We start from the raw sequence: 57671 nt of genomic DNA, 5'->3' as shown, positions 1-57671 counted from the left end.
TTAGTTTCTGATACTCCTACTCATAATGATGCTAACTATGGTGTTCCTGCATATCCTCACTACAGTACTTGTACAGGTACTCCGGTAGAAATGACAATGAACTACATGGATTACACAGATGATAGAGGAATGTACATGTTCTCTAATGGTCAAAAATCTAGAATAGCTGCAATTTTTGTTGCAGGTGGAGCAAGAGCAAGTTTCGGAATATAATTTTAATTCAAACTTAATCAAAGAGGCTTCTTAAAAAGTCACCTCTTTTTTATTTAAAAATTTTGACTCTGTTCGAAAATATTAAAATTACCAATTTAAAGTTTTAACTCTAAAAGAATAATTTTAACTTATTAAAAAAAATATTACACCTAAAATATTACTTTAAATTTTATATATTTTAACCAAAAACTATTAATTAACAACAAATTTATTATGAAAAAGATTATGTTACCTGCTTTAGCATTTATGATGCTTTTTTCTTGTCAAAATGACACTACCGAAACTACAGCGCAAAATACATCTGCATCTCTTAGAAGAGGTTGTGCGTCTCAAGAAGTTCTTGATGCTCAAATGAAAGCAGATCCTACTCTTGCATTAAGAATGAACAAAATTGAAGAATTTACTAAAAACGCCATGCTTAATGGAAGATTAGTTAATGGTAAAGTACAGATTCCTGTTGTTGTAAATGTATTGTATAGAACAACAGCAGAAAACATTTCATTAGCACAAATTCAATCTCAAATTGATGTTTTAAACAAAGATTTTAATGCAACGAATTCTGATTTTAATTCAGTTCCTGCTTTGTTCTCTGGAGTTAAAGCTAATGTTGGAATTTCATTTGTATTGCAAAGTGTAGTTAGAAAAGCTACAACTACTACATCTTTTTCTACAAATGATGCTATGAAAAAAGCATCAACTGGAATTGCCCCTACAACACCTACAACTGTACTAAACATGTGGTCTTGTAATTTAGGTGGTGGAATCTTAGGCTATGCACAGTTTCCTGGTGGAGCTTCATCAACTGATGGAGTAGTTATTGATAACAACGCGTTTGGAACTACTGGAACGGTAGCCGCTCCTTTCAACTTGGGAAGAACTGCTACTCACGAGGTGGGTCACTGGATGAACTTACGCCATATTTGGGGTGATGCAACTTGTGGAAGCGATTTAGTATCTGATACACCTACTCATAATGATGCTAACTATGGTGTTCCTGCATATCCTCACTACAGTACTTGTACAGGTACTCCAGTAGAAATGACAATGAACTACATGGATTACACAGATGATAGAGGAATGTACATGTTCTCTAATGGTCAAAAATCTAGAATGGCTGCTTTATTTGTTTCTGGTGGATCAAGAGCAAGTTTTGGAATATAATTTCAGCCTTTATTAATATTGAAAACTCGCTACTTGTTAGCGAGTTTTTTTATATTTACAATCTAAATGTAAATTATGATTACCTCAAAAATTATTTCAAACGGTATTTTAAGAGCACTTTTTACTGTAATCTGCTGTGGATTACTTCTATTTTTTGTTTACCAAATTCAGTCTATTATAATTTATATCATAATTTCATTGATACTTACGCTTATTGGTAATCCTATTTTAAATTTTTTCAAACATAAACTAAAGTTTAATCATCTTGTTGCTACAATTGTAACTTTGCTTTTTTTTATTGGGATTTTATTTGGTTTGATTATGCTATTTATACCTTTAATTCTTTCTCAAGGCGAGAATCTTTCCTTGCTTAATACTGCACAAATTGAGAAAGACATTATTCAATTAATAGATCAAATTAGTGTTTTTTTAAACGATCACAATATTGATTCGGCTAAACTATTAAAAGATTCAAATATTACTTCTAAACTGAATTTGAATTTTCTACCAAATTTTTTAAATTCAATTTTAAACACAATCAGTAGCTTTGGCGTAGGACTAGGCTCTGTTTTATTTATCACTTTTTTCTTTTTAAAAGACCGACTAATTTTCATACTTAGCGTCAAAAAATTAATACCTTTTAGCCATGAAGAACAAGTTTTAAACTCATTTGATAAAATTAACGGCTTATTATCTCGATATTTTATTGGATTGCTTTTACAGCTTTTTATTGTTTTTATATTGTACGTTATTGTCCTCTTGATCTTTGGTGTGCCAAATGCTGTGGTTATTGCATTTCTTTGTGCAGTACTTAATATTATACCTTATATAGGACCACTTATTGCGTCGGTTTTAGCAGCAATTTTGACTATGTTAAGTAATTTAGAAAGCAACTTTCAATCTGAAATTTTACCAGTAACTATATATGTACTCATAGGTTTTTGGATCGTACAAGTAATAGACAACAATGTATCACAACCGCTAATTTTTTCAAAAAGTGTAAGCTCTCATCCCCTTGAAATTTTTCTAGTTATCCTTATTGCCGGATTCCTTTCTGGAATTTTAGGAATGGTAATCGCTGTGCCTATTTACACGATCATCAAAGTCATAGGAAAAGAGTTTTTTCCAGAAAATAAAATTATCATGCTGTTAACAAAAGATATTTAAAGTTGGAAACAAAATTATTAGATCATGACATACAGTTGTTTATAAACAACAACATTGGCAAAAATATATCACAACTAGCGTTACAAAAAAATCCTTTTGAAAATATTGAATGGATAACAATTTTGAACCAAATTGAAGCTAAAACAAAGGCTAAAGAAAAACTTCCAACTTGGTTTTCTACAGCATTAATTATATATCCTACCAAAATTTCTGTAGAACAAACGTCTTCAGAAAAAACGGCAGCCTACAAAGCATCGCTAATACATGGGTCATCAATAATAGATTTAACAGGTGGTTTTGGGGTTGATGACTATTATTTCTCTAAAAAAATTAAAGATGTAGCTCATTGCGAAATTAATACTGAATTATCTCAAATAGCTAAACACAACTTTAGTCAACTCAATTGCAATTCAATCACATGTTATCCCGGAGATAGTAATGATACGCTTAAAAATATAAATAAAGAATGGAACTGGATATACATTGACCCCTCCAGAAGAAATGATGCTAAAGGCAAAGTTTTTATGCTAAAGGATTGTTTACCAAACGTTCCTGAAAACTTAGATTTTTACTTTCAAAAATCCAATTCAATTTTGATAAAAACAGCACCTTTACTGGATATTACCGCTGGACTTTCAGAACTTAAATGCGTTAAAAATATTCATATCATTGCTTTAGAAAATGAGGTAAAAGAACTCCTATGGGAATTGCATAAAGAATACTCTGGAGCTACCACGATAAAATCAGTCAACTTAACAAAAAATGAAATCGAAAAGTTTGATTTTATTTGGAACGATAATAGCCAAATTGCAACTTACAGCGAACCTCAAAAATACCTGTATGAAGCAAATAGTTCCATAATGAAATCTGGAGGGTTTGATGCCGTAAGTGCTTTTTATAAAGTGGACAAATTACACAAGCACTCTCATTTATACACATCAACAGAACAAATTCCTTTTCCAGGGAGAACGTTTCACATAAGAAAATCATTTCCATACTCAAAAAACGAAATGAAAATACAACTTGAAAATAAAAAAGCAAACATAACAACACGAAACTTTCCAGATACAGTAGAAAAAATAAGAAAAAAATGGAACATTAAAGATGGTGGTGACACTTATTGTTTTTTTACAATTAATGAAAATAATGACAAAATTGTTTTACTTTGCGACAAAATATAATTGAAATGAAATACCTAACACTACTCTTTTTTGTACTAATTAATACTGCAGTATTCAGCCAAAATCCTTGTGAATTCAGTGAAAATATTACAGATTCTATTGGTTCATATAAAATAACAAAAGAATATATGATTAGTGAGAAAAATTTTGGAACAAATAAAAGTTACATCTTTTTCTCTCTTGCTGTTACAGATGGGTTACCTACCTTAAACGTTCAAACCATTCAAAAAAGCAAAGATTTTATTAAAGCAAATTGTTTCGATAAAAATTCTAGAATTTACTTACAATTAAACAACGGTAAAATTGTAACGCTAATTCATGTTGAACAAGAAAATTGTGGTACTATATTAAGAGATGACAAACAATTTGACAACAGAATTAACTCAGGCATTTTTATGTTTGCCAAAGAAAATTTTGAAGATCTTAAAACTGTGCCAATTACTTTAATGCGAATTAAATACTTAACTGAAACTGAAGACCATATAGTAAAAAAAGAATTCATATCAGAACTCAATAACGAAATCTACAATCCAGAAAACTATTTTATCAATTATTTAAAATGTGTAGAATAGCTATTATTCACATTCCCATTTTACATTAGAAACGGGATTTTTCAAGCCCGCTTTCAAATTGTAATGCCACCATTCTGAATCAAATGAATTAAAACCAGCACTAATCATTACTGATTTTAATAGTTTTCGGTTTTGCAATACATCTTTAGGTAAATCCTGATGTAAATGGCTTGCTTTCTCGCCAAAAAAATCAAAATCAGTACCCATATCAACTGCTTCGCCTTGAAGCGTTACAAGGGAGATATCTACGGCTCCACCCCTATTGTGAATAGAACCCGTTTTAGGGTTAGCCACATATTTAGGATTAGGAACTATTTCCCACATTTTTTTTTGGATATCCAAAGGTCTGTAGCAGTCGTAAATCTTTATTGTATACCCTTTTTGAGTTAATTTAGTATTGGCCTTAATCAATGCTTTAACCGTTTTTAAACGCAAAAAACACTCTGAGCAATCATACACCTTAGCTTTTAAAAAATTATCATCAGTAGCATACTTCATGTCGTATATAAACGCATCACTATAACTTTTTAAATTCACAAAAGTTGTGTCATTCACTTTGTCATTTTTAGCATTATGTGAAGTAGCTAAAGAGGATTGTGCCACAGTAGAAGTTAAAAAGGAAAATAGTAATAGGGGTAAAAACAATTTCATTATTATGATGTTTATTTTTTTAGTATTAATTTATTAAAATGACCCGAAAAGGGTGTAAAGTTTATGTGGTAAATACTATATAATTAAACTTAAACTTCTATGTTATTAAGGTTAATAAATCGAATATCCGTATTCATTCAACAAACTCTAATTTACCTGTTCGTAACGTATAAAATACACCTACAATTTTAATTTCGCCTTTACTTTCCATCTTTTTCAAAATTTTACTTTTTAACCTAATTTGAGATATTGTATTTTTTATATTGTTTTTAGCTACAAATTTAACAAATGCTTCATTCTTAGAAGACTTTTCTCCTTTAAAATCTTCGCTAATTTGTACAGCAGGTTTAATATTAGTGAGCATTGAGGTTATATTACCTAAATGCACATCATCTATAGCTCCCTTAATAGCTCCACAGTGTTGATGCCCCATAACAACAATCAATTTAGCACCGGCAACTTTACAGGCAAACTCCATACTTCCTAATAAATCCGTATTTACAAAATTTCCAGCTACTCTGCCTACAAATACATCTCCTATACCTTGATTAAAAACATCTTCCACTGGCACTCTACTATCTAAACAACTTAAAACCATTGCTTTTGGATATTGACCATCAGTTGCAGCTTTCCTAATTTCTTCCGAATGTTTACGTTGGGTAATATTCCCTGAATTAAAACGATCGTTTCCAGCAATAAACTCTTTTAAAACCTGCTCTGGTGTAAGTGCATCGCGTTCTGTTTTTGTTAAAACATGATCTATAACTAAATCCCTCTTTTGCAAATCTAGACTTATTTGAGAACTTTCGTTTTTAGAACCTGAATCGCAGCTTTCTATTGTATGCAATAAAATCACAAATGTCGCAGTTTTGATTACTTGTTGTATCATTTTTTGAGTTTTAAAATTTAACTATACAAAATTGAAACTTTTAATTCATAAATTTTTATTTATACTTTATATGATAATTATAAAAATAATTAATATAAATACATTTGTATATAAAGAAACAAACAGTATTTAGCCAAAAGAAAAATAAGGTTTTTAAATATTTTATCCTGATTATTTTCTTTAACAAATTGCACTACTAGCCTAACTCTATAAAATTAGTACATTCAATCAATAAATGACTCTAAAAAAATTGAGTACTAAAAAAAGGGTGAAAAATATATAACAATAAAATATGTGATTTCGAAAGAGCTTTTAATAATCCATACTTTTATTAAAAAAATAGGAAATTATTGTTGAATATCATGAACTACTAATTACACTCTTTAAATTAAGAAAAAGTTTAAATTCTATTTTCATGTTCGTGATTTGTTCGTGAAAATGTTGTGAAAAGTGGTGTTTAATGGTAGTAAATATAGAGAATAATAGTACATAACAAGTATATAAAACAAAAAAACCACCGTAAACAGTGGGTTTTGTGAAGGTAGAAGGATTTGAACCTTCGACCGCCCCGATTAAAAATCGGGATGCTCTATTTATTTAACTAGTCATTTTGAGATTAAGACTATTTAAATTTTATATTTTTTTTAAAATCATCCTAAATGAATTGGATTAAAAACAAAAAACCCACCAAATTGGTGGGTTTTGTGAAGGCAGAAGGATTACTGAAACAACTCGTAGCGCACGTTATTGTTGAATAGTTTTATTTGTTGTGGCAAATTTGTGCCAATTTTTTTGGTTCTCTCTTAGAATTAACTTGTTTGTAATAGAAATTTCATGTCAAATATAGCAAACTAAATAAAGAGAAAAACAATTATAAATATCAAATCATATATGATTCGATGTGTTAAAAAAATACTGCTAATTTAAAAGTCAAAATATTTTATATACAACTATCTTTCTTACATTTACAAGTATTCAAAAAAAATGACATGGCGAAAATTCACTCACTTAAAATATCTAACTTTAAAGGAATCCAAAAACTTGAACAAGTTTTTGGTATTACTGATTTCATATGCTTAATTGGAAGAGGTGACTCGGGGAAAACAACAATTCTGGAAGCAATTTCAGCAGCCTTATCTCCAAGTTGGAATTTAACCTTTTATGACACTGATTTTTTTAATGGAGACATTGAAGTTCCAATTGAAATAGAAGTTTCGATGTATGATTTGCCTAAAGATTTAATTCAAGAAAATAAATATGGACTTTTTATTAGAGGTCTTGATAAATCCACAGATATAATATTTGACGATGTACTAGATGATCATGAAACTATTTTGACATTAAAACTAATTGTAGAAAAAGATTTAGAACCAAAATGGTTTGTTGTCAATAATAGAGAACAACAAGACCCTGTTGAAATAAGAGCTAGTGACAGAGCAAATCTTAATGTTTTTTTAGTATCTGATTATATTGACCGACACTTTTCTTGGAATAAAGGAAACCCTCTCTATTCATTATTAAAACAAGAAAAAACTCATGACGAAAAAAATAATGTAATTATTGAGGCATTAAGAGAAGCAAAAGAGAAAATTGATTCTAGTCCTTTTAATCACTTAGACAATATCGTTGAAAAAATTAAGACATCAGCTTCAAATTTTGGTGTAAATATTTCAAACACAACTACAACTATAGATTTTAAAGATTTTTCAATTAAGGACGGTAGAATTTGTTTACATGAAGATAAAATACCCTTTAGACAAAAAGGAAAAGGTTCTAAAAGACTAATTTCTATTGCAATCCAAACAGAGTTGGCGAAAACCGGAGGTATATTGCTAATTGATGAAATTGAACAAGGACTTGAACCGGATAGAGCTCAACATTTAGCAAAAATTTTAAAAAACACCAACAAAGGTCAAATTTTTATCACTACTCACTCCAGAGATGTGTTAGTTGAATTAAATGCTAATGATTTATTTAAAGTAAAAAAAAATTACCCTAGCTTATATCCATTTGATAATTCATTACAATCAACTATTAGAAGTAATCCCGAAGCCTTTTTTTCTGATCGAGTATTGGTATGTGAAGGCCCAACTGAAATAGGGATTTGTAGAGGGCTAAATAATTTCAGAATGGAAAAAGGTGAAGATAATATTTCCTTATTGGGAGTAAGATTTGCCAATGGTAATGGAACAAGTCAAGTTGAATATGCCTTAGGCTTTTTAAGAGCAGGATTTAAGGTATGCTTATTTTGCGATTCAGACGACGAAAACATTAATAAACAAAAAGAAGATTTAAAAATACAAGGAATATCAATTGTAGATTGTGCAGCTAATAAATCAATTGAAGCACATATATTTGAAGATCTTCCTTGGAAAGCACTAAAGGAATTAATAGAATATAGAATAAAAGAAAAAGATGAAGAAAGTGTAAAACAATCCATAGCTTCAAAATATATTGGCCAATTTCCTTTAGACTGGAAAAATTCAGATTCCCCTATAATGAGAGATGCTCTTTACAAATCATCTATTTCAAAAAAGAATGAATGGTTTAAAAGAACCGACCATGGTGAATTTGTTGGAGGAGTAATCTGTAATAATCTTGAAGATATTAAATCTGAGAAGCTAGGAAATCAAATTCAAGAATTATCTAAATGGATAGATAATGATTAATTATAAGGAATTTATCTCAAATGAAAAGAGCATGCTAATTGCACCGGCTGGCTATGGCAAAACGCATACCATTGTAGAATGCCTTAAACATACACAAGCAAAAGGTAGACAACTTATACTAACTCATACACATGCAGGAGTTGCAGCAATAAAGGAAAAAATTAAAAGGGAAGGTATTTCAAGTTCTAGCTATTCCATTGAAACAATATCCAGCTTTGCTCAAAAATATGTTTTATCCTTTTATATCGGAACTGAAATTCCAGAACAAGAGAATTCCAAAAATTATTATCCTTTTATAATTGAAAAATCAATTACTTTATTGAAAATAAAACCTATCAGAGAAATAATTTCTAATACGTATAATGGCCTTTTTGTTGACGAATATCAAGATTGTACGATAAAACAACATGAACTGATTCTTATACTTTCAGAATTACTACCTACTCGCATACTTGGTGACTTTTTACAAGGTATCTTTGGATTTAATGGGGAAAGTCTAGTAAATCTTGAAAGCAAAACTGAAATGAAAGCATTTCAAAAATCTTATTATGAATTAGACCAACCACAAAGATGGTTAAATGGAAACAATGCTTTATTGGGTGAAAATTTAAAAGACATTCGGAATAGTTTAATACAAAAAGAAGAAATAGATTTAAGTAAATATCCCTCAATAGAAACTAAACTTATCAAAGAATTTGATTTATATGATTTTAAAAAAGATTATAACAGGCAAATAAGAAATTTATTGGACGAAAAAGATTTACTTATTCTTCATCCAGATTCTACAAGTATAAATCCAAGATTAAAGTTTATAAAATTATTTAACAATAGAATTACCTTAATTGAATCCATTGATGACAAGACTTTTTATAAAACATCAAAAGATGCAGACTCGATTACCAAAGAAAATATTTATCAATACTTAATTTCAATTAGCTATGAATTATTTAACAAATCCGGTCTTGATAATTGGTTTAATGAGAAAGGCTTTAAACGGAAGGCAAAAGAAATTGATAAGATTTTAATATCCCAAATAATGAATAAAATTAATTCTTTAGATGAAAAAATTTCATTTTCATTGCTTTCAGAAATTTTAAAAGACATAAAAGAACTATCGGGAATAAAATGTTACAGAAAGGAACTATTCAGCTCATTTTGTACGGCCCTCGAGGATGCTGAATATTCTAATATGTCAGTTTTAGAAGCAATGACTAAAAAAAGAAATTTAACTCGTAGAGTTGGGAGAAAAATATACGGAAAATCCATAGGAACAACTCTTTTAACTAAAGGCTTAGAGTTTGATACAGTAGTAATATTAAATGCTCATAAGTTTGAATGTTCAAAACATCTATATGTCGCTTTAACAAGAGCTTCTAAAAGATTAATCATTTTTACTGAAAGCAAAACTCTCATGCCTTATTAATATAAGAATAATTTCATGAAAATTTGACACACAAAATGGTATTGTGCCATATGTGTGTCAAAAGTCTTCAAATTACTTAAAAAACACTATGAAAAAGTCGATTTTTCGGAGATAAAGCAAATAAAAAAACCCCTTAAAACACTGGTAATCAGATGTTTATAAGGGGGGTTTAAGTGAAGGCAGAAGGATTCGAACCTTCGACCGCCTGCTTAGAAGGCAGGTGCTCTATCCAGCTGAGCTATGCCTCCATTGCTCATGTAAAAAAATCTAGTCGGGGTGGCAGGATTCGAACCTGCGGCCTCCTGCTCCCAAAGCAGGCGCGATAACCGAGCTACGCTACACCCCGAAAACAAAAACTTAAAGCGGAGGGACAGGGACTCGAACCCTGGCACCGATCACTCGATGACAGTTTAGCAAACTGCTCCATTACCACTCTGGCACCCCTCCAAGCTCAAGAAACGTGTTCTGTTTTGCGGTTGCAAACTTACTACTTCTTTAGACTTCTCACAACTTTTTTTGATGTTTTTTTAATATTTTTTTTAAAAAATTTTAAAAATACTTCACAGTCAAACACATAGAAGATTAAAAATTTATCGGAATTATTAAATCCTATTCGAAATATAAATTTACTTAAAAAAGATTAAATTTGCTTCATAAACTAACATTATGAAAGACATGAACAAAAGAGTTGTTATCGTTTCTGCCGTAAGAACACCTATCGGAAGTTTTATGGGAGCATTATCTACAGTAACTGCACCAAAATTAGGAGCTGCTGCTATAAAAGGTGCTTTAGACAAAATAAATTTAGACCCAAACTTAATTGACGAAGTATATATGGGTAACGTAGTACAAGCAGGCGTAGGTCAAGCTCCAGCTAGACAAGCCGCTCTGTTTGCAGGATTACCTAATACAGTTGCCTGTACTACTATTAACAAAGTATGTGCATCAGGTATGAAGGCCGTTATGATGGCTGCTCAAGCTATTCAGTGTGGCGATGCCGAAATTGTTGTAGCAGGTGGTATGGAAAACATGAGTTTGATTCCACATTACATGAATCTAAGAAACGGAACAAAATTTGGTCCATCGACCATGCTTGACGGAATGCAAAAAGATGGCCTTACAGACGCTTATGACAACAGTGCAATGGGAGTTTGCGCTGATTTGTGTGCGAGCGAATATAATTTTTCTCGTGAAGATCAAGATGCGTATGCTATTCAATCCTATGAAAGAAGTGCTACCGCATGGAATACCGGAAAATTTAACAATGAAGTAGTACCTGTTGCTGTACCACAACGCAAAGGTGACCCCATCATGGTAATCAAAGATGAAGAATACACTAATGTAAAACTAGACAAAATACCTTCATTAAGTCCTGTTTTTACTAAAGACGGAACTGTAACAGCTGCTAACGCATCAACTATCAATGACGGTGCTGCTGCGGTAATCATGATGAGTGAAGAAAAAGCACTTGCATTAGGTTTAAAACCGTTAGCATACATTAAAGGCTATGCTGATGCTGCCCAAGAACCAAAATGGTTTACTACTAGCCCCGCTAAGGCTTTGCCAAAAGCACTAGACAAAGCCGGAATAGCTCTTGATGCTGTTGAATACTTTGAATTTAACGAAGCCTTCTCTGTAGTAGGATTAGCCAATTCTAAAATACTAGGACTTGACAATACGAAAGTTAACGTAAACGGTGGTGCCGTATCACTAGGACACCCGCTAGGATGTTCTGGAGTGCGTATTATTGTTACTTTATTAAATGTTCTAGAGCAAAATAACGCAAAAATAGGTGCTGCTGCTATTTGCAATGGCGGCGGTGGCGCATCTGCAATTGTAATAGAAAGAATCTAATTCAAAAAAAAGAGCAAATTATTTAAAATAATTTGCTCTTTTTAACTCTTAAAACAACCTAAATGTTCGGAATTTGTAATCTTGCTGTCATTCCGCTTCGTCATGAAGCAAGTGATAAAAGCGAAATAGTTTCTCAAGTTTTATTTGGAGAACATTTTGAAATTTTAGAAAAAAACAATCAATGGTTTAAAATAAAATTGCAGTACGATAATTACGAGGGCTGGATTGATAGCAAACAAATGCAACTAATCTCTGAAAACAGCTATCAAAATCTTACTGATGACACTATAATATTAAACGCTGATTTACTAGAATACATAACCGGAACAAATAACTTGATGCTTCCGATACCACTTGGTGCCTCATTATCTTTTTTAAACCACCTTGATATTAACAAAGATAATTTTGAATTTGAAGGAACTAAGACTAGTGGTAAAAAAAACAAAGACAACCTTATCAAAACCTCATTCATGTATCTGAATGCTCCTTATTTATGGGGCGGAAAAACACCTTTTGGTATTGATTGTTCTGGTTTTACACAAATGGTTTATAAACTTAACGGATATCATTTATTACGTGATGCATCACAGCAAGCTACACAAGGTGAAGCTTTAAGTTTTATTGAAGAGAGCGAGCCTGGGGACTTAGCGTTTTTTGATAATGACGAAGGATCTATCATTCACGTAGGAATAATTATGGATGACAATTATATTATTCATGCTAGCGGCAAAGTTAGAATTGATAGGATTGACCATTTAGGTATATTTAATACCGAAACAAATAAACACACACACAAGTTGAGAGTTATCAAAAAGATTATATAAAAAAAGCCTGTCTAAATAAACAGGCTTTTTTTAAACTAAAACATATATTATTACATCTTAGCCTTCAATACTTTAGCTTCTGCAGTCATTTCAAGAGCGTTGTAAACTCCTAATAAAGTTTTAGAAACATCTGTATTTTTAGGATCTAACTCTACTCCTTTTTCTAAGAATGGTATTGCTGAACGGAAAATATCTTCTCTTTTCTTTTTCAATTCATCATAACGTTTTTGCTCTTTTGGTGTTGTGCCAAGTTTGTTCATTTCGTCAATGATTTCTTTCTCATTATCCAGTTTCATTGCTGCTAAGTTAATATAACCATTAAGATATTTAGGATTAATCTCAATAACTCTCTTGTAATACTTTTCAGCATCCACAAAATTCTTAGCATTTGCACTAATTACGCCTAGGTTAAAAATTAAATCCGCATCATTTGGATTTTTTTCTAAAACCTCAGCTATTAATTTTTTGTATGTGTCAAAATCTTTTGTTTCAAGGTACAAGTTAGCCTCAGTCAATAAAAGAGTACCATCTTCAGGATTTGCAACTCTCGCATCAGCAATTGCTTTTTTTGCTTCGTCAATTTTACCTTTTTCAACTAAAATTAAGGCCAAATTTTTATAAATTTCCCCTCTTTTTGATGGAACAACTTCTGTTCTTGGCTTTTCATGCGTTCCCATTTTTACCATTTTATCTCTTTCTTGAAGAGAAGTAAAATAATCTTCTTGAGAAGTAAGTTTATTTACAGCATAATAACTAGTTCCTTTACCAGAGTAATTTAAAGTTTTTAAGTTACTATACAACTCTAAGGCTTTATCATAATCTTTTGCATTTACATAAGTTGATGCAGCGTAATACAAGTTAATAGTATCTTTTTTATCCAATTGGTATGCATCAAATAATTTTCTTGCACTATCCGCATGTTTCTCCACTTTAGAATCAGCAATGGCACTGTTTATAAATTTGTATTTAATATCTGTAATTGAGGTTACAGCTTGCGTAGTAAATTTTAATTTACCAGAAGCTTTTTCAGCAGCAATTAAATCTTGATAAGCAGTAGCTGCTAGTGACAAGTTTTTATCTGTGTCAACACTTTTATTTGCTAGATCCAAAAATGTATTTCCTTTTATAAAATAAAATTGTGCTTTTTCTGCGTCTGGAGCATTTGATATCAACGACTCAGCCTCAGCAAGTAACGTTACAGCTTCTTGACTTTTTCCGCTTTTTAATGCCTTTTCGGCTGCTTTAATTTGATCTTTTTGAGCAAAAGTAGCTACTGATACCAATAAAGTTGATGCTAGTATTACATATTTACTATTCATAATATTCTCTGTTTGTTTAATAATTATTCTTAATTGGGTTTGCATTATTATTCTTCCGATTCGTCTTCATCAGAATCTTCGTTTACATCTTCTTCTTCTTCAACTACCTCGTCGTCATCGTCATCATCCTCAACAACTCCATCATCTTCAAGGACTTCAAGATCAGGTTTTACTCGTTCAATTACAGCTGTTTCAATTACATTACCATCTTCATCAACAACAACTTCATTTACATCATCTTTCATAACTTTAGTAACTGCTGCAATTGAGTCTTTTCCTTTAAGATTTATAAGTCGAACTCCTTGCGTTGCTCTTCCCATTACTCTTAAATCTTCAATAGCCATTCTAATCGTTAAACCAGATTTGTTAATAATCATCAAATCATCAGCATCAGTAACGGCATTGATCGAGATTAATTGACCTGTTTTTTCAGTGATGTTTAATGTTTTAACTCCTTTTCCACCACGATTTGTAATTCTGTACACATCCTCACCATCATCATCAACAAGTTTCGTACGTTTACCATAACCATTTTCGGTTACAACAAGAATTTGAGAATCGTTTATATCATTTTTATCCACAGTAACCATGCCAATTACTTCATCAGTATCGTCTTTTAAAGTAATTCCTCGGACTCCTGAAGCGGTTCTACCCATTGGCCTTGTTTTAGTTTCTTCAAAACGAACCAATTTACCTGATTTAACAGCTAATATAATTTGGCTTTCCCCATTTGTCAATTTAGCTTCAAGTAATTCGTCACCTTCTTTAATAGTAATAGCAGCAACACCATTAACTCTTGGTTTAGAATATTTTTCAAGAGATGTTTTCTTAACCTGTCCTTGCTTAGTAACCATAACAAGGTTATGACTATTGATATAATCTTTATCTTTTAAATCTTGAGTACAAATGAAAGCTTTTACTTTATCATCACTTTCTATGTTTACCAAGTTTTGTATTGCCCTTCCTTTTGCTGTTTTACTACCCTCTGGAATTTCATAAACACGCATCCAGAAACACTTCCCTTTTTGAGTAAAGAACATCATATATTGGTGATTTGTAGCAACAAACATGTGTTCTAAGAAATCTTGATCTCTTGTACCGGCACTTTTTTGACCAACTCCACCTCTATTTTGAGTTTTATACTCTGTTAAGTTTGTACGTTTGATATAACCCGCATGAGAAATGGTTATAACCACATTTTCGTCAGCAATTAAATCCTCAATACTTACATCACCTCCTGAGTATTCAATGGTAGAACGACGAGCATCACCATATTTATCTCTTATTTCTTCAAGTTCCTCTTTGATTAATGCAGTTCTTAAATTTACATCAGCAAGTAAAGCTCTTAAGTGATCAATCAATTTCATGATTTCTTCATATTCCGCTCTTAGCTTATCTTGTTCAAGACCCGTTAATTGTCTCAATCGCATTTCTACGATAGCTCTAGACTGAATATCGGATAGATTAAATCGTTCTATTAATTTAGTTCTTGCTTCTTCCGTATTTTTAGATGCTTTGATTAACGCAATAACCTCGTCAATATTATCCGAAGCTATAATTAATCCTTCTAAAATATGCGCTCTTTCTTCAGCTTTTCTTAAATCAAATTGCGTTCTACGAATCACTACATCATGACGGTGCTCTACAAAATAGTGAATCATGTCTTTTAGATTCAACATTTGTGGACGTCCTTTTACCAATGCAATATTATTTACACTGAAAGAAGATTGCAGTTGTGTGTACTTATATAAAGTGTTCAAAACTACATTAGGAGTTGCATCTCTCTTTAATATGTATACAATTCGCATCCCATTTCGATCCGATTCGTCACGAATATTTGCAATTCCCTCTATTTTTTTATCATTTACCAAGTCAGCAGTACGCTTGATCATGTCTGCTTTATTAACTTGATACGGAATTTCGGTAACAATAATAGATTCTCTACCGTCTACCTCTTCAAAACCTACTTTGGCACGCATAACAATACGACCTCTACCTGTTTTAAAGGCTTCACGAACACCTTCGTAACCATATATAATACCACCAGTAGGGAAATCTGGTGCCTTAATATGATTCATCAACTCATCAATCTCAATTTCATTATTATCAATAAAAGCAAGTGTACCATTGATAACTTCGGTTAAGTTGTGTGGTGGCATATTAGTAGCCATACCAACAGCAATACCAGTAGCACCGTTTATTAACAAAGTTGGAACACGAGTAGGCATTACTTTTGGCTCATACAAGGTATCATCAAAGTTCAATTGAAAATCAACTGTTTCCTTTTCGATATCAGCCATTATTTCTTCTGAAATTTTACGCATTCTAGCCTCAGTATAACGCATTGCAGCTGGACTATCTCCATCTACAGAACCAAAGTTACCTTGACCATCAATTAATAAGTAACGCATACTCCATTCTTGAGCCATACGTACCATAGCATCATATACAGATGTATCACCGTGTGGGTGATACTTACCTAAAACTTCTCCAACAATTCTTGCGGATTTTTTATGGGCTTTATTTGAAAAAACTCCTAAATCATACATTCCATAAAGAACTCTTCGATGTACAGGCTTTAAACCATCTCTAACATCTGGAAGTGCTCTTGATACAATTACTGACATCGAATAATCGATATAAGCTGATTTCATTTCATCTTCTATGTTAATAGGAATTAACTTTTCTCCTTCAGACATAAGTTGTTATATTAAATAATTATATTAAATTCAAAACGTGCCAATATACGGCTTTCTGAATTTTTTTCACTAGTTTTATAGGAGTTATTTACAAGATTTATTAACAATATCCAGTGTCGAATTAGTTAATAATTTAAGGGGAATTTAACTTTAAAATCATGATAAATTTTGTCACTTAGCTGACATGGGATTGGAATAGGAATGGTTTTTGTTTTTCAATACTTAATTCACTAAATTTACGATATCAAATATATATTATGGATGATAATTTTTCACCAAGAGTAAAAGACGTTATCACCTACAGTAAGGAAGAAGCTTTACGACTAGGTCACGATTTTATAGGCACAGAACACTTAATGCTAGGAATACTAAGAGATGGAAATGGAAAAGCAATCCAGATTTTAAACAGTCTAGATATAGACTTAGACCATTTACGAAGAAAAGTAGAAATACTAAGCCCAGCAATTCCGGGAGTAGACACAAATACTGAAAAGAAAAACTTGCATTTAACGCGACAAGCTGAACGTGCACTAAAAACTACTTTTCTAGAAGCCAAGGTTTTTCAAAGTATATCTATTAGTACAGCTCATCTTTTATTATGCATTCTAAGAAACGAAAACGATCCCACAACTAAGCTATTGAATAAACTTAAAATTGATTACGATATAGCTAAAGAACAGTATTTAAATATGACTCCAAGCGAAGACGATTTTACAGAAAATTTACCCCGAAACGAATCATACAATGACGATTCAGGACAAGATGACAGTTTTAAAGAAGGAACTTTCAACAATCCAGCCAATAAGTCTAACAAGAAGTCAAAGACTCCTGTTTTAGATAATTTTGGTAGAGATTTAACAGAAATGGCCGAAGAAGGAAAACTAGATCCAGTAGTAGGACGCGAAAAAGAGATTGAACGTGTTTCTCAAATTTTGAGCCGTCGTAAAAAAAACAATCCCTTATTAATAGGGGAACCTGGAGTTGGAAAATCAGCAATTGCTGAAGGTTTAGCGTTACGCATCATTCAGAAAAAAGTTTCTAGAACATTGTTCAACAAACGCGTAGTAACACTTGATCTTGCAAGCCTTGTTGCCGGTACCAAATACCGCGGACAATTTGAGGAACGTATGAAAGCGGTTATGAATGAATTAGAAAAAAACGATGATATAATCTTATTCATTGATGAAATTCATACCATTGTAGGAGCTGGTGGAGCTACAGGTTCTCTTGATGCATCAAATATGTTCAAGCCAGCACTAGCTAGAGGAGAAATTCAATGTATCGGCGCTACCACTCTTGATGAATATAGACAGTATATAGAAAAAGACGGTGCATTAGAGAGACGTTTTCAAAAAATAATTGTAGAACCAACATCGGTATCTGAAACAATCACAATTTTGAATAACATCAAGAATAAATATGAAGACCACCACAATGTAACTTTTACTCAGGAAGCAATTGAAGCTTGTGTAAAACTTACAGATCGTTACATGTCTGACCGTTTTTTACCAGACAAAGCTATTGATGCTTTAGACGAAGCTGGATCTAGAGTGCATATCACAAATATTGAGGTTCCTAAACAAATTTTAGATTTAGAAAGACAACTTGAAGAAGTTAGAGAACTAAAAAATGTTGTGGTCAAAAAACAAAAATACGAAGAGGCTGCTAAACTTAGAGATGATGAAAAACGCATCGAAAAAGATTTAGCAATAGCCCAAGAACAATGGGAAGAAGATGCTAAAAACAATCGCATAGAAGTTACAGAGGACAATGTGGCCGATGTTGTTTCAATGATGAGTGGTATTCCCGTAAACCGTATTGCTCAAACCGAAAGTAATAAACTGGCTAAATTACCAGAACTTATTGAAGGTAAAGTTATAGGTCAAAAAGAAGCTGTAATGAAGATTGCACGCTCTATTCAAAGAAATCGTGCAGGATTGAAAGATCCTAATAGACCTATTGGTTCCTTTATTTTCTTGGGACAAACTGGAGTTGGAAAAACACAATTAGCTAAAGTTATAGCTAAAGAACTTTTCGACTCAGAGGATGCTTTGATACGCATAGACATGAGCGAATACATGGAGAAATTTGCAATCTCACGCTTAGTTGGTGCGCCTCCAGGCTACGTAGGTTATGAAGAAGGTGGTCAGCTTACTGAAAAAGTAAGAAGAAAACCGTATTGTGTTGTACTGTTAGATGAAATAGAAAAAGCACATCCTGATGTTTTCAATATGTTACTTCAAGTCTTAGATGATGGGTATTTGACAGACAGTTTAGGTCGAAAAATTGATTTCAAAAACACTATAATTATCATGACATCAAATGTGGGTGCCAGACAGTTAAAAGATTTTGGACAAGGAGTAGGCTTCGGTACAGCTGCAAAAGTATCACAGGCTGATGATAATTCGAAAAGTATCATTGAAAATGCATTGAAAAAAACGTTTGCTCCTGAATTCCTTAACCGAATTGATGATGTAATTGTCTTCAATGCTTTAGAAAAACATGATATTGATTTGATTATTGAAATTGAATTAAAAAAATTGTTTGCACGTGTTGCTGAATTAGGATATCAATTAAATCTTTCTGATAAAGCAAAGGCGTTTATTGCTGATAAAGGTTTTGATAAACAATTTGGTGCTCGACCGCTAAAAAGAGCCATTCAAAAATACGTAGAAGACACACTTGCCGAAGAAATCATTACTTCAAAAATAAGCATGGGTGATGAGATCTTTATGGATATTGAAGAAGGTGCTCAGGAATTAACAGTAAAAGTTCATAAAGCAGGTGAAGCTTCAAACTTATAAACTCATATAGATTCGTATGCTTAAACCCGTTACGTTTTCATAACATAACGGGTTTATTGTTTACAAAAAAACATCCTTAATTTTAAAAACAAATATATACATTTGGACTTTAAATTAAGGTTAATCAAAAAATAGGTATGTCAGATAATAAAGTAATTTTAGGTAGTGAGGAATGGTGTTCTTTTCCAGAACTAGGAATTCCTACCATAAAAGCACGCGTAGATTCGGGAGCAAAAACATCAGCTTTACACGCTATAAATATTGCTCCGTTCATAAAAAATGAAAGTAACTGGGTAAAATTTGACATTAATCCCATACAAAACAATCAAATGACGGTGATTCACTGCGAAGCTCCTTTGATTGATAAACGTATTGTGAAAAGTTCTAGCGGATTTAGAGAACAACGCTATGTGATTCAAACTAATTTACAAATAGGAAGTTCACAATGGCCAATTGAGATGACATTGACAAATCGAGATTCAATGGGCTTTAGAATGCTTCTAGGACGTGAAGCAATGAGTGGACGTGTACTTGTTGATCCTGAAGAAAAATATCTTTTAGGTCAACCGACAACAGATACTTTAAAAGAGCTTTATAAAAACTCTGAAAAAGCAACATCAGGATTGCGAATAGGTCTTTTAGCCAGTAATCCCGAATTGTACAGCAATAAAAGAATCATGGAAGCAGGTGAAATGCGTGGTCATGAAATGCATTTTTTAAATATCAAGGAATGCTATATGAAACTGGATGCAAAAACCCCAGAAATTCATTATCGAGGAGGAAAAATCCTAAACCAATTTGATGCTATTATCCCAAGAATTAGACCTAGTATTACCTTTTATGGTTGTGCATTGACAAGACAATTTGAAGCTTTAAAAGTGTATTGCTTGAACTCTTCAAACGCAATTACACAGTCAAGAGATAAATTGTACTCTTTACAATTACTATTGAATCATGGAGTTGAAATTCCTACAACTGGTTTTGCAAACTCTCCACTTGACACTGACGATTTAATTAAGATGGTAGGTGGATCGCCACTAATTGTAAAGTTACTTGAAGGTACACAAGGTAAAGGAGTTGTTCTAGCTGAGACAAAAAAAGCTGCCGAAAGCGTAATTAATGCTTTTAAGAGTTTAAATGTAAATATTTTAGTACAAGAATTCATAAAAGAAGCTAATGGAAAAGATATTCGTTGCTTTGTAATAGACGGAAAAGTTGTTGCTGCCATTCAGCGAGAAGCAATGCCTGGAGAATTTAGAGCAAATATTCATTTAGGTGGAACTGCATCCGTAATTAAAGTTACAGCAGAGGAAAAACGAATAGCTATTAAGGCAACAAAAGCAATGGATCTAAAAGTAGCAGGTGTTGACATAATACGTTCTTCTAAAGGTCCGTTACTATTAGAAGTTAACTCATCACCAGGACTTGAAGGAATAGAAGGTGCGACTAACAAGGATATTGCAGGAGAAATGATTAAAGCTATTGAGAAACACTTTCATCAAAAAGCAGATTTGAAATAACCAATTTTTAAATAGACTTTAGCAACAGATAGAAAGATGCCAGAGTCTAACGAACCTTTTAAATAAATATACAGTACAAATGAACGAATATCTAATTATAATTGTTCGAAGTAGTGCTGTATATTTTTTTATGGTAATTGCGCTGCGCCTTTTTGGCAAAAAAGAATTATCCCAATTGAATACTGCTGATGTTATTCTAATCTTACTCATTAGCAACTCCGTTCAAAATGCAATGGTAGGAAACAATACTAGTCTATGGGGAGGCCTAGCAGCAGCATCAGTCCTTTTTATCATTAATTTTATTTTAAAAAAACTGATGTTCAGATTTCCGAAATTTAGTGATTTCATGCAAGAAAAGCCAGAAATCTTAATTCATAATGGCCATTTAGACTTTAAAACTCTAAGTAAATTGAACATCACTTCAGACGAATTAAAAGAATCAATGCGGGAACATGGTATAGAACATTTTAATGAAGTAAAACTGGCCATGTTAGAGATTGATGGTAACATTAGTATTATTTCGGGTAATATTCAATTAAAACAGACCTATCACAAACGAAAATATAATCATAAAAATCTAAACGGATAAAAAGAAGTCTAATTACTGTTTGAATTATAAACTTTTAATCACATTAAAGAAAATTATTTTTTTCTGTTTTTTTAAGACAAAATCGCAATCAGTTTATATTTTTTAAATCAATATAATATTTAGAAGTAGGAAATATCGAATATAAAAAAACCATTCCGTTAAGAATGGTTTTTTTATATTCGATATTTTAATGTTTTAATTATATAAAAATTCGAAACATATAATATATGATAGCTGCTAAAATTGCAGAAATAGGAATAGTTAGTACCCAAGCCCAAATAAGACTTACAGTCATTCCCCATCGCACAGCTGATACTCTTTTTGTTAATCCAACACCTATTATAGAACCTGTAATGGTATGCGTTGTGCTTACTGGAACTTTAAAATGCTCTGTAAAATACAAAGTAAGTGCACCTGCAGTTTCTGCAGCAACACCTTCAAAAGAAGTAACTTTTGTGATTTTTGAGCCCATTGTTTTTACAATTTTCCAACCACCACTCAATGTCCCCGCTGCTATTGCAGAATAACATGCTAGAGGAATCCATTCTGGCATTTTAAAAACGCCTTCTTCATTTGGTAATACTACATCTAACCAATCTGGAAGACTTTCTTGACTCAATCCGCTTGTTTGGATATAAACTGTAACTGCTGCTGCAATAATTCCCATAACTTTTTGTGAATCATTACCTCCATGACCAAGACTAAAGGCTGCTGATGATAACAATTGCATCTTTTTCAACCATGCTGTAGATTGATGTAAGTTTAAAGAGCTAAATATTAAACTAAAACCACTAATGGTCAAAATTATAAATGCAACTAAAAACCATTTAATATTATGAGATTCAAAAACTACACTCCAAAAATGCGAATCGAAACGCGGTTTTTTAATATCCACAAAATAAACCATTTGAGACTCTACAAACCAAATTGTTAATAACATCAAACAAACTGTAAAAATCTTGGGATATATACTTCTTTTAGAAGCATTTAAAAGCCAAATAGATATCAAATAAGACATAAAAGCTCCCAAAAGTGGCGCTAGTACAATAAAAGCAATGATTACCAATACTCCAGATGGAAAACCTCCGTCTTTACCAGCTGTGTACCAGTTTACAGTATCATACCAATAAGCGGTATGTAACTCAGCACCTGATCCTACTGAATATCCTGAGAAACCATGAACTGCTAGCGCGTGAGCAATGGCTGCACCAGCAAAACCACCAATAAGTGTGTGTGACGAACTCGATGGAATACCTTGCCACCAAGTAAATAAATTCCAAATAATTGCGGCTATAACACCTGCTAAAATTACAACAAGATCAATCTCGAGAGTATTGGCTGTTTTTGCAACTGTATCAGCCACACCAAAACCAAAAACCCAATAGGCCAAAAAGTTAAAAAAAGCAGCCCAAACTACAGCTTGAAATGGCGACAAGACTTTTGTTGCAACAACTGTAGCTATTGCATTGGCAGCATCATGAAAACCATTGATGTAATCAAAGATTAAAGCTAAGACAATGATAACTATAAGTAAGGTGAAATCCATAAGAGTTATTTCAGATAAAAAGGAATTAATTAAGAATGTTTTACAGAAATAGATTCTAGAACTGCAGCTACACTTTTACACTTATCTGTTGCTGTTTCCAGTACAGAAAGCACTTCCTTATATTTGATAATATTTTTAGCATCTGTTTCATTTTCGAATAAGTCAAGAACGGCTTTATCGTAAACATTATCAGATTTATTTTCTAATTTATTGATGCGAACACATGCATCAGTAATATTTTTCATTTTCTTTAAATCTCTTAACTCTCTTATAGCAACATCAATATTTTGACAAGCCTCAAGGTTAATCTCCGTTAATTTTCGGATTGATTTTGTAATTTTATCCACTTGATACAAGCGTATTCTGCTTGCAGCTCCATGAAGATTATCGGCAACATTATCAATTGAAGTAATCAAGGAATGAATATCTTCTCTATCAAATGGTGTTATGAAATTTCTACTCAACTCAAGGTTGGTTTGACGAGTGATGTCCTCCCCTTTTTGTTCTAAAACATCAATTTTTTGAAAAAGAATTTCACGCTCTTTAAAAGGTAAATTTACTGCTTCATGTAAATTAATTGCAATTTCAATTAAATTACTAGATGCTTCTTCAAAAAGTGGAAAAAATTTTTTGTCTTTAGGAACCAAAAATTGGAAAAAATTATTAATGTTCATTTGATTTAATTTTAGTCAGGCAAAATTACTTCATTATTAATTGCTAACGTTAAGCCATTGTTAACAAATTATTCTCAACCGGATAAGTATTCAAAAAAGCTACTGTCTTTAAAATATCGTAATGAAGAATCCTATCCTCAGTGATCAAAGGCACTGCAGAGCGATATGAATCTATAAAATTTTCGATTAAAACACTTGACTTTAAAGGTTTTCGATATGCAAGTGCTTGTGATGCATTGAGGAGTTCAATAGCCAAAATGCGCTCTACATTATCAACAACACGAAGTGCTTTTGTAGCTGCATTTGCCCCCATACTTACATGATCTTCTTGACCGTTACTCGAAACAATATTATCAACACTGGCTGGAGTAGCCAATTGTTTGTTTTGACTTGCAATACTAGCTGCCGCATATTGCGGTATCATTAGTCCTGAGTTAAGTCCTGGATTATCAACCAAAAAAGCTGGCAATCCCCTATTACCTGAAATTAATTGATAGGTTCTACGCTCAGAGATACTGCCTAATTCTGAAAGGGCAATTGCCATAAAATCAAGAGCCATTGCAAGAGGTTGACCATGAAAATTACCTCCAGAAATTATTTGATCCTCATCAATAAATATATTAGGATTATCGGTTACCGAATTAATCTCGGTAGTAAATATTTTTTTTACATACTCAAAAACATCTTTTGAAGCCCCATGAACTTGAGGAATACATCTAAATGAGTAAGGATCTTGTACGTGATTTTTGGGTTGTTTTATAATTTCACTGCCTGACAGAAAATGAACCATATTTTGCGCTGTAATAATCTGCCCTTTATGAGGTCTAACAAAATGAATAAGCTCATTAAAAGGCTCTATCCTTCCATCAAAACCCTCTAGGGATACAGCACTTATGAAATCTGCAAAATAAGATAAGGTATTGGATTTAAGTAAAACATAAACTCCATAAGCACTCATAAATTGAGTACCATTCAATAATGCTAATCCTTCTTTTGATTTTAATACAATTGGATCCCAATCAAATTCTTTTAAAACTACTGCTGCTTCAACCTTTTGATCTTTGTAATAAACCTCACCATGACCAATGATTGGTAAAGATAAATGCGCTAATGGCGCCAAGTCACCACTGGCTCCAAGTGACCCTTGCGTATAAATTACGGGTAAAATATTATTATTATAAAATGACACTAACCTCTCCACTGTTTCTAGTTGAATTCCAGAGTTCCCATAACTAAGTGATTGTATTTTTAATAATAGCATCAGCTTAACAATTTCTTTTGGAACTTCATCTCCTGTTCCACAAGCATGAGATTGCACTAAGTTTTCTTGAAGCTTAGATAAATTTTCATTAGAAATTTTCACATTACATAACGAACCAAACCCCGTGTTTATCCCATAAATAGGTTCTATTTGAGACACCATTTTTTTGTCTAAATACGCTCTACAATTTTGTATGTTAATTTTCGCCTCATCTGACAGGGCTAAATATTTATTCTCTTTAATAATCTTATCTACAGATTCAAGCTTAAGCAACTCAGTGCTAATATAGTGTGTATTATCCATCAGTATCTTATTTGAAAAGTAAATTTGATCAATTCTTTATTAGTACACAACATAAATTAATACTAATTTCTATTTTTAGGTTAAACAAAATTTAATTTTGAAACTTAACGATATTTCAAACAAATAGAACATCCTCTTAAAACAATCTTTATTACATTTCAAAAAATGATAGAACCCTGAAAATCAAAATGCCTTTTATAGATTCAAAAAAGAGATATATCAAATAAAAAACTAAATTCTTATCGATTTAAAGTCAAAAAAACTTTAAAAAATATGGATATCATGATTTTCAATGCATTTCATCACATCAAATTTAGAAATATACAATTTACGCTTTACAAAATTCATATTTCACAAAAATGAAACAAACATGCTCATTTTAAACTAAATAACGTATTTTTGAAAAACAGATGAAGAACAATAAAGCAACATATAAGACTACAAGCACCACCCTATTATGGGAGGTAACTTTTGTTGCTTACTCTACTACAACTACTACAACCCCTTAGGGGTACTACAATTACATATCATCCTATACGTATACTTTATTTAAAGTTAATTTAACTTGAGTAAAACTCAAATAATTCTCTTTTCACAATAATTTTACCTAGCGACCATGGTCTCTTGTTAATAAAAAACTAAACAACAACAAAATGAAAGTACTCAAATTTGGAGGCACTTCTGTGGCCAATGCACAAAATATAAAATTGGTAATGTCAATTGTCATGAACCAATCCCTAAACCAACAATTAATTGTAGTGGTATCTGCTTTTAGTAAAGTTACTGATATGCTCCAACTTGCTTCACAAAAAGCGGCTGCTGGAGATGAAAATTACAAAACAATTCTTGCCGAAATTGAGAAAAAACACTTAGAAGTTTTAAGAGAGCTTATACCAGTACAAAATCAAAGCGGTTTGCTTAGCCAAATTAAGAGAATTATCAATCATCTTGAAACCTTACTTGATGGCTGCTATCTTTTGGGTGAATTATCCGCAAGAACTTCAGATACTATTTTAAGTTTTGGTGAGTTGCTTTCTTCATTTATCATATCCGAAGGAATGCAGCAAATAATCCCAAATAGTGGCTACAAAGACAGTAGAGAATTAATTAAAACCAATGCTGATTTTGGAAAAGCAACGGTAAATTTTGAAGTAACAAATAAACAGATCAATCTATTTTTCGAATCTAATGAAAAACAGGTAGTTGTAATGCCGGGTTTTATTGCTGCTTCATTAGACGGAATCAATACTACCTTAGGACGCGGAGGATCTGACTATACGGCAGCTATTCTTGCGGGGGCACTTGATGTACAGGAACTTGAAATTTGGACTGATGTCAACGGAATGTTTACTGCCAATCCAAAAATTGTAAAACAAGCGAAACCTATTGCATTCATTTCCTATCAGGAAGCGATGGAGTTGTCTCATTTTGGAGCTAAAGTACTGTATCCGCCAACTATACAGCCTGTTTTAAGAAAAAATATTCCTATTTTAATCAAAAATACTTTCGAACCAGAAGCCGAAGGAACTTATATTTCGAACCAAATTGTAGCATCATCTAATCCCGTAAAAGGAATCACACATATTGATAAAATCACATTGATCACACTTGAAGGTTCTGGAATGATTGGTGTTTCTGGGTCTTCTAAAAGACTTTTTGAAGTATTATCACATCATAAAATAAACGTGATTTTTATTACTCAAGCCTCATCGGAACATTCCATATGTATCGGGATTTTAAATTCAGATACCGCTGTAGCCGAGGATGCAATCAATTCTGCATTCGAAGTGGAAATTCTACAAAATAAAGTTAATCCATGTATTGTTGAACAAAATTTATGCATCATAGCCATAGTAGGCGAAAACATGAAAAATCATCAAGGTTTAAGCGGTAGAATGTTTAGCACTTTGGGGAAAAACAATGTTAATATTCGCGCGATTGCTCAAGGAGCTTCGGAAAGAAATATTTCGGCTGTAATCAACGAAAGAGATGTAAAGAAAGCATTGAATTCGCTGCATGAAAACTTTTTTGAAGAAAACACCAAGCAACTCAACTTGTTTGTGATGGGAGTAGGAAATGTGGGAGAAAAATTCATAGAACAAATTCACCATCAAAAGAAATTCCTTAAAGAAAAATTGAAGATAAACCTGCGCGTAATAGCCTTGTCAAATTCTAGAAAAATGTATTTTGATGAAGATGGAATCTCCTTAAAAGATTGGCAATTTGCTTTAGAAACAGGCGAACCTTGTAACCAAGAGCAGTTTATCACACAAGTTAAAGAACTCAATTTACGCAACAGTATTTTTGTAGATATCACGGCAAATGAAAGTGTTTCTAAAACTTACGAACAGTATTTAAAACACAATATTGCCGTAGTGACTTGTAATAAAATTGCATGCGCATCAGAGTACGACAATTATAAAAAGCTAAAAAAATTATCAAGACAATTTAATGCTCCTTTTCTGTTTGAAACTAATGTTGGAGCGGGATTACCAATTATTGATACGGTAAAAAATCTAGTTGCTTCGGGCGATAAAGTCAATAAAATTCAAGCCGTTTTATCTGGTAGTTTGAACTTTATTTTTAATAATTTCGATGAAAATAACACTTTTCATGATGTTGTAAAAGAAGCTGGTGTACAGGGATTTACAGAACCGGATCCAAAGATAGATTTGAGCGGAATTGACGTTGCCAGAAAGATATTAATCTTGATTCGCGAAAGCGGTTACAAAATGGAAATTGAAGAAATTACAAACGAATCGTTCATGCCAGCTGAATGTTTGGAGACAACTAATAATGAAGCCTTTTTCAAATCCTTACAAACACATGCGGCACATTTTGAATCCATTTACAAAGAAGCATTAAGCAAAGAATCTCGTTTGAAATATGTAGCTCAATTTGAAAACGGAAAAGCAAATGTAGGATTGCGATTCATTCCCAAAGACCATCCTTTTTATAATCTAGAAGGAAAAGACAATATTGTATTGTTCTTCACAGACCGTTACATAGATCAACCGCTATTGATAAAAGGAGCTGGTGCCGGAGCTGCAGTTACAGCTTCAGGAATTTTTGCAGATGTAATCCGAATTGGAAATATATAAATAAGTCATAAAGTCGAATGTCATAAAGTCTACAAGTTACCGACTTCATTTTATGTACATTTCAATGACTTTATCACTTTAAGACATTAGACTTTAAGACTACTATTATGAATGAAATAAAAATATTTTGCCCAGCTACAATAGCTAATCTTTCCTGTGGCTTTGATGTCCTGGGACTTTGCTTAGAAACTGCGGGTGACGAAATGATTATTCGGAAATCAAATGTAAAAGGAATTCGAATTACTAAAATTGTGGGTGCCGACCTGCCTTTTGAAACCGAAAAAAATGTTGCTGGAGTCTCCGCTTTGGCGATGCTGGAAGAGGTTGAAACCGAATTTGGTTTTGAAATCGAAATTTACAAAAACATCAAAGCCGGAAGCGGAATTGGAAGTAGTGCCGCGAGTGCAGCAGGTGCAGTTTTTGGAATCAATGAATTATTGGGACGTCCATTTAAACGTAAAGAATTGGTTTTATTTGCAATGCAAGGCGAAAAATTAGCCAGTGGAAATGCCCATGCTGATAACGTTGCTCCTGCTCTACTAGGTGGTTTTACATTGGTACGAAGTTCAAATCCACTAGATATTATAAAAATAGAAAGTCCATCTGAATTGTACGCCACCGTGGTTCATCCTCAAATTGAGTTGAAAACATCAGATGCTCGTTCCGTATTAAAACAAACTATTTCCTTAAAGAGCGCCATTGTACAATGGGGAAATGTAGGCGGATTAGTAGCAGGTTTATACACTCAAGATTATGAATTAATAGGTAGGTCCTTGCATGACGAAATCATAGAACCCTTGCGTAGTGTTTTAATTCCCGGCTTTGATTTAATCAAAAAAACAGCCTACGAAAATGGAGCATTAGGTTCTGGTATTTCTGGTTCCGGTCCTTCTATTTTTGCTTTAAGCAAAGGAAAGGAAACCGCTGATAAAATCGCAAAAGCCATGAGCGTTGTATACGATGAAATGAATTTACCGTATGAAATTCACGTTTCAAAAGTAAATGATGAAGGAATGAAAATAATAACCCCCTAACCCCCGGAGGGGGAATAAATGAAAAATATAGTGATTTTAAAATTATAATGAACACATTCTGAATCCCGTTTCGTCTGCCTTCCCTCTGGGGTGGGTTGGGGTGGAGATTCTATAATTACTAAACATAATGAAATACTACAGTTTAAACCATAACGCACCCAAAGTTTCTTTCAAAGAAGCCGTAATACAAGGATTAGCATCTGATAAAGGATTGTATTTTCCGGAAACCATCACCCCGTTAGCAACTGCTTTTTTTGAAACCATCGAAAATTTAAGCAACGAAGAAATTGCTTTTGAAGCGATTCAACAATTTGTAGGTGATGCAATTCCAGAAACCACTTTAAAACAAGTCATCGCCGAAACATTATGCTTTGATTTTCCTATTGTCGAAATTGAAAAAAACATTTACTCTCTTGAATTGTTTCATGGCCCAACAATGGCTTTCAAAGACGTAGGCGCCCGATTCATGTCTCGTTGTTTGGGGTATTTCAACAAAGATAAGGCCGATAATAAAAATACGGTTTTGGTAGCCACCTCTGGCGATACAGGTGGTGCTGTGGCCAGCGGTTTCCTTGGTGTAAAAGGCGTTGAAGTCATTATACTATATCCATCGGGTAAAGTGAGTGATATTCAAGAACGACAATTGACCACTTTGGGACAAAATATTAAAGCACTTGAAGTGGATGGCTTTTTTGATGATTGTCAGGATATGGTGAAAAAAGCGTTTTTGGACGAAAGCCTACAACATAAAAACTTAACATCAGCAAACTCCATCAATATTGCGCGCTGGTTGCCGCAAATGTTTTATTTCTTCTTTGCATACAAGGAATTAAAGAAACATAATAAACCTTTAATTTTCTCTTGTCCAAGTGGGAATTTTGGGAATATTTGCGCAGGGATTATTGCTAAAAAAATGGGATTACCCATTGAACATTTTGTAGCTGCAACGAATGTAAACGATACGGTTCCGAGATTTTTAGAAAACGGAATTTACGATCCAAAACCTTCCAAAGCGACCATTTCAAATGCGATGGACGTAGGAAACCCAAGTAATTTCATCCGAATTCAGGAAATGTACCAAAATGATTTGAAGCAATTCAAAGAAGATTTTTCTTCGTTTACGTTCTCTGATGCAGAAACTTTAACAGCCATGAAAACCATTTATGACACGAACGGTTATATTGCAGAACCTCATGGAGCTGTGGGCTATCTTGGATTAAAAAAAGAATTAGAAAATTATCCAAATGCAATAGGTGTTTTCTTAGAAACTGCGCATCCAATTAAATTTTTAGATACAGTAGAACCAACATTAAATGTAAAACTATCTATTCCTAGACAAATTGAGAGTGTTTTAGGTAAAGAAAAAGTGAGCGTTAAAATTAAAACCTATGATGATTTGAGAAATTTTTTAAAATAGATTCAGGAGATTTTTCACTTTCTTGAAAACGCCCTTTTTTAGAGTTAAAATGATAGTAATGATTCGATTAAATAAAGAGTAATTTTTAATAATTTTATCCGCAACAATGAATTAAAACCAACTATTTTTAGTTTAAAAATAGTACGTTTAGACTCCTAATTTGATTTCATTTATTAAAAAAACGTTAGATGACCACTTTTCCAGTAATAGCCTCAACATTGTCAGAAAAAGAATTAGGAGATTTTATCAAAAAAAGGTACGAACTAACAGACGATTATAATTGTGAATTGTAACGAACAGGTGTAAATCACACGTACTTTATTTCGTAAAAGAAAACTAAATTTGTTTTAGAGGTTTACTGCTATCAATGGCGAACTAAATTAGAAATTGAGCAAGAATTAGAACTTTTGAATTTACTTAGAGAAAATTCTTTTTCGGTATCAATTCCAATTTTAGATAAAAAAGAGAATTTCATTCAAGAAATTAATGGAATTCCAGAAGCGGGAGCATCTATTTATATTTTTTTAGGAATACAAGCGCAAAGATTTGATTGGTCCAATAACTTAATTACTGAAAACTATCTCAAAATGTATGTTGAAAGGATAAAAAATTGGATTGAATACAGTGAGCGAAACAACAATTCTAAAAATTAATGCTTTAGTTTTATTGAAATACATTTCTGTTTTTTACACAAAAGAGTAAATGAATTATAGTTCAAAGATTTATTTTAACACCAATTAATAAAAGTAACCATTAAAAATACCTTTACTATGGACATTCATTTTAGACAGGCAAATCAAAACGATGCTGCTGCAATTTGGACCATTTTACAGCACGCTATTTTGCGAAGAAAAAATGACGGAAGCACACAATGGCAAGATGGTTATCCAAATCCAGAAATTATAAACAACGACATTTTAAAAGGCGCTGGATATGTTTTAGTACAAGAAGATCAAATACTTGGTTACACAGCTATTTATTTCAACGATGAGCCTGCTTATGAAAATATTCAAGGGAAATGGCTGACAAATAACAACTTCGTTGTGGTACACCGAATTGCCATTGGCGAAAGCCAAATTGGAAAGGGTTTTGCAAAATTGATTTTAAAATATGTAGAGCAAGTTGCACTTGAAGAAAACATATATAGTATAAAAGCAGATACCAACTATGACAACCTGCCTATGTTGCGTATTTTTGAAAGTTTGGGATATCAGTATTGCGGCGAAGTTTTTTTTAGAGGAAGTCCACGAAAAGCTTTTGAAAAAACACTTAAACCTTAATCCGTTAGCAAAATAAAAACGGTTTACAAATCCCTTACGTTGTTTCTGATAGCAAAGAAGAGATTTGGAAACCGTGTTTAAAAAGTATTGTTGTCTTTAAAAAACTAAGCTTTCAATTAACCTATAGTTTCTTCCTCTACTTCGTCTACAAATTCCATGTGATCTTCTATTTCTGGCGTAACATCAGGCTTTGAAGCTTTTAAGGCATTAAATCGTTCTAATTGCTCAAGTTCACCTTCATCACCACTGAAATAAGGAAAAACATCCATAATAGGTGACTCAGATACAGCAGGAATGGTGTAATCCCCCATGGTTCCTTTCATGATCGTTATCGTGTTGTCGTACGCTTCTCGTACATCATTGGCTTGCACTAAGACATACATATTTGTTTTGCGTTCCTTTCCGCTCTCTTCATCATAAGCAATTAGTGAAATTTTAGAACGGAACCACCTGTCTGCATTTTCAAAAGGGTGAATTTCAGCATAATTGGCTACTTTAATATTGGTGATTTTAAATTCTTCACTAATATATGCTGCCATTTCTTCATTAATTCTACTTTCGGCTTCTGTATACGATAGAGCATCTACAAGATAAGGCTCGGTAGTAATTTTTTGACCACCAGTCTCGTCTGTTTTTCTATATTTTACTTTACATTCGTACCAAATATTACTCATTTCAATTATTTTTTAGGATGCCAAAGATAAATTTTAAAGAAAAAAAACAACCTTTTTTTTCAAATAGATATTCACAAATTACATTCTAATTGAAAAATCATTTTCATCCTAAACAAAAAAAAAACTCTCCTACTTGGAGAGATTTTTTAAAAATTTATTTTATTAGAACTAGTCAATAAAAGTAACCAAATCTGATTTACTCTTTCTAACTTTTACTAAGTCTGATAACCAATCGTTTTTAGCATCGCGGTATCCTACAGGAAGTATAACACAACTTCTTAAGCCTTTTTCTCTTAAACCTAAAATTTCATCAAGAGCATCAGGATCAAAACCTTCAATTGGTGTGGTATCTACCCCTTCAAAAGCAGCTGCTGCGATGGCCATAGAAAAAGCAATATACGCTTGTCTAGCTGCATGTTGAAAGTTAACTTCTGGATCTTTTTGCGGATAACTGCTTAAAAGCATTTGTCTGTAATTTTCAAATCCTTCATTTTTAAAACCACGAACCTCATTTGTGAGATCAAACATGGTATTGATACGCTCTGCAGTATACGTGTCCCAAGCAGCAAAAACAAGCAAATTTGAACAATCTGTAATCACCGATTGGTTCCATCCTATAACTCTTATCTTTTCTTTAATCTCTTGATTAGTAACTACCATAATCTCAAAAGGCTGTAAACCACTTGATGTAGGTGCTAGAATTGCGGCTTCAAGAATAGTATCTAATTTTTCTTGTGAAACCTTTTCACCATTCATTGCTTTTGCAGCATATCTCCATTTTAATTTGTCTATTAATTCCATGTTATATTTAGTATATTAAATTTATTTATTTTTTAAGCTTTGATGCTATCCCAGGCCATCTGGAAACTTTCGTTTAAAATATTTTCATCCGCAGTACACAAATCTTTGCTATTTACATTCATTAAGAACGCCATAGGATATATGGAATGTGCATACAATAAGTATGGCGAACTATTCTTGATGACTCCCTTACTTATTCCTTCATTCCATAAATCAAAAAGTGGAGCCAAAAAGAGCAACCCCTCTTGCCTTGTTTGATCATCAATCATAGGGGTATTATCACATTGTGACAAAAATGATGCTTCCTCTGGATGTTCTAATTTATAATGTACCATTTGGTGCCAAATCGTTTTGAATCTTTTTTCTAAAGAGATATCCTCGGCATAATTGACTAAAGCGGCTTGAGTAAAACTTGACTTAACAGAAAGATACAACTGGTTTAACAATTCCTGTTTACTACTAAAAAAAAGATAAATGGTTGCAGGAGATATGGAAGCAGCTTTCGCAATTTTAGCCATTGATGCTCCTTGAATACCACCACTGTTGACAAGCTGCAAGGTAGCTTTTAATAATGCCGTACGTTTATCTATACTTTTTTGTAGCTGTGCCATATTCTATTTCTTGTTCAAACCAACTCGAACTATAATATTGTACAAAAGTATTCAAAAAAAAGAATGAACGTTCATAAATTTAAGTTAATAGTTAATTTACAGATTTAAAGAATATTGTTAAATAAAAGTTAAAAAATAATTAAACAACTGTTTAAATTAAACACATGTTTAATTTTGCTAAATCAAAAAAAGATTCGTTTGAAAAGTAATTTTAATGACAAACAAATTCAAATCCTAGAAGTTGCAGAAACTCTATTCTCAGAAAAAGGATTTGACGGTACCTCAATTCGGAACATTGCTAAACTAGCCCAAATCAATGTGGCTATGGTTTCCTATTATTTTGGTTCCAAAGAGCGTTTGCTTGAATCTTTAATTGTCTATCGCACTTCAGATTTAAAACTCCAATTGGACAAACTCCTTCAAGAAGAAATAGAACCTCTAGAAAAAATAAATAAATTAATAGCCCTTTACATTGATAGGATTAACCTAAATAAGGGAATTTATCGCATTTTGCATTTTGAGTTTACTTCCAAAAAAAGAGAGCAAAACATTCAAGCGTTCTCTGAATTGCGAAAAGGAAATTTAAAATCCCTAGAACTGATTATCGAAGAAGGACAAAAAAAAGGAATTTTTAGAAAAGATGTTATTATACCGCTTATAACACCAACTATTTTAGGAACTTTTTTTCATTTCCACATGAACAAACCTTTTTTTGAAAATTTATTGAATTTAAAAACAGAGGATTTATATAACAATTATATCAAGACCAATTTGACTAATCACATTCAACAAACAATAAAAGCCTTGCTAATATATGAAAGCTAGTAAATTCATGCTCTTTGGGATTTTCTTCATCGGAATTTCAGCTGTAGAAGCACAACAGAAAACAAGTCTTACGCTTACCGAAGCAATAGACATGGCTTGGAGTAAAAGTAATGAGATTACTTTAGCTAACACTAAGATCAAAACAAAAAAACTCGAGTTACAAGCCACTAAAAACAACCAATATCCAGATTTAAAACTTTCAGGACAATACCAACGCTTAGCAAATGCAGGTATCAATTTTAAGTTAAATCAAAGTAGTGATCCACAACAAATGCCTGTTGTCAACCAATTAATGGTAGGACAATTGAATGCTACAGTTCCAGTTTTTGCAGGATTTAAACTCCAAAATAGCATTAAAGCTCAGGACTATTTGTACCAAGCAGAAATGGCAAATGCAGAACAAACCAAAGAGGAAATTGCTTTACGTGTCATTGAGTATTATGCAAGTTTATACAAAGCACAAAAAACAATTGAAATTTTAAAGGAAAATCAAAAAAGTGCCAAACAAAGAGTTAAAGATTTTATTGAACTTGAAAAAAACGGTATAATTCCGAGAAATGATTTGTTGAAATCTAAACTTCAAGTTTCTAAAATTCAGTTATCACTAGATGAAACCACAAACAACTTAAAAACGATCAATTTTTATTTAACTACGCTGTTAAAATTAAATCCAGAAACGCAACTTGAAATTAGAGAAGCTGATTTTGCTGATTTTCAAATGACAAATGTGCCCACTAATGAATTACCAGCCTTAGAGAACAGGAAAGATTTAAAAGCGTTACAGCATCAAGGTAAAGCTAGTGAAACAGGTGTAAAAATATCAAAAGGCTCCTATTATCCAACTATAGCACTTGTAGGAGGATATACTGCACTAGACTTAAGCAATGTTATAACAGTTCAAAATGCTATGAATGTGGGCGTAGGAATATCATACGATTTAAGTATGCTTTTGAAAAACGGAACCTTGGTAAAAATTGCTGAAAATAAAGTTATAGAAATACAAAATAATGAAGCTATTTTAACCGATTACATTCGGACACAAGTTAAAAAAGCGGTAGAGGACTATGATCTTGCTTTAAAACAAACTGTAGTTTATGAGGAAGCACAAGAGCAAGCTACAGAAAATTATCGGATTGTCAAAGATAAATACGACAACGGACTATCTGACACAAATGATTTGCTAGAAGCTGATGTAGAGCAACTCAATTCAAAAATTAATAAAGCTTTGGCGAAAGCCAATACCATTCAAAAATATTACGAGTTACTCTCGGTTACAGGTCAATTATCACAATCATTCAATCTCGCTCATAAATAAAATACTACCATGGAAAAGAAAAAAACAAATACAAAATTTATAATTATCCTAGTAGCATTGGTAGTTTTGGGTGGTACATACGGTACCTTCAAGTACATGCATTCACTAGCACATGAAGAAACAGATGATGCCCAAATTGAGAAAAAGATGAATCCTATTATTCCTAGAGTTTCAGGATATGTGGATAAAGTGTACATCAAAGACAACGATTTTGTCAAAAAAGGAGACACCCTTTTTACAATTGATAAAAGAGATTATTTATTAAAAATTGATGAAGCAACAGCGGCACTTGTAGGTGCAGAGGGCAACTTTGAAGTTTCAAAAGCAGATATTGGTAGTGCATTAGCAAGTATATCTGTATCAGACGCCAATGTATTATTTGCTGGTGGAAATATAGAAACGGCGAAAATTAGATTAGGAAGAGTTAACAGTGACTACATTCGTTATGAAAACTTATATAAAAGCCACTCCATTACTAAACAACAATACGAGCAAGCGCTTGCTGCAAAACTTGAAGCCGAAAATCAAGTACGCGTTTTACAACAACAAGAAAGAGCTAGTGCTTTTCAAAAATCAGTAATCGTAGCAAAATCAAAAGTTTCTAATAAACAAACTGAAGTAGCCGCTGCCAATATTAAGCGTGCAAGAGCATTGGTTGATGCAGCTAAGCTAAACTTATCCTACACTGTTATCACGGCAGCAATTGATGGACAAGTATCAAAAATTGACATTCAACCAGGACAACTAGTACAACCTGGACAATCTTTATTTTACATCATCAATAATAATGAAGCATGGGTAGTTGCAAATTTTAAAGAAACTCAGCTTAACAAAATGGTAGTGGGACAAAAAGTTACTGTAAAAGTTGATGCTTATCCCGATTATGATTTCCAAGGGACTTTAACTTCCTTTTCACCTGCTACAGGTTCACGATTTTCTTTGCTTCCGCCAGATAATGCAACAGGGAATTTTGTAAAAACAATTCAAAGATTACCAGTTAAAATCAGTTTAGACCCAACAAATGATGCCGAGAAAATAAAATTATTACGACCTGGTATGAATGTAGATGTTGATGTTAGAATAGATTAAGCATCTTAAAATGCTTAATCTGAACTTATAAAACGAAAAACTTTAACTCTAATGATAGTTTACACTTAGTAATAAAATGGTTGAATCGGGAGAAGATGATTTAGTAGAATACGGTTTTAGGCGTGTCATTATAACAATTACAGCAGTACTTTGTGCCATGCTGGAAATTGTAGATACCACAATTGTAAATGTAGCTTTAAACAACATGCGTGGAAGCTTAGGTGCATCACTTACAGATGTGGCTTGGGTAATAACGGCTTATGCAATTGCAAATGTTATTGTGATCCCGATGACGAGCTGGTTGTCACAGCAATTTGGTCGTAGAAATTATTTTGCAGTTTCTATAATTATATTTACGGTTTCATCCTTTTTATGTGGAAATGCCAGTAATATATGGGAACTCGTTGCTTTTAGATTCATTCAAGGATTGGGTGGAGGTGCCTTATTAGTTACAGCACAAACCATCATTACAGAAAGTTATCCTGTTGCAAAACGTGGAATGGCTCAAGCGATATACGGTATGGGCGTCATTGTAGGACCTACACTAGGACCGCCGCTTGGTGGATATATTGTTGATCATTTTTCTTGGCCGTATATTTTTTACATCAATATACCGATAGGAATTATTGCTACATTATTGACACTATCATTTGTAAAAAGTCCTAAATACGGTAAAAAATTAAAAGCAAGCCAGGTAGACTGGTGGGGCATCTTTTTATTAACCGCTTTTATAGGTTCCTTACAGTACGTTCTTGAACATGGGCAGCAAGATGACTGGTTCAATAATATTACAATTATAACCCTTAGTGTAGTTACTGTTTTTGGGTTAGTTCTTTTTATATGGAGGGAGCTTACTTATGAACACCCCATAGTAAACCTGAGAGTTTTAAAAGACACTAATCTTAGGGTGGGAACAATTATGTGCTTTATTTTAGGATTTGGTTTGTATGGTTCTACCTTTATAATCCCTATTTATACACAATCCGTTTTAGGGTGGAGTGCTTTAGATGCGGGCCTATTACTAATTCCAAGCTCTATAACTACAGGAATTATGATGCCGTTCATTGGTAAAATGATTCAGCGGGGAGTTCCACAAGCTTATATGGTAGCTGTCGGATTTTTAATGTTTTTCTTTTTTACTTTTTGGATGCAAAGTGTGATCACTCCAGACTCTGGGGAAGAACACCTGTATTGGCCACTAATTCTTAGAGGAATAGGTTTAGGATTATTATTTGTACCCATATCTACACTTTCTCTATCTACTTTAAAAGGAAAAAGCATTGGTGAAGGGGCCGCTTTTACAGGAATGATGCGCCAGCTAGGAGGATCTTTTGGTATTGCAATTATAACCACGTTTATTGCTCGATTCAATCAAGAACATCGAGTAAATTTAATAGCACACTTAGACAAAACATCATTTGAAGTACAAAAAACAGTACAGCAGCTTAAACTGGGATTCATGTCAAAAGGTTATCCCGAAAATGAAGCATTGGCAAAAGCCTATAAAGCAATAGAATATAAAGTCATGGTTCAAAGTTCAGTGCTATCTTACATGGATATTTTCTTGTACTTAGGAGCTTTGTTCTTGTTATGTATTCCATTTATCCTTTTGATTAAAAAGGGAAAAAATAAAATAAATCCTGCTGATGCTATGCATTAACATAAAAAAAACCGTTAATCGATATTAACGGTTTTTTTATTTTCTATCTTGTCCCGTCCTGAAATAGCGATACACAAAAACAATCGTTATGGAAGAATACACGAATTATGTAAAGCGCACCCAGCGAGATTACAGCATGTCCTTAAAACTTCAAATCGTTAGAGAAGTTGAGCAAGGTAGTTCATCAATTACCCAAATTAGAAAACAATATGGCATTCAAAGCCATGCTACAGTTCTGGGCTGGTTACGAAAATTTGGTAACTTTGATTGGGAAAACCAATCCCCTTTGAATATGGCAAAGTCACCCGAACAAAAAATTATGGAACTTGAAGCCCAAGTCAAGCTATTAGAAAAACAAAAGGCTCTTTTAGAACGACAAGCTTACGTTGCAGATAAAAAAGCAATCTTGTTTGACATGATGATTGATTTAGCTGAGAAAGAATATCATATCGATATCCGAAAAAACTCTGCACCCGAACAATCGCCCGCTTTAGAGCAAAAGAACAAAAAACAGTAGCGTTTACCTGTTATTTGTTCGGGATAGACAGACAGGTTTATTATCGAAAGACTAGAAGAATAGCATCCAAACAAAACAAAGCCAAAGAAGTGATTTTGATGGTGAATAATATCAGGAAGACAATGCCTAGAATAGGTACTCGAAAACTATATTATCTTTTGTTGGATAAACTTCAATTAATGAAAATTGGAAGAGATAAATTCTTTGATATACTCAGAGCCAATCATTTATTGATACATCCTAAACGAAGTTATCATGTAACGACTAACTCACATCATCGATTTAATAAACATCAAAATCGAATTCTAGATTTAGAAATTAACAGACCAGAGCAAGTTTGGGTCTCTGATATAACCTATATAGGAAAAAGAGATAATCCTTGCTATTTAAGCTTAGTCACAGATGCTTATTCTAAAAAGATTATGGGATATTATGTTGCCGATAACATGAACACAGAAAGCAGTTTGAAGGCTTTTAAAATGGCTCTTAAACACAGAAACAACAAAAACTTACCATTGATACATCATTCAGACAGAGGGATTCAATATTGTGCTAATGACTACCAAAAGCAACTTAATAAAAATAAAATTCTATGCAGTATGACACAAAACTCTGACCCTTATGAAAATGCAGTGGCAGAAAGGATCAATGGTATTTTAAAACAGGAATTTAGGATTGACAAATACAATCAAAAAGCAGAAATCATGCAAAAAATTGTAAAAGAAGCTATTGATATCTATAATGAAATCAGACCTCATTATTCTAATTACATGCTTACTCCAAATCAGATGCATCACCAAAACAAAATTAAAATGAGAACCTATAAAACAAAAAACAGTAGCAAACCAGAGCTTGCTACTGTCTAAAATTGTACTTTTATTTTTTATTAATCCTGTATCACTTTTTCAGGACTAGACATCTGGTAAAAACCAAGTTATTTCCTTTTGACTCTGTGGCATCAAATTGATATCCATCATAATTAAAGCCTTTTAAATCCTCAATAGTTTCTGCATTGGTATCTATGATATAACGAACCATCATTCCGCGGGCTTTTTTAGCAAAAAAACTAATAATCTTGAGTTTGCCGTTTTTATAATCTTTGAACTCAGGTGTAATAACCGGAACTTTTAATGACTTAACATCAACAGCCGAAAAGTATTCGGTACTCGCTAAGTTAACAAACAACTCCCCTTCTTTTAGCTCCTTATTTAAAGCTTTAGTAATGAAAGGTTTCCAAAACTCATAAAGATTTTTACTTTCGCCAATAGGTAATTTTGTACCCATTTCTAATCGATACGCCTGCATTAAGTCTAATGGTTTTAATATGCCATAAAGTCCAGATAGTATGCGTAATTTGTCTTGTAAAATTTCAATTTTTGAAGGTGAAAGAGTAAATACATCCAATCCTACGTACACATCTCCATCAAAAGTGTATACTGCTGGACGAGCATTCTTAGGAGTAAATGGAGTTTTCCATTCTTGATTTCGTTTCCAATTGAGATCAGCAAGTTTATCTGAAATGCTCATTAATACTGATAAATCAGCTGGTTTTTTTTCTTTCAAAACTGAATGAATTTCAGCTGACTCTTTTAAAAAAATAGACTTAGTAAACGTTTCAACGGGCAATTTCTTCTCAAAATCTAAGGATTTAGCTGGCGATATCACAATTTTCATACACAATATTCTTCTCGAACTCTTTTTTATTAGTAATCCCAAAAGTACTAATTGAAAATTAGATTTCAAGAATCTTTAAATTGATTTGTCGAATAGTGTCATAGATTATAAAAATCAATGGTTATTTTATTTATTTTTGGTAAAAACCAGAACCATTTCTATGCACAATATCCAAATAAAAAAAGCCACATTACAAGACCTTTCGCTGTTACAAAAGATAAGCATACAAACCTTTACTGAAACATTCGCAGCTGTCAATACCCCCGAAAATATTAATTCTTACATTACAGAAAAATTAAATGTTGAACAATTAGCAAAAGAGTTAAAACATCCCTCATCGGAATTTTTCATCGCTATTTTGAATAATGAAGTTGTGGGTTATCTCAAGTTAAACACTGGCGAGGCTCAAACAGAGCCACAAGATACGGATGCGATTGAAATACACAGAATTTATGTATTACAATCCTATCACGGAAAAAATATTGGCCAACAATTATTTGATTTTGCATTACAAATGGGTCATGAAAAGCAAGTCAATTACATTTGGTTAGGCGTTTGGGAGGAAAATCATAGAGCATTGCAATTCTATAGAAAAAATGGATTTATTGAATTTGACAAACACCTATTTTTAATGGGTGAAGAACAACAAACTGACTTATTAATGCAATTGAAATTAAAATAATTATGATGGCAGCAGAAAAACCAACCCGAATACTAAATGCAGCTGTTATCGTGGCTGCCCTAGGTTATTTTGTAGACATTTATGACTTATTACTTTTTGGAATTGTTCGTACAGATAGCCTTATTGATCTAGGAATTACAGGAGATGCCATTCGTAACCAAGGTGAATATTTGATAAGCATGCAAATGTTTGGGATGCTTTTTGGAGGAATCCTTTGGGGCATTCTTGGTGATAAAAAAGGTCGGATTTCTGTTTTATTTGGCTCTATAATCATGTATTCTGTTGCAAATATTGCTAATGGTATGGTCACCACAGTAGATGGATATGCTTTTTGGAGATTAATAGCAGGAATAGGTCTTGCAGGTGAACTAGGCGCTGGGATTACCTTAGTTACTGAAAGTTTGCCTAAAGAAAAAAGAGGATATGGTACTATGATTGTAGCAGCCGTGGGAGTTTCTGGAGCTGTAGCTGCATATTTAGTGTACCAAGTTTTTCAAGATTGGCGCTTGTGCTATTATGCAGGTGGAATTTTAGGATTGTTACTTCTTTTTTTAAGAATTAAAATTTCAGAATCAAAAATGTTTCAGGATGCACATAAAAGTACCGAGAAAAAAGGTGATTTCCTGTCTTTGTTTTCGAATAAAACTAGATTTTACAAATACTTACAATGCATTCTTATTGGAGTTCCGCTGTGGTTTTTGGTAGGAGTACTAATTACTTTTTCGCCAGAATTTGCAAAAGCACTTGGAGTACAAGGTTACGAAACAATTGCAGCTGGTAAAGCTATTGCTTGGTGTTATGGCGGACTCGTTTTTGGTGATATTGCCAGCGGATTAATAAGCCAATGGCTAAAAAGCAGAAAAAAAGTAATGGCTCTTTTTTTACTTTTAAATTTAATCATGGTATTCATTTTCTTAAATGCTTTTAATATCACAACAATTACTTTTTACACATTATGCTTTTTGATGGGTTTCTCTGTAGGATACTGGGTATTGTTTGTCACAATTGCTGCAGAACAGTTTGGCACTAATATTCGGGCAACAGTAACTACAACAGTACCCAACTTTGTTAGAGGATCACTACCCCTTATATTACTTATTTATAGTTTATTTAGAGATAGCGTATTTGATGGTGAAATTTTAAAATCAGCAATGATTGTTGGCACATTACTCTCAATTATTGCATTAACAGCACTTTGGAAACTTAAAGAAACTTTTGACACTGACCTAGATTATTCCGAATAAAAAACATCAAAATTGAAGTGCCAAAAAAACAACAAAAATGATTTATTTTTGTCTAAATTTATACTATGAAACAGGACGTTATTATTGTAGGAGCTGGATTATCTGGATTAGCAGCAGCAGTATCTCTGCACCGCCAAGGTAGAAAAGTACTAATTTTAGAAAGTAGTGAACGCGCAGGAGGAAGAATAAAAACAGATTCAATAGACGGTTTCCTTTTTGATCGAGGTTTTCAGGTTTTATTGACTGCTTATCCAGAAACGAGAGCTTTACTAGATTACAAAGCTTTGAATCTCAAAAAAATGCTTCCGGGCGCAACTGTACTCTACGACAAGGGAAGCTTTGAAATTGCTGATCCTTTTAGAAGACCATCAGCAACACTAGCAACATTATTTGCTCCCGTGGGAACTATAAAAGATAAGCTGAATACATTGTGGCTCAAAAACAAACTACAAAAACAAACTATTGAAGCAATTTTTGAACAAAAGGAACAAACCACTTTACAACAATTAAAAGAGTATGGTTTTAGTTCAAAAATGATAAATCGATTTTATGCTCCCTTCCTATCCGGGATTTTTCTTGAAAACGAATTAAAAACTTCTAGCAGAATGTTTGATTTTGTGATGAAAATGTTTTCTGATGGTGATGTTGCCGTACCTGAATTAGGAATGGAAGAAATTCCGAAACAATTAGTAAAAATGCTCCCTGAAGGCAGTATATTATACAATACTAAAGTAACAAAAGTAGATAGCAATACAGTAACAACTGATGATGGAAAAGTATTTGAAGCCAATCAAATTTTATTGGCTACAAATGCAAATGTGCTAACTCAAACGCATTGTCCTAATCAAAAAATGCAATTACAGCAAGTAACCAATGTGTACTTTGTGGCTGACAAAGCTCCCACGAACAAGGCAGTTGTTGTTCTTAACGCTTCTACTCTTAAAAAATGGGTCAATAACATGACCGTGATGACCAATGTGTCCAAGGCCTATGCCCCACAAGGCAAGATATTAATTTCTGTTTCTTACAATGGTATCCCTACTGTTGACGAAAATACTCTGGCGGAAAACATGAAACTAGAATTGAAACAATGGTATGGCGATCAAGTTGAATCTTGGAAGATGATTAAATCATACCAAATAGAATATGCATTGCCCAACCAAGAATCGGTTCGAAATGATATATCTAGTCAAGAACTTACATTATCCGAAAATGTATTTATTTGTGGAGATAACTTACTCAATGGCTCTATAAATGCTGCCATGAAAACAGGTAGACTATCAGCCGAAGCCATGATGAAATCTAATTAAATTCAATCCTATTCAACAAAAATTATTTTCAAAATTGAAACAAGGAAAAAGGGTTATCATTCTAAAAAATTCAACAACACCTTTTTACAACTACTAGTTTTTGAAATGAAAAAAGTGATCAAAATAAACTTTTTTATCAGTAGCCAAAACAGATAATGAAAATGCTTATTTTTGCAAACTATTATATTCCCTTAAAAATAGAAACATTTTTAAGAACGGCTTTCTTCAACCATTTTCTTTTTCAGGAAGTCAGGACATTACCTAAGCTTTAATTAAAAAATATGAAATTAGTATATACTCTATTAGTTGCATTTCTCTTAAACACTGTTTACGCACAAAACGCTGATAATTACTTTGAAAAAATAAGAAACAATGAAGTAGAACTCACTGCTTTTCTTTCGCAAATGCCTAAAGGAGGAGATTTACACCACCATTTTTCGGGATCTATTTACGCAGAGCCTTTATTGCAACACGCCATAAAAGAGGATTTCTACCTCAACACAGAAACCATGGACGTGAGAAAAGTAAAAGAAAATTCAGGAAACTGGTCCTTATTTTCTGCGCTCAAGGCAAATGGTACGCTGGATGTATACAAACAAAAAATAATGCAAAAATGGTCTATAAAAGATTACAACTACGTGGATTATCCTTCGGATAAATTATTTTTTGAGTCTTTCATGAAATTTGAACCCGCCATACAAGGCAATTTTGCAGCAGGATTATTAGAGCTTAAAAAAAGAGCTATAACTGAAAATGTAAGTTATATTGAAACGCAATTGTCCACAATTCCCAATACGCTACAAACCGATGATTTAGTAAAATTCGATTCAAGATTAAGACAATTGGCTGCAGCCAAAGATGAAAAGGCAATACTTAAAACATTAGATTCTCTCTATGTTATTTTCCAGAAAAGAGATGCCGAAATGTATGCTAAAAATTTCAACCTAAATTTTGTATCAAAACTACATAATGATCTTAAAATTGACGATGCTCAGTTTACCATGCGTTATCAAAATTTTGTATTACGATTTATGGAGCCTGTTGATTTATTTAAAAATATTGTAATTGCGTTTATCTCTGCAAACGAGAGCAAATTGATGGCAGGTGTAAATATTGTCTCTCCGGAAGACGGAGAAACCTCTATGAAAGATTATGGCTTGCACATGTTGATGTTTAAATATTGTAGTTCTCGTTTTCCCAATGTAAAATATACCATGCACGCCGGTGAACTTACTCTTGGGCTTGTACAACCCGAAGAATTAACATGGCATATTGAAGCAGCAATTAAAACTGCTGGCGCCCAAAGAATAGGTCACGGAGTGGATATAGCTTATGAAAAAGACTCTTATAAATTATTACAATACATGGCTTCTAAAAATATTCCTATAGAAATCAATTTAGTGAGTAATGAATTTATTTTAAAAGTTAAAGAAGAGCGTCATCCGTTTATTTTATATAAAAAATTTGGTGTTCCAATAGTAATTAGCACAGATGATGCTGGTATTTTGCGTACAAATATGACTGAGCAATATGTTTTATTAGCCAAAAGATACAATCAAGTTACGTACAAAGACATCAAGCAATACGTTTACAACAGCATTAACTTTAGTTTTATTAAAGAAGAGGCTGTAAAAAAACAATTGCTTATGGATCTTGACAAACGCTTTGCACATTTTGAAAATCAATTTTCAAAACTGTAAAAAATTCGTGTTTATTGATAACTTGAATTGGTTTTAACTAACATGTTGGCATTTAGGAATGGTTAATATAAAGCTACATCCCTCACCTTCTTTGCTGTCAATATATATGACACCGCCTTTTTCTTCCACAATTTTTTTAACAATTGCTAATCCTATTCCTGTGCTTTCCTTTACGTCACGGGCTTCTATAGTTTGAAACACCTTGAATACTTTTTGCTGATAAGCTTCTGCAATTCCAGGTCCGTTATCCTTTACAGTAAATTGATGATAATCCTTCAAAGATTTGTAGGAGCAATGAATTTTCCCTTTTGGTTTATCATTGTATTTCACAGCATTACTAATTAAGTTCGTAAATACTTGTTGCAATAAAATCCTTTCAGCAAGTACAATAGGAAAGTTTGTCCCCATGGTAACTTCAAAATTATCTGGCACTATTGAGTCTATTAATTGTTCTAAAAGCTCATTAATATCAATACTTTCTTTTTCAATTTCCAAACGACCAATTTTTGAATATTCAAGAACGCCATTAATTAAATTTTCCATCCTAGATACTCTACGACGCAGTAAATCAAAATTTCCTTTTACTTTTTGTGGCATGTCAGGCATGTCCTCAACAATCCATTCAGAGAGGTTATAAATAGCTCTTAAAGGTGACTTTAAATCATGAGACACTACATGAGCATATTCATCTAGCTCTCTATTCTTCTTTTCTAAACTATCAAGAGCAGCTATTAAATTTTCTTCAGCATTTTTTCTATCGGTAATATCAGTCCCTATTGAAATATATTGGTATGGAATTCCTTTATTATCTAAAAATGGAACTATTGTTTTATTTTCCCAATAATAGGTTCCGTCTTTGGCTTTATGTCGTACTTCACCTTTCCAGATTATGCCGCTGTTAATATTTTCTAAAATTTGCTTTCCTATTTCAGTTTCGAAAAAAGCAGCCATATTTGGTTGTTCATTTCCTATTAACTCTTCTCTATCAAATTTTGAAACAGTACAAAAATTATCATTAACATACGTTAGTTTTCTTTTTCTATTAGATATTGATACAATAGCAGCCTCATCGAGTGCAGCTCTGATATCTTTGATTTCTTTAGATTTTTCGGAAAGATTTTGTTCGGCAACCGTAATGTCTGTAACGTCTTGTACAACACCGTTAAGTGCAATTATGGAACCTTGAGCATCCATTACAGGTTCACCAATAGCTAAAATATATTTAACTCTTCCGTCTGGCAAAACTATTCTATAATTTGTTTTGAACCTTTTACCGGTTTTGGACACCTCTCCCATAATATTATCCAAAACTATTAAATCATCTTGATGGATTAAAGTTCTAATTTTTGCAACTAACTCATCTGTAGGCATCTTATCCATTTCAAAAATACGATAATACTCATCAGACCAAATCAAATTTTTTGTAACAAAATTATAATTATAACTGCCAATTTTAGCAATTTGTTGTGACTCCTCCAGCAAATAGTTCACTTCTTTTAAATGCTGTTCTGCAAGCTTTTCTTTTTGAACATTTCTAGCAATTGCGTATAAATTTCCTGTTTCTGGATCTGGTGAAGTGTTCCAACTCAAATTTATATATGATCCATCTTTAGTTCTAAACCTATTTTCAAAACTCACTGTCTGCTTTAAATCAGCAAGTTTTCCTACCTCATCAAGTGTTGATTGCAAATCCTCAGGATGAACAAAATCTATAAAAGGTTTTCCTTCTAGCTCTTGTTTTTCAAATCCTAAAACTTTTGTAAATGCCGGGTTTACTTTATAAAAAAGGCCGTTTAGATTTGCTATACAAACCAAATCCTTTGAGAGATCTATAAAGTTTTGCAATTCTTTTTGAGAATCTAGATATTCTAAATTTGTCTTTCTAGAATCTAATAATGCTACCACTTGATTTGCTAAAAGTTGTAAAGCATTTTTTTGTTCTTCATTTAATTTTTTAGGTTCTGTATCAATAACACAAAGAGAGCCCATCACAAAACCGTTTTTATTGAGTAATGGAGCACCCGCATAAAACCTTATGTTTGGATCAGCTAACACTAATGGATTGTCAAAGAAAAGCTCATGCTCAGTTGCATTTTCTACCTCAAAAACATGATTGTTCATGATGGTATATTGACAAAAAGAATCTTCTCGAGATGTTTCACTTGCATCCAGCCCTACACTAGCTTTAAACCATTGTCTGTCTTTATCAATTAAACTCACCAGAGCTATTGGAACTCCACATATATAAGAAGCAAGTTGCGTAATAGCCTCATATTCTTTCTCTGAAATAGTATCTAAAATTGCGTATTCCTGGAGTACTTTAAGGCGTTCAATTTCATTTTCAGGCGTAGGGTAAACTTTCATTTGAAAAGATTTTGATTTACTTGGAAATTTACAAAGAAAAAACTGGATTTATAACACTAATACCCGAAAATTATTTGTTTTTTTCTTAAAAGACTGCGTAAAATCTGTCTCAAAACACGACTAAACTCCAAAATTGAATTAAATACAAGAAAATATCAAGAAAGATTTTAAAGAGTTAGTTTCAAAAAAAAGCCCCCAAATGTAAAAAACATATGGAGGCAAATTTTAAAATTAGAAAATGATACCTAGACTTATCTTGGATTCAAAATTAGATCTATTCTTTTTATAATATCCTCATAATGGTATTTTGTTTCAACAGAAATAGCACCAGAGCGCGCTGTAGTTAAAAGCGCTTTCAGTACATTTAATTCCCCGCGCACAAGAGCTCTCACATCAGATTGTGCTACATTATAATAATCTGAGGGACGTCCTGATTTAATTTCTTCTTTCATCAAAAAAGCCATTCGTTCAATATAGGCTCTTTGTAAATTTCGTCTGTAGATAGTAACATTGGCTCCAGCCGAAGCTTCTTTCCAAATACCTTTACGCATATCACTGAAAGCATCTAACGCCTTATAATTTGTAGCACCTACGATTTCTGCATCTAGTAACCTGCCTAAACGTTCAAAACTTAAAACACTATTTAAAAAACGGGCTTGTATGTTTCTAAAACGCTCTGTATATCCAGCATAGTCAAGATTTTTTAAGGTATTTACATTAACAATCCATGTAGGAGAAGCAAATGCATTAGCCTGCAACCACTGCATGGCTTCAATTTGTTTTTCTTTTGGCACAACATTATATACACTTCCTTTTTGATTGGGTTTTTTATAACTTTCGTACACTCCACCTATATTAGTAACAACATGCCCTACATACCTGCCCCACACATCTAGCATTTCTTTGTATAACTCATCAAGGTCTTCGTAATTATTAGTCACATCGCTTGTCCACTCAGGTAAATGAGTTGCAACATACTGTAAATTTTTCAATCCATAAGTACTTGCTTTCATAGCATCATTACCGATGTCTTCTGTTTGTGAAGTAGGATCAAAACTACTACTTTGACTTCCAAACTTATAGGTTATATCTCCTGCTTTTTCCATAATCCACTTATCCAAAGTTGGAACTTCAGCCTCTGGAGAATTAGCGTTTGGTATGTATCGATACCCCCAGTTAGTGGCATAATGGTCATAAGGTCCCATTTGTCGAATGAAACGAATGTTTTTATCTCCTGGCTGCGCAATATAATTGTATCGAGCATAATCCATCAAACTTGCTGCAATTCCGTTTTTTTGAGTGAAAGCTCCATCTCTATAGCTCTCTGTATTGTAAGCACAACTTGCACCCATATTGTGCGGAAAACCGAGTGCGTGGCCTACTTCATGCGCAATAACCATTCGCATCATTTCGCCCATTTCTTCATCGCTAGTATTCAATGTTCGAGCTGAAGGATTTGCAGCTCCTGTTTCTAATAGATAACGATTTCTATAGGAACGTAAATGGTTATGATACCAAATTACATCACTCTCAATAATTTCTCCAGTACGTGGATCAGAAACACTAGGTCCAACAGCATTTCTTGTTGTACTTGCTACGTAACGAATCACAGAATAACGAATATCTTCTGGGCTAAAATCAGGATCTTCTTCTTTGCTTGGAGCATCCTTGGCAATAATAGCATTTTTAAAACCTGCTGTTTCAAATGGTTTTTGCCAATCTTCAATGCCTTGCTTGATGTACTTTCTAAGCTTAACAGGAGTAGCAGGATCAAGATAATAAACTATTGGTTTTATAGGCTCTACAAGCTCTCCTTTGGCGTACGCAACTGGATCTTTAGGCTCTAATCTCCAGCGGCGTATATATCTTTTATTATCTGATTTCAAGGCTTCGCTGCCATAGTCTATTTGATCCATCGTAAACCATCCTACCCGATCATCGGCCAGTCTGGGTTGCATGGGCTTTTCTGGCAATAAAATCATCGATTGATTCATTTGAATACTGATTGTTTCAGCATCAACTTGTAAAGGTGGTTTTGAGGCATTATAGGTAAAATCTTGAATTACCTCAATGTTCATAGGGAAACTTTTCATGGTATTGATAAAACTTCGAGACTCGTCTAAACCTCTCACTTTGTAAGTTTCTCTCATTTCTGCAGACAATCCACTTATGGAGCGCACATCTGTACTGTAAAACTTAGTCACATCAATTACAGTATTTAAGGTGTCTTTGCTAAAGGCTACTATATCAAAAGCGAATAAAGTAGGCTCGTAATTATTAGCTTTAACCGAAATGCTTATTGGCAAACTATCAGCGGCAACAGCACTAAACGATTTAAGTTTTATTAAAATTTTATCTTGAAAACGTTGCCAAACAATAAGTTGTTCATTCGTTTCCGAACCTGCATTTACATATCCTCCACCTAAATTTGACGGAAGTTTTGATAACCTACTGACAAGCAACATGTCTTTATCTAAAAGCTTATTTGGGATTTCAAAAAAATACTTTTTGTCTACTTTGTGGACTGTAAACAAACCCTCATCGGTTATAGCATCTTTTGTAATTACTTTGCTATACTCCTTAATAGTTGTCTCCGGTTTCTTTTCAGGAGCTGGCACTACAACGGTATTTTTTTCTTTTTCCTTTTTAGATTGGGCCTGATTTTCTAAAGGTGCAAGACTGGTAAGAGCAATAGCTGTAAAAATGAAAAATTTCTTCATTTAGTAGGTTTTATTGGTTATTTGCTATAAAAATAAATGTAAATCAAGCTTTACTAATTTATATTACACCTTTTAACAATTAATTAACAAAAAGCAAAAAGACATAGTTTGCTGTTTCTAAAACTAAGTTTAGCTTTTCTATATCGGTTTTACAGTTTTAGAAAAACATAAAAAAACCCAAAAGAAAAACTTTTGGGTTTGGTATTTAGTACGAATTAAATGTTTAAATGAAATTTAATCATTCATGGAAATTAAAAACTCCTCGTTATTTTTAGTTTTCTTAAATCGGTCATTTACAAAGTCCATGGCTTCAATAGGATTCATATCAGAAAGGTATTTTCTCATAATCCACATTCTTTGTAATGTTTTTTGATCTAACAATAAGTCATCGCGTCTTGTGCTAGAAGACGTTAAATCAATAGCTGGGAAAATACGTTTGTTAGCAATTTTTCTATCAAGCTGCAATTCCATATTTCCTGTACCCTTAAATTCTTCAAAAATCACTTCATCCATTTTCGATCCTGTTTCAGTTAATGCAGTTGCAATGATACTTAGAGATCCTCCATTTTCTACATTACGAGCAGCACCAAAAAAACGTTTTGGTTTTTGTAGTGCATTCGCATCAACACCACCACTCAAAACTTTACCGGATGCAGGCTGAACGGTATTGTAGGCTCTTGCCAAACGGGTAATGGAATCTAATAAAATAACAACATCATGACCACATTCTACTAATCTCTTGGCTTTTTCAAGAACAATGTTAGCTATTTTTACATGTTCTTGTGGTTCTCTATCAAAGGTAGAAGCAATTACTTCACCACGCACACTGCGTTGCATATCAGTAACTTCCTCTGGACGCTCGTCAATTAGTAATACGATCAAGTAAACTTCAGGATGATTGGCAGCAATTGCATTTGCAATTTCTTTAAGCAACATGGTTTTACCCGTTTTTGGTTGTGCTACAATCATACCACGCTGTCCTTTTCCTATTGGTGAAAACAAATCGATGATGCGAGTAGAAACAGTGCTTTGTTTTTCGGCCAATTTGAATTTCTCTGATGGAAAAACTGGTGTTAAGTGCTCAAATGAAACTCTATCTCGAACAACTTGTGGATCATGTCCGTTGATTTTTAAAACGCGCACTAATGGGAAAAACTTCTCACCTTCTTTTGGTGGACGTACAACTCCTTTTACCGTGTCTCCTGTTTTTAATCCAAAAAGTCTAATTTGTGAAGTAGATAAATAAATATCATCTGGTGAAGCTAAGTAATTGTAATCTGAAGATCGCAAGAAACCATAACCATCAGGCATCATTTCTAGCACTCCTTCACTTTCAATGATTCCATCAAATTCAAAATCGGCAGCAGCAAAATTGCTTTTTTTGTTCTTAAAATTCGGATTTTGATTTACGTTCCCGTTAGTGTTTTGCTTATTGAGCTGATTCGGGTTTATTTTTTTTATAGCAAGTGGTAATTCATTTTTTACAGCAGGAGCATCTTCAACTATCGTTTCTGGCTCTGATTCTACTGTTTTAACTTCTTCCTTATTTTTCTTTAAAGCTATCTTTTTCTCGTATGCTGATTTATTAAATTTTATAGCTTTACCCCTTTTAACACCATCTTCCTCAATATTCGTGGACACCGCTGGAATGTCCTCTGTTTTTGTATCTGTTGCAGTTTCGTTATCAGGAGATACAGTAGTAATTGCCTCTGGAGTAACGGATATATCATTTTCAAAAAGCGTACTTTTTTCGTTTTTTTGAATGGGTGCTTTTTTTACAGGAAGTATTCTTGTTCTTTTTGTTTTTTCCTCTTCAAGATTCTCACTAGGTTTTGCAACATTCTCCGGTGCTTTACTAAGTGCTTGTTGCTCTAGTATTAGCCCAATTAATGTTTCTTTTTTTACACCGTTAAACTTTATGGTTTTTGCTAATTTAGCAATTTCTTGAAGCTCAGAAAGCTTCATTTCTTTTAATGCAGAAATATCAAACATGAATGTTCTAGGAATTTAATTAATTTTGTTGGAGATGTTATAAAAGATAGGTGGTAATTTTTTAAATCAACTGACCGCAGTATGAAGTTATTACGGTATTATGATGCAATAATACGAATAAAAAATTAGCATACAATAGTATTTTTAAAAAAGAAAATATATTTTTGTAAAACAAATATAAAAAATGATACAACGAATTCAAACCGTATACCTAGCATTAGTATTCATTATGACTGGTGTTTTGTTGTTTTTCTTGCCACTTTGGACATTAAATGATGGAAAAGCATATTATTTTATGCAAAATCAAATCTATACCATCATTCTTGGACTCAGTACTATGCTGACACTAGTGAGTATCATTTCATTTAAAAAGAGACAAAATCAATTTGTTATGGGCAGATTGAATATCATATTAAATATGATTTTATTAGCATTGTTTGTCTATCGTTCGCTAAATTTATCTGGAGAAACACCTGCTGTTTCTGAGAAAGGTATTGGGATGTTTCTACCTGTTCTTGCTATCGTGTTTTTAGTTTTGGCTAATAAGGCGATCAAGAAAGATGAAGATCTCGTAAAATCTGTGGACAGATTGAGATAATACTATAATTTTTTATTTATTAGTGCGAAGAAAACCCGAATTAATTTTCGGGTTTTTTTGTGATTTATTGAAAATGATAAGATAAATAAATATAATACGTTGTTGCAATTTGACAAATATTTCAATTACATTAAATTTCAAAATTTTGTAAGAAATAATAAATACAAAATCAAATTAGTGTCTGTTATTTTTTATATATTTGATTATATTAAAACTTTATGTCTGATAAAATCCGAATTCACCTTGCAGATGACCATCAAATATTAATCGATGGTATTAAAACGCTACTCCACACAAACCCTCACTTTGAAGTCGTTGGTTTTTCTGTAAATGGATCTAATTTGTATCAAGAAGTTATTCAAAACAATTCTGATATATTAGTACTGGACATCAACATGCCCGAAAAAGATGGCATACAAGTCATAAAAGAATTTGCATCAAAAGGATTTCCTTGTAAGATTATAATTTTATCTAGTCATGATGATTTAAGAATCATTAAAGAAGTTATGAAATTAGGTTCAAGCGGCTATTTGACCAAGAAATGTGCAGGTGAAAATATTGTTGAAGCCATTCAAGCTGTGCACAATGGGGAAGAATATTTTTGTAGATCTGTTAGAGAGAAAATATTTAATTCTGCTACCAAAGAAAATCCAAAATTAAACAAACTCGATCAAAATGGAGATTTTATCTTAACAGATAGAGAACTTGAGATTATAACATTAATTGCTCTTGAATTTAGCGGAAAAGAGATAAGCGATCAACTCTTTATCAGTATGAATACTGTAGAAACGCATCGTAAAAATATTATGAAAAAATTAGACGCAAAAAACTCCATTAGTTTGGTTAAATATGCCCTTAAAAACAAGCTTATAAAATCGTGATTTTGCTTCAAACCAATCATAAATTCATCACTTGGATTAAATTTTCATTTCACAACTAACTACAATAGCATGTTAAATAGGCAATTTACACTTTTATTTTTTTTAATTTTAGTACTTTCACCCAAAACCCTATTTGCTAACGACAAAAATCTATCAGTAAAAGATGTTACGCTACTTTCAAACAAGGCTATTTTGCTCATGAAAGAAGGCAATTATGAAAAATCATTAATACAATCACGATTTGCTCTTAGCATGGCTATTCAATTAAAAAACGACAATTTAATTGCAGGATGCTATAATACTATTGCTGCAAATTTTGATCAATTATCCGAGCCTGATAAAGCATTTTACTACTATAATAAAGGTTTAACATATGCTAACAGAACGAATAATGATGCTTTAAAAAATTGGTTGCACAACAATTTGGGAAACATTTACTGTTTTGACAAAAAACAATATAAAAAAGGAATTTATTACTACAAAAAATCATTAGAATACAGCACTAAAATTAATGATGTTTATCAAATTCTATTCACAAATCTCAATATTACTTGGGCTTATTTTGACATTGAAGATTTCAAAAGTGGATATCCTCACTTAGAATACATTAATAAAAATCAAAAAAAACATGGAAATCCGTCAACAATTGTAGCACTAAACATGCTTAACGGAATGTATAATTCTAGCATTAACAATAACAGCAAAGCTACTTACTACTTTGAAAATGCTATTAAACTTGGGATTCAAGGAGAAGAAAAATCAGATTTATCATTTTCTTATCTTGAGTATTCTAAATTTTTAACAAAAACTGGAGATTACAAAAAAGCATACTCTTACCTCGACTCCTACATTAGATTGACCGAAGAATTAAAAGACGAGGAAAAAATAAAAAAAGCAAATGTTGCAGGAATAAATCTTGAAATCGACGAATATAAACGTGAAATCGACAAAATTGAGAGTGAGTTCAAAACCAAACAAATAGAACTATTAGAAGAACAATACCGCAATAAAAAAATTGTAATTGTTGTAGCCGTAATCTTACTATTACTCTCTTTGGTCTTTTATATTTTAACTTTAAACGCAAAGTTAAAACACAAAAACAAAATTAAAGACTTACAAAGCAAGGTTCAAGAAAACATACTAAATGCCTCCATTAATGGTCAAGAATTAGAACGGAAAAAAATTGCTTCTTTTTTACATGATAACATAAGTGCTCTATTGTCATCTGCTGGAATGCAATTACAAGCTTTTACCAATCAAACACAAAATTTCCCCACTGAAATTACTAAAACAAAACAAATCCTTGAAAATGCACACGACCAAGTTCGGGATTTATCCCATGAATTAATGCCTTCGTTACTGGTTCGTTTTGGATTATTTGATGCTCTGGAAGATCTATGCGAAAAAAACACAAACTCATTACTGAACTTTGTCTTTAACAATTCAGTAGATCGAAACACCCGTTATGACGAAGACTTTGAAATGAAAATCTATTTCATCATTATGGAACTCATTAACAATACTATAAAACACAGTACAGCCTGCCAATCTATAGTTTCATTGGACGAAAATAATAACACGTTGCAAATAAAAATTATTGATAACGGAAAAGGTTTTGATTCTTCTAATTTTCATATTCTTGAGGGTTTTGGAATTAACCAAATCAAATCTAGAATCAATAACTTGAAAGGGACATTTTATATTGATTCAAAACTCAATTGGGGTACAACTGTAAGTATTGAAGTTCCCATACACTACCATAAAAAGAATTCTAACCCCGTTTACCCAACTCAATAATTTCCATATCCTTAATTTTATCTCCTTCTATTACAAATCGCAACATAGTGCGTACTTGATGAAAACCACTTATACCAGCGGCTCCAGGATTAAGGTGCAAAAGATTCAATTTCTTATCAAACATAACTTTTAGGATATGAGAGTGTCCGCAAATAAATATTTTCGGCGGATTTACAAGTAGTTCTTCTCTAATACTAGCATTGTACTTCCCCGGATAACCACCAATATGTGTGATCCACACATCAACTCCTTCACACATAAATCGGTTGTGTAATGGAAATTCCATTCGAGCCTTTGCATCATCTATATTACCATAAACAGCACGCAAAGGTTTTACTTTTTGTAGCGCATCAGTAACAATCAGATTACCTATATCGCCCGCATGCCAGACTTCATCGGCTTGGTCCACATATTTCAAAATGGTATCGTCTATATGACTGTGCGTATCCGAAAGTAAAAGGATTTTTTTCAATTTAAGTTTTTTTAGGAGCTTTTTCCAGCTATTCGCTTAATTCCCGATCAAAAAAACTACGGCTAAAAAGCCTTGTTTTTTAAAATCGGGAGATACCGCTGCTATCTGGGCTAGAAATTTTGGTAAAAATAGCCATTCTTGGTTCAATAATGAAATCGAATTCATTCTTAACAAACTTTGGCAGTTTGTCATTTCCTTGCACAAAAATTAATAAGTATCTTTGTCGCATCAAAAAAAAACAGTTGAGATATTTCGTTAAATTTGCATACAATGGCACGCATTACCACGGATGGCAATTTCAGCCTAATGCAGCCTCTGTTCAAGAAACAATGAACAAAGCCTTTTCGGTATTGCTGAATACACCTTTAAATCTTATGGGTGCTGGAAGGACTGATACAGGAGTTCACGCAAGAGAAATGTATGCTCATTTTGACATAGAAAAATCATTTGATGAAATAAAATTGATTCACAAACTCAACGCTTATTTACCTAAAGATATTGTAATTTATGATCTAATAGCAGTTCATGATGATGCACACACTAGGTTTGATGCTACTAAAAGAACTTACGAATATCACATTCATACTTTTAAAG

46 protein-coding genes and 3 tRNA genes (2 of these 49 running past the window's edge) are annotated in these 57671 nt (G+C 32.7%); 31 read left to right on the top strand and 18 right to left on the bottom strand.

What is annotated here, in order from left to right; all coding sequences use genetic code 11:
* From K5V07_RS05680 to K5V07_RS05660, 5 genes are all read left to right on the top strand, one after another.
* Nucleotides 1-213, top strand: the final stretch of a protein-coding gene (locus K5V07_RS05680; RefSeq protein WP_221916719.1) for a zinc metalloprotease. Its footprint begins 738 nt before the window's first position; 213 of the gene's 951 nt are visible here — the last part of the coding sequence; the start codon falls outside the window, past its left edge; it ends in the stop codon at nucleotides 211-213.
* A gap of 213 nt (nucleotides 214-426) precedes the next feature.
* Complete coding sequence (locus K5V07_RS05675) at nucleotides 427-1374, top strand: zinc metalloprotease (RefSeq protein ID WP_221916718.1); 948 nt, start codon at nucleotides 427-429, stop codon at nucleotides 1372-1374.
* Between the two features lie 75 nt (nucleotides 1375-1449).
* A complete protein-coding gene (locus tag K5V07_RS05670) occupies nucleotides 1450-2541 on the top strand; it encodes an AI-2E family transporter (protein WP_221916717.1) in 1092 nt (363 codons plus the stop codon).
* A 2-nt stretch (nucleotides 2542-2543) separates the two neighbouring features.
* Nucleotides 2544-3722, top strand: coding sequence for a class I SAM-dependent methyltransferase (locus K5V07_RS05665; RefSeq protein ID WP_221916716.1), 1179 nt, complete (start codon nucleotides 2544-2546; stop codon nucleotides 3720-3722).
* A 5-nt stretch (nucleotides 3723-3727) separates the two neighbouring features.
* Entirely contained in the window at nucleotides 3728-4294 is a 567-nt protein-coding gene (locus K5V07_RS05660) for a hypothetical protein (protein WP_221916715.1), read from the top strand.
* 3 nt (nucleotides 4295-4297) lie between these two features.
* Here K5V07_RS05660 and K5V07_RS05655 read toward each other — a convergent pair whose 3' ends face one another.
* Together K5V07_RS05655 and K5V07_RS05650 are read right to left on the bottom strand one after the other, a co-directional pair.
* Nucleotides 4298-4945, bottom strand: a complete 648-nt coding sequence (locus K5V07_RS05655; protein ID WP_221916714.1) for a M15 family metallopeptidase — start codon at nucleotides 4943-4945, stop codon at nucleotides 4298-4300.
* 133 nt (nucleotides 4946-5078) lie between these two features.
* Nucleotides 5079-5834, bottom strand: coding sequence for a carbonic anhydrase family protein (locus K5V07_RS05650; RefSeq protein ID WP_182651908.1), 756 nt, complete (start codon nucleotides 5832-5834; stop codon nucleotides 5079-5081).
* A 989-nt stretch (nucleotides 5835-6823) separates the two neighbouring features.
* Between K5V07_RS05650 and K5V07_RS05645 the strand changes: the two genes are divergently transcribed.
* Both K5V07_RS05645 and K5V07_RS05640 read left to right on the top strand, forming a co-directional pair.
* Nucleotides 6824-8503, top strand: a complete 1680-nt coding sequence (locus K5V07_RS05645) for an ATP-dependent endonuclease (RefSeq protein WP_221916713.1) — start codon at nucleotides 6824-6826, stop codon at nucleotides 8501-8503.
* Nucleotides 8496-9926, top strand: coding sequence for a UvrD-helicase domain-containing protein (locus K5V07_RS05640; RefSeq protein ID WP_221916712.1), 1431 nt, complete (start codon nucleotides 8496-8498; stop codon nucleotides 9924-9926). Before K5V07_RS05645 ends, K5V07_RS05640 begins: the two co-directional genes overlap by 8 nt.
* Nucleotides 9927-10100: 174 nt before the next feature.
* Here the strand turns inward: K5V07_RS05640 and K5V07_RS05635 are convergent.
* From K5V07_RS05635 to K5V07_RS05625, 3 genes are all read right to left on the bottom strand, one after another.
* Nucleotides 10101-10174, bottom strand: a tRNA-Arg gene (locus K5V07_RS05635).
* A gap of 23 nt (nucleotides 10175-10197) precedes the next feature.
* A tRNA-Pro gene (locus K5V07_RS05630) sits at nucleotides 10198-10272 on the bottom strand.
* Between the two features lie 17 nt (nucleotides 10273-10289).
* Nucleotides 10290-10373, bottom strand: a tRNA-Ser gene (locus K5V07_RS05625).
* Nucleotides 10374-10601: 228 nt separating this feature from the next.
* Between K5V07_RS05625 and K5V07_RS05620 the strand changes: the two genes are divergently transcribed.
* Nucleotides 10602-11780, top strand: a complete 1179-nt coding sequence (locus K5V07_RS05620; RefSeq protein WP_221918147.1) for an acetyl-CoA C-acyltransferase — start codon at nucleotides 10602-10604, stop codon at nucleotides 11778-11780.
* 62 nt (nucleotides 11781-11842) lie between these two features.
* On the top strand, nucleotides 11843-12604 hold the full coding sequence (locus K5V07_RS05615) for a C40 family peptidase (RefSeq protein ID WP_144892275.1): 762 nt from the start codon (nucleotides 11843-11845) through the stop codon (nucleotides 12602-12604).
* 50 nt (nucleotides 12605-12654) lie between these two features.
* On the opposite strand, the gene K5V07_RS05610 is transcribed toward K5V07_RS05615, so the two are convergent.
* Both K5V07_RS05610 and gyrA read right to left on the bottom strand, forming a co-directional pair.
* A complete protein-coding gene (locus K5V07_RS05610; RefSeq protein ID WP_221916711.1) occupies nucleotides 12655-13923 on the bottom strand; it encodes a lipopolysaccharide assembly protein LapB in 1269 nt (422 codons plus the stop codon).
* Between the two features lie 47 nt (nucleotides 13924-13970).
* Entirely contained in the window at nucleotides 13971-16622 is a 2652-nt protein-coding gene (gene gyrA, locus K5V07_RS05605; RefSeq protein ID WP_221916710.1) for a DNA gyrase subunit A, read from the bottom strand.
* Between the two features lie 257 nt (nucleotides 16623-16879).
* Between gyrA and K5V07_RS05600 the strand changes: the two genes are divergently transcribed.
* The 3 genes from K5V07_RS05600 (at nucleotide 16880) to K5V07_RS05590 (ending at nucleotide 21535) form a co-directional block, all read left to right on the top strand.
* Complete coding sequence (locus K5V07_RS05600) at nucleotides 16880-19426, top strand: ATP-dependent Clp protease ATP-binding subunit (protein WP_182651912.1); 2547 nt, start codon at nucleotides 16880-16882, stop codon at nucleotides 19424-19426.
* Between the two features lie 137 nt (nucleotides 19427-19563).
* The gene (rimK, locus tag K5V07_RS05595; protein WP_144892283.1) at nucleotides 19564-20946 is read left to right on the top strand and encodes a 30S ribosomal protein S6--L-glutamate ligase; all 1383 of its coding nucleotides are present in this window, start codon (nucleotides 19564-19566) and stop codon (nucleotides 20944-20946) included.
* 79 nt (nucleotides 20947-21025) lie between these two features.
* The gene (locus K5V07_RS05590; RefSeq protein ID WP_144892285.1) at nucleotides 21026-21535 is read left to right on the top strand and encodes a DUF421 domain-containing protein; all 510 of its coding nucleotides are present in this window, start codon (nucleotides 21026-21028) and stop codon (nucleotides 21533-21535) included.
* 199 nt (nucleotides 21536-21734) lie between these two features.
* On the opposite strand, the gene K5V07_RS05585 is transcribed toward K5V07_RS05590, so the two are convergent.
* From K5V07_RS05585 to hutH, 3 genes are read right to left on the bottom strand one after another with little or no spacing between them, the layout of a single operon-like run.
* Complete coding sequence (locus K5V07_RS05585; RefSeq protein WP_182651843.1) at nucleotides 21735-23081, bottom strand: inorganic phosphate transporter; 1347 nt, start codon at nucleotides 23079-23081, stop codon at nucleotides 21735-21737.
* A 29-nt stretch (nucleotides 23082-23110) separates the two neighbouring features.
* A complete protein-coding gene (locus K5V07_RS05580) occupies nucleotides 23111-23755 on the bottom strand; it encodes a DUF47 domain-containing protein (RefSeq protein ID WP_144892289.1) in 645 nt (214 codons plus the stop codon).
* Nucleotides 23756-23804: 49 nt separating this feature from the next.
* Nucleotides 23805-25319, bottom strand: coding sequence for a histidine ammonia-lyase (gene hutH / locus K5V07_RS05575; protein ID WP_221916709.1), 1515 nt, complete (start codon nucleotides 25317-25319; stop codon nucleotides 23805-23807).
* Nucleotides 25320-25972: 653 nt separating this feature from the next.
* On the opposite strand from hutH, the gene thrA reads away from it, so the two are divergent.
* The 5 genes from thrA (at nucleotide 25973) to K5V07_RS05550 (ending at nucleotide 32151) form a co-directional block, all read left to right on the top strand.
* A complete protein-coding gene (thrA, locus tag K5V07_RS05570) occupies nucleotides 25973-28420 on the top strand; it encodes a bifunctional aspartate kinase/homoserine dehydrogenase I (RefSeq protein ID WP_221916708.1) in 2448 nt (815 codons plus the stop codon).
* Between the two features lie 107 nt (nucleotides 28421-28527).
* Nucleotides 28528-29454 carry a homoserine kinase gene (locus K5V07_RS05565; protein WP_221916707.1) on the top strand — a complete coding sequence of 309 codons (927 nt, stop codon included), beginning with the start codon at nucleotides 28528-28530 and terminating at the stop codon, nucleotides 29452-29454.
* Between the two features lie 127 nt (nucleotides 29455-29581).
* The gene (thrC, locus tag K5V07_RS05560) at nucleotides 29582-30871 is read left to right on the top strand and encodes a threonine synthase (RefSeq protein WP_221916706.1); all 1290 of its coding nucleotides are present in this window, start codon (nucleotides 29582-29584) and stop codon (nucleotides 30869-30871) included.
* A gap of 407 nt (nucleotides 30872-31278) precedes the next feature.
* On the top strand, nucleotides 31279-31524 hold the full coding sequence (locus tag K5V07_RS14995) for a hypothetical protein (protein ID WP_255577706.1): 246 nt from the start codon (nucleotides 31279-31281) through the stop codon (nucleotides 31522-31524).
* Nucleotides 31525-31641: 117 nt separating this feature from the next.
* Entirely contained in the window at nucleotides 31642-32151 is a 510-nt protein-coding gene (locus K5V07_RS05550) for a GNAT family N-acetyltransferase (RefSeq protein ID WP_221916705.1), read from the top strand.
* A 116-nt stretch (nucleotides 32152-32267) separates the two neighbouring features.
* Here K5V07_RS05550 and K5V07_RS05545 read toward each other — a convergent pair whose 3' ends face one another.
* The 3 genes from K5V07_RS05545 to K5V07_RS05535 all read right to left on the bottom strand — a co-directional run bounded on the left by K5V07_RS05545 (nucleotide 32268) and on the right by K5V07_RS05535 (nucleotide 34237).
* The gene (locus K5V07_RS05545; protein WP_221916704.1) at nucleotides 32268-32825 is read right to left on the bottom strand and encodes a DUF4494 domain-containing protein; all 558 of its coding nucleotides are present in this window, start codon (nucleotides 32823-32825) and stop codon (nucleotides 32268-32270) included.
* A gap of 168 nt (nucleotides 32826-32993) precedes the next feature.
* Nucleotides 32994-33626 (bottom strand): nitroreductase family protein, encoded by a 633-nt coding sequence (locus K5V07_RS05540; protein WP_221916703.1) that lies wholly within the window; start codon nucleotides 33624-33626, stop codon nucleotides 32994-32996.
* A gap of 32 nt (nucleotides 33627-33658) precedes the next feature.
* Nucleotides 33659-34237, bottom strand: coding sequence for a TetR/AcrR family transcriptional regulator (locus tag K5V07_RS05535; RefSeq protein WP_221916702.1), 579 nt, complete (start codon nucleotides 34235-34237; stop codon nucleotides 33659-33661).
* A 198-nt stretch (nucleotides 34238-34435) separates the two neighbouring features.
* Between K5V07_RS05535 and K5V07_RS05530 the strand changes: the two genes are divergently transcribed.
* From K5V07_RS05530 to K5V07_RS05505, 6 genes are all read left to right on the top strand, one after another.
* The gene (locus tag K5V07_RS05530; RefSeq protein WP_086453444.1) at nucleotides 34436-35062 is read left to right on the top strand and encodes a TetR family transcriptional regulator; all 627 of its coding nucleotides are present in this window, start codon (nucleotides 34436-34438) and stop codon (nucleotides 35060-35062) included.
* Nucleotides 35052-36377 (top strand): TolC family protein, encoded by a 1326-nt coding sequence (locus K5V07_RS05525; RefSeq protein WP_221916701.1) that lies wholly within the window; start codon nucleotides 35052-35054, stop codon nucleotides 36375-36377. The genes K5V07_RS05530 and K5V07_RS05525 overlap by 11 nt, the downstream gene beginning before the upstream one ends.
* A 9-nt stretch (nucleotides 36378-36386) precedes the next feature.
* The gene (locus tag K5V07_RS05520; protein WP_182651052.1) at nucleotides 36387-37466 is read left to right on the top strand and encodes an HlyD family secretion protein; all 1080 of its coding nucleotides are present in this window, start codon (nucleotides 36387-36389) and stop codon (nucleotides 37464-37466) included.
* A 76-nt stretch (nucleotides 37467-37542) separates the two neighbouring features.
* Nucleotides 37543-39126 (top strand): DHA2 family efflux MFS transporter permease subunit, encoded by a 1584-nt coding sequence (locus tag K5V07_RS05515; protein WP_144892313.1) that lies wholly within the window; start codon nucleotides 37543-37545, stop codon nucleotides 39124-39126.
* Between the two features lie 88 nt (nucleotides 39127-39214).
* Nucleotides 39215-39643 (top strand): hypothetical protein, encoded by a 429-nt coding sequence (locus K5V07_RS05510; RefSeq protein ID WP_221916217.1) that lies wholly within the window; start codon nucleotides 39215-39217, stop codon nucleotides 39641-39643.
* A gap of 14 nt (nucleotides 39644-39657) precedes the next feature.
* Entirely contained in the window at nucleotides 39658-40509 is an 852-nt protein-coding gene (locus K5V07_RS05505) for an IS3 family transposase (protein WP_221916371.1), read from the top strand.
* A 31-nt stretch (nucleotides 40510-40540) separates the two neighbouring features.
* Here K5V07_RS05505 and yaaA read toward each other — a convergent pair whose 3' ends face one another.
* On the bottom strand, nucleotides 40541-41317 hold the full coding sequence (gene yaaA / locus K5V07_RS05500; protein WP_221916700.1) for a peroxide stress protein YaaA: 777 nt from the start codon (nucleotides 41315-41317) through the stop codon (nucleotides 40541-40543).
* Between the two features lie 160 nt (nucleotides 41318-41477).
* Here yaaA and K5V07_RS05495 point away from each other — a divergent pair, with 160 nt between their 5' ends.
* The 4 genes from K5V07_RS05495 (at nucleotide 41478) to K5V07_RS05480 (ending at nucleotide 46253) form a co-directional block, all read left to right on the top strand.
* Complete coding sequence (locus K5V07_RS05495) at nucleotides 41478-41999, top strand: GNAT family N-acetyltransferase (protein ID WP_144892317.1); 522 nt, start codon at nucleotides 41478-41480, stop codon at nucleotides 41997-41999.
* A gap of 5 nt (nucleotides 42000-42004) precedes the next feature.
* Nucleotides 42005-43243 carry an MFS transporter gene (locus K5V07_RS05490; protein ID WP_255577705.1) on the top strand — a complete coding sequence of 413 codons (1239 nt, stop codon included), beginning with the start codon at nucleotides 42005-42007 and terminating at the stop codon, nucleotides 43241-43243.
* A 65-nt stretch (nucleotides 43244-43308) separates the two neighbouring features.
* Nucleotides 43309-44553: an NAD(P)/FAD-dependent oxidoreductase gene (locus K5V07_RS05485; RefSeq protein WP_221916698.1), complete on the top strand. Its 1245-nt coding sequence runs from the start codon at nucleotides 43309-43311 to the stop codon at nucleotides 44551-44553.
* Nucleotides 44554-44834: 281 nt separating this feature from the next.
* Nucleotides 44835-46253, top strand: a complete 1419-nt coding sequence (locus K5V07_RS05480) for an adenosine deaminase (RefSeq protein WP_221916697.1) — start codon at nucleotides 44835-44837, stop codon at nucleotides 46251-46253.
* Nucleotides 46254-46286: 33 nt separating this feature from the next.
* Here the strand turns inward: K5V07_RS05480 and K5V07_RS05475 are convergent, their stop codons facing one another.
* The 3 genes from K5V07_RS05475 to rho form a co-directional block, all read right to left on the bottom strand.
* Nucleotides 46287-48617: a PAS domain S-box protein gene (locus tag K5V07_RS05475; RefSeq protein ID WP_221916696.1), complete on the bottom strand. Its 2331-nt coding sequence runs from the start codon at nucleotides 48615-48617 to the stop codon at nucleotides 46287-46289.
* A gap of 251 nt (nucleotides 48618-48868) precedes the next feature.
* Nucleotides 48869-51337 carry a zinc-dependent metalloprotease gene (locus K5V07_RS05470; protein WP_221916695.1) on the bottom strand — a complete coding sequence of 823 codons (2469 nt, stop codon included), beginning with the start codon at nucleotides 51335-51337 and terminating at the stop codon, nucleotides 48869-48871.
* A 234-nt stretch (nucleotides 51338-51571) separates the two neighbouring features.
* Nucleotides 51572-53329: a transcription termination factor Rho gene (gene rho, locus K5V07_RS05465; RefSeq protein ID WP_144892331.1), complete on the bottom strand. Its 1758-nt coding sequence runs from the start codon at nucleotides 53327-53329 to the stop codon at nucleotides 51572-51574.
* Between the two features lie 184 nt (nucleotides 53330-53513).
* On the opposite strand from rho, the gene K5V07_RS05460 reads away from it, so the two are divergent.
* The 3 genes from K5V07_RS05460 to K5V07_RS05450 all read left to right on the top strand — a co-directional run bounded on the left by K5V07_RS05460 (nucleotide 53514) and on the right by K5V07_RS05450 (nucleotide 56605).
* Nucleotides 53514-53927 carry a DUF4293 domain-containing protein gene (locus tag K5V07_RS05460; protein ID WP_182651061.1) on the top strand — a complete coding sequence of 138 codons (414 nt, stop codon included), beginning with the start codon at nucleotides 53514-53516 and terminating at the stop codon, nucleotides 53925-53927.
* A 218-nt stretch (nucleotides 53928-54145) separates the two neighbouring features.
* The gene (locus K5V07_RS05455; RefSeq protein ID WP_221916694.1) at nucleotides 54146-54808 is read left to right on the top strand and encodes a response regulator transcription factor; all 663 of its coding nucleotides are present in this window, start codon (nucleotides 54146-54148) and stop codon (nucleotides 54806-54808) included.
* Nucleotides 54809-55006: 198 nt separating this feature from the next.
* Nucleotides 55007-56605: a sensor histidine kinase gene (locus K5V07_RS05450; protein WP_370632454.1), complete on the top strand. Its 1599-nt coding sequence runs from the start codon at nucleotides 55007-55009 to the stop codon at nucleotides 56603-56605.
* On the opposite strand, the gene K5V07_RS05445 is transcribed toward K5V07_RS05450, so the two are convergent.
* Nucleotides 56580-57077, bottom strand: a complete 498-nt coding sequence (locus K5V07_RS05445) for a metallophosphoesterase (RefSeq protein ID WP_144892530.1) — start codon at nucleotides 57075-57077, stop codon at nucleotides 56580-56582. The two genes, K5V07_RS05450 and K5V07_RS05445, sit on opposite strands and share 26 nt — an antisense overlap.
* A 242-nt stretch (nucleotides 57078-57319) precedes the next feature.
* Here K5V07_RS05445 and truA point away from each other — a divergent pair, with 242 nt between their 5' ends.
* A protein-coding gene (gene truA, locus K5V07_RS05440; RefSeq protein ID WP_221916692.1) for a tRNA pseudouridine(38-40) synthase TruA crosses the window boundary here: on the top strand, nucleotides 57320-57671 show its beginning. The gene runs 398 nt beyond the window's last position; the window shows 352 of its 750 coding nt (coding positions 1-352); it begins with the start codon at nucleotides 57320-57322; its stop codon lies beyond the right edge, outside the window.

Origin of the sequence: Flavobacterium sp. CHNK8, from assembly GCF_019774515.1 — a bacterium.
Classification (GTDB): Bacteria; Bacteroidota; Bacteroidia; order Flavobacteriales; family Flavobacteriaceae; genus Flavobacterium; species Flavobacterium tiangeerense.
This window is presented reverse-complemented; position numbering and strand designations above follow the sequence as displayed.

Coding starts and splice junctions, on each gene's coding strand:
- K5V07_RS05675 (WP_221916718.1), top strand. CDS start 427: ATGAAAAAGATTATGTTACCTGCTTTAGCATTTATGATGCTTTTTTCT.
- K5V07_RS05670 (WP_221916717.1), top strand. CDS start 1,450: ATGATTACCTCAAAAATTATTTCAAACGGTATTTTAAGAGCACTTTTT.
- K5V07_RS05660 (WP_221916715.1), top strand. CDS start 3,728: ATGAAATACCTAACACTACTCTTTTTTGTACTAATTAATACTGCAGTA.
- K5V07_RS05655 (WP_221916714.1), bottom strand. CDS start 4,945: ATGAAATTGTTTTTACCCCTATTACTATTTTCCTTTTTAACTTCTACT.
- K5V07_RS05650 (WP_182651908.1), bottom strand. CDS start 5,834: ATGATACAACAAGTAATCAAAACTGCGACATTTGTGATTTTATTGCAT.
- K5V07_RS05645 (WP_221916713.1), top strand. CDS start 6,824: ATGGCGAAAATTCACTCACTTAAAATATCTAACTTTAAAGGAATCCAA.
- K5V07_RS05640 (WP_221916712.1), top strand. CDS start 8,496: ATGATTAATTATAAGGAATTTATCTCAAATGAAAAGAGCATGCTAATT.
- K5V07_RS05620 (WP_221918147.1), top strand. CDS start 10,602: ATGAACAAAAGAGTTGTTATCGTTTCTGCCGTAAGAACACCTATCGGA.
- K5V07_RS05615 (WP_144892275.1), top strand. CDS start 11,843: ATGTTCGGAATTTGTAATCTTGCTGTCATTCCGCTTCGTCATGAAGCA.
- K5V07_RS05610 (WP_221916711.1), bottom strand. CDS start 13,923: ATGAATAGTAAATATGTAATACTAGCATCAACTTTATTGGTATCAGTA.
- gyrA (WP_221916710.1), bottom strand. CDS start 16,622: ATGTCTGAAGGAGAAAAGTTAATTCCTATTAACATAGAAGATGAAATG.
- K5V07_RS05600 (WP_182651912.1), top strand. CDS start 16,880: ATGGATGATAATTTTTCACCAAGAGTAAAAGACGTTATCACCTACAGT.
- rimK (WP_144892283.1), top strand. CDS start 19,564: ATGTCAGATAATAAAGTAATTTTAGGTAGTGAGGAATGGTGTTCTTTT.
- K5V07_RS05590 (WP_144892285.1), top strand. CDS start 21,026: ATGAACGAATATCTAATTATAATTGTTCGAAGTAGTGCTGTATATTTT.
- K5V07_RS05585 (WP_182651843.1), bottom strand. CDS start 23,081: ATGGATTTCACCTTACTTATAGTTATCATTGTCTTAGCTTTAATCTTT.
- K5V07_RS05580 (WP_144892289.1), bottom strand. CDS start 23,755: ATGAACATTAATAATTTTTTCCAATTTTTGGTTCCTAAAGACAAAAAA.
- hutH (WP_221916709.1), bottom strand. CDS start 25,319: ATGGATAATACACACTATATTAGCACTGAGTTGCTTAAGCTTGAATCT.
- thrA (WP_221916708.1), top strand. CDS start 25,973: ATGAAAGTACTCAAATTTGGAGGCACTTCTGTGGCCAATGCACAAAAT.
- K5V07_RS05565 (WP_221916707.1), top strand. CDS start 28,528: ATGAATGAAATAAAAATATTTTGCCCAGCTACAATAGCTAATCTTTCC.
- thrC (WP_221916706.1), top strand. CDS start 29,582: ATGAAATACTACAGTTTAAACCATAACGCACCCAAAGTTTCTTTCAAA.
- K5V07_RS05550 (WP_221916705.1), top strand. CDS start 31,642: ATGGACATTCATTTTAGACAGGCAAATCAAAACGATGCTGCTGCAATT.
- K5V07_RS05545 (WP_221916704.1), bottom strand. CDS start 32,825: ATGAGTAATATTTGGTACGAATGTAAAGTAAAATATAGAAAAACAGAC.
- K5V07_RS05540 (WP_221916703.1), bottom strand. CDS start 33,626: ATGGAATTAATAGACAAATTAAAATGGAGATATGCTGCAAAAGCAATG.
- K5V07_RS05535 (WP_221916702.1), bottom strand. CDS start 34,237: ATGGCACAGCTACAAAAAAGTATAGATAAACGTACGGCATTATTAAAA.
- K5V07_RS05525 (WP_221916701.1), top strand. CDS start 35,052: ATGAAAGCTAGTAAATTCATGCTCTTTGGGATTTTCTTCATCGGAATT.
- K5V07_RS05520 (WP_182651052.1), top strand. CDS start 36,387: ATGGAAAAGAAAAAAACAAATACAAAATTTATAATTATCCTAGTAGCA.
- K5V07_RS05515 (WP_144892313.1), top strand. CDS start 37,543: ATGGTTGAATCGGGAGAAGATGATTTAGTAGAATACGGTTTTAGGCGT.
- K5V07_RS05510 (WP_221916217.1), top strand. CDS start 39,215: ATGGAAGAATACACGAATTATGTAAAGCGCACCCAGCGAGATTACAGC.
- yaaA (WP_221916700.1), bottom strand. CDS start 41,317: ATGAAAATTGTGATATCGCCAGCTAAATCCTTAGATTTTGAGAAGAAA.
- K5V07_RS05495 (WP_144892317.1), top strand. CDS start 41,478: ATGCACAATATCCAAATAAAAAAAGCCACATTACAAGACCTTTCGCTG.
- K5V07_RS05490 (WP_255577705.1), top strand. CDS start 42,005: ATGGCAGCAGAAAAACCAACCCGAATACTAAATGCAGCTGTTATCGTG.
- K5V07_RS05485 (WP_221916698.1), top strand. CDS start 43,309: ATGAAACAGGACGTTATTATTGTAGGAGCTGGATTATCTGGATTAGCA.
- K5V07_RS05480 (WP_221916697.1), top strand. CDS start 44,835: ATGAAATTAGTATATACTCTATTAGTTGCATTTCTCTTAAACACTGTT.
- K5V07_RS05475 (WP_221916696.1), bottom strand. CDS start 48,617: ATGAAAGTTTACCCTACGCCTGAAAATGAAATTGAACGCCTTAAAGTA.
- K5V07_RS05470 (WP_221916695.1), bottom strand. CDS start 51,337: ATGAAGAAATTTTTCATTTTTACAGCTATTGCTCTTACCAGTCTTGCA.
- rho (WP_144892331.1), bottom strand. CDS start 53,329: ATGTTTGATATTTCTGCATTAAAAGAAATGAAGCTTTCTGAGCTTCAA.
- K5V07_RS05460 (WP_182651061.1), top strand. CDS start 53,514: ATGATACAACGAATTCAAACCGTATACCTAGCATTAGTATTCATTATG.
- K5V07_RS05455 (WP_221916694.1), top strand. CDS start 54,146: ATGTCTGATAAAATCCGAATTCACCTTGCAGATGACCATCAAATATTA.
- K5V07_RS05450 (WP_370632454.1), top strand. CDS start 55,007: ATGAAAGAAGGCAATTATGAAAAATCATTAATACAATCACGATTTGCT.